Source organism: Pseudomonas sp. SCT (assembly GCF_003864275.1).
GTDB classification, from domain to species: domain Bacteria; phylum Pseudomonadota; class Gammaproteobacteria; order Pseudomonadales; family Pseudomonadaceae; genus Stutzerimonas; species Stutzerimonas stutzeri_AE.
In genome coordinates this window covers 57672-114475 of record NZ_BDJA01000001.1, presented here as the reverse complement: position 1 = coordinate 114475, position 56804 = coordinate 57672, and the positions used below count along the sequence as shown (strand labels likewise).

Genomic DNA, 56804 nt, shown 5'->3' with positions numbered 1-56804 from the left:
CTTGAGATCGAAGGCGGCCGAGCGCAGGTCGCCGTACTGGCGACCGTCGTAGCCGATGGTGACATCACCCACCAGCGGGACTGCGCCGGCGGCGGCATCGAACAGGTTCTGCGTCAGCGGGGTGCGTTCGAGCTCGAAGTGGCTCTGCGCGGCGACCGGCATCAGCTGGCCGCGGGCCAGGCGCGAGACGGGGAAGGGGCCGTGTTCGAGGCGATCGTTCAGCAGCAGGCTGTACTGACGGTCGTTGCCTTCGTCATCCGGAATGTTGAAGTCGATCTGGTAGCGCGCGGCGCTGGAGAGCAGGCCGCGCTCGAAGCTGAGCAGGGCGATGCTGACATCGGCTCCGGGGCCGACGCTCATTTCGCGCAACTTGGTGTTGGCCTGGTCGACGGCATCACGGGCGGTCGATTCGACCTGGGTGCTGGTGTAGACGGTGGCGGCCCCGAAAAGAGCCAGGGGTACGGCAACGGCAAGTGCGAGCTTTTTCATGGAAGCATCCTGTGCGGCGGCTGGGCAGACGTCCTGTCAGCCGGTAGTTGGCAAGCGGCGGCACTCTAGCAGCGCGTAACGACAGGCTCCAGCGCGCCGGGGCGCAGGATGGGAAGGGTGAGAACGTGGCAACAGATTCGGGCGGGACGACGCCTGCTGCGCCTTCGCCGCCCTGCCTGCGTGGTTAATGCATGTTGTCCGATTTCGGCATGGGTATCGCAACGCTGCTTTCCACACTGCCGGCCTCGGCGTTGCCTTCCTTGTAGAAGGGCTCTATTTCCTCGCGGGCCTGTTGCCAATGCTCGCTTTCCTTGCCTTCCGGCTGGCCTTCGGCTTGCCAGATCTCATAGGCGCGCTGGCGGATGCGTTCGTCGACGTTCATGTGACAACCTCCTGGTCACGGGCTCGCGAACGCGAGCCGCTAAGCAGTGGAAAGGGTGCTGCAGTGGAGGTTCCGGCGGGGCGACGAGCGCGCTTGGCCAAAACGTCGCAGGCTGGATAAAGCCGCGCATGGAACCGCCGGCGCTGGTGCGGTCGAAGCTCTGGATTAATGGCGCCAACTGGCGTTTCATTCGCTTCGCGCTGCGCCCGCCAGGGCCGGCGTACCGCCTTTTCGCACAGGATTGACCGATGAGTATCGCCGCCAACGCAGGACGCCTGCCCGACCCGCACACCCTGACCCACCTGCCGCGCCTGGTGGCGCGCTACTACAGCGACCGCCCGGACCCGTCCGACCCGGCGCAGCAGGTGGCGTTCGGCACCTCCGGGCACCGCGGCTCCTCGCTCAAGGGCAGCTTCAACGAGTGGCACATCCTCGCCACCACCCAGGCGATCTGCGATTACCGCCGCCAGGAAGGCATCGACGGCCCGCTGTTCATGGGCATGGATACCCACGCGCTGTCCGAGCCGGCATTCATCTCGGCGCTGGAAGTGCTGGCCGCCAACGGCATCGAGACGCGCATCGACGCCGGCTGCGCGGAAACCAATGGTGAGCCGGGCTACACGCCGACCCCGGCAATCTCCAACGCGATCCTCAGCTACAACCGCGGCCGCACGAGCGGGCTGGCCGATGGCATCGTCATCACCCCGTCGCACAACCCGCCGGGCGATGGCGGCTTCAAGTACAACCCCACCAATGGCGGCCCGGCCGACACCGGGGTGACCAAGTGGATTCAGGAGCGCGCCAATGCGCTGCTGGTCGCCGGGCTCGAGGGCGTCAAGCGCATGGATTACCGCCAGGCGCTCAAGGCGGCGACCACCCAGCGCTTCGATTTCATCGAGGCCTATGTCGGCGGACTGGAGCGGGTGATCGACCTCGACGCCATCCGCGGCTCGGGCCTGAAATTCGCCGTCGATCCGTTGGGCGGCGCCGGTGTGCACTACTGGCCGCGCATTACCGAGCGCTTCGGCCTGCCGCTGGAGGTGCTGTCGACGGTGGTCGACCCGACCTTCCGCTTCATGCGCCTGGACTGGGACGGCAAGATCCGCATGGACTGCAGCTCGCCGCATGCCATGGCCGGGCTGATCGAGAACAAGGACCGCTTCGACGTGGCCTTCGCCTGCGACACCGACCACGACCGTCACGGCATCGTCACCCGCTCCGGCGGGCTGATGAACCCCAACCACTACCTGGCGGTGGCCATCGAATACCTGTTCACCCATCGCCCGGGCTGGAGTGCCGAGGCCAGCATCGGCAAGACACTGGTGTCCTCGTCGATGATCGACCGCGTCGCCGCCGGCATCGAGCGCCGCCTGGTAGAAGTACCGGTGGGCTTCAAGTGGTTCGTCGACGGCCTGATGGACGGCAGCCTGGGCTTCGGCGGCGAGGAATCGGCCGGTGCTTCGTTCCTCGACAAGCAGGGCGGCGCCTGGTCCACCGACAAGGACGGGCTGATTCTCGGCCTGCTGGCGGCGGAAATCACCGCAGTGACCGGCAAGGACCCGAGCGAGCGCTACCAGGCGCTGACCGACCGCTTCGGCGCGCCGGTGTACCAGCGCATCGACGCCGCGGCCAACCGCGAGCAGAAGGCGCGTCTGGGCAAGCTCTCCGCGTCGCAGGTCACGGCGAAGGAGCTGGCCGGCCAGCCAATCACGCGCATCCTCACCGAGGCACCGGGCAACGGCGCGGCCATCGGCGGGCTGAAGGTGGAAACGGAAAACGGCTGGTTCGCTGCGCGGCCGTCCGGCACCGAGGATGTGTACAAGATCTACGCCGAGAGCTTCGAAGGCGAAGCGCACCTCAAGCGCATTCAGGCCGAGGCCAAGGCGCTGGTGGATTCGGTACTGGCGGGCTGATCAGCCGCGGTCGCAATCAGGGCGAGTTCGTGCCAGCGGGCTCGCCCAGCGCCTTTTCCACCTCGAGCTCCAGCGCATACGCCGGCTGCTCCACGGCGCGGTAATCCAGCGTGTAGCGCCGGGCGAACTCGGCGACGCCCCAATCCAGATACTGTTCGACGTGCTTGAGCTCATGGGCCCAGAGCGCGACGTTGTCCTGCGCGTCGCTGGCGTGGCGGAAGACGATGACGTCGATCAGGGTGACGGCGTTGACGTCCGGGTTGCGCAGCATGGTGTTGCCGGCATTCAGCGCCACCTCGTCGCCGACGCGGTAGTGCGCGCTCTCCAGCACGGCCAGATCGAAAAAGGCTTCGAGCTGCGAGCGGATATGCAGCGGCATCGGCTCGACACCGCCGGCCACCAGCCGATCGCGCGATTGCTGGATCCAGTTCTGCAGCGCCAGCGCCGTCATGCGTTGCACGCGGTCATACACAGCCTGGGTATCGCTTGCCGAACCGGGCACGCAGAGGCAGTTGCCAGCCAGGCAGATCGATCGCTGGCCGGGCGGGCAGGCGATCTGCGCCAGAGCCGGAGCGCCGGCCCATGCCATGCATGCGAGCAACAGAGTAAGACGGCGAAGAAGCGGGGTGAACGACACGCGAAATCCTCGAAGGCGAGGGCGAGCCCCGGGCCGGTGCGCACTATAGCCGTGCGCCCGGGGCTCGCGAAGAGGACCTTCAGATCACCGGCGACGCGGCGCTCACCACGCGCAAGGCCAGGCCTTCGTAGGGGTCGAGGTTGAAGGTCAGCTCGCAGTTCTCGGTGAGGTCGCCTTCCACCCGCTCGTGGATGATGTCCACCACCGGGCCGGGTGCGACGCCGGGCAGGCAGACGGTTTCGCTGATGGTCTCGGCACTGAAGTTCAGCGCGGTGATCTGCACGCCTTTGCCGGCCGGCAGCTCGTGAACCATGATCAGCAAGCCCGGCGCCTGCACGTCCGGAATCAGGATCTGCTTGCTCGCGGCGATATCGTAAGCCTGACGCACGCTAAGGATGCGCTTGAGCTGGCAGGCGAAGGAGCCGGTGTCCTGCAGCTGCTGCACCAGGCTGCCATACAGCGCGCGGGCTTTCGGCAGGCCTTCGGCGGACACGGCGGTGTCCGGTGCAAGCTCGGCGAGGTCGTAGGCGCCACGGTTGATCCAGCGCGTGTCGCCGTCGCCCATCAGATGCTCGACCTGTTCGGCTGGCAGCGGCAGGGCGCCGACCAGATCCCAGCCGGAGAGGGCGAACACGCCGGGCTGCATGGCATTGAACATCACCAGCAGGATATGCAGACGCTGGATCTGCTCGACCTCGGCCGGGCCGATGGCGTCCAGATCGCGGATGTTCAGCGCCGCCGCGATCACGCTGGCGGTGGTGCAGGCCACGCCGTTGGTGACGAACTTGAGGTTGTAGGGCGCGTGCTCGCCGGTCAGCCGCTCGTACAGCTCCTCGCGGATCAGCTCGCGCAGATGCCCGCCGGGCAGCGTCTGGCCCTTGTAGTGGTAATGGTCGTAGGCGTGCAGGGTCCAGAAATGCACCAGCTCCAGGGTCAGCTCGTCGTGGTTCTGCAGCGCATGGATCAGCGAAGCCGGGTCGATGCCGAAGGCGTGCACCTCGCGCAGCATCATGCGCAGAAACTCGGTGTCGCCGGTGAGCAGCGCGTGGTGGTAGGCCGGGCGGGTGATGAAGTCGTAGGACAGGTCAGCGCCGCCGTGGGACATCGCGGCAATGTCATCGATGGTCAGGTTCAGTTCCTGGAAACTGAAACCGCCGGCCTTGCGGATCGCCCCGGCGAGCAGCTGGTTGCCGGTGACCGACAGCGGATGGCCTTCGGACCAGGCGGTGCCCTCGGCACGCCGCTCGACACCGAGAAAGCCGTTGGCATCCAGGCGCAGCACGCGGGCACCGGCCACGTCGATGGCGTGCAGGGCATCGCCGATGATCAGCTGCTGCGCGGCGAAGGTCGGGTCGAGCCAGTTCAGTGACGGCTGGCCTTCCTTGAAGTAGTGCAGGTAGACCCAGCGCCTGACCTTGCCGTCGACCCCGGTGACTTCGCCGGTAACGCTCCAGTCGGTGTCCTTGATCCCGGGTTCGAAGAAGATCACCCGCTGCAGCTGGCCGACGATGTAGTGCTTTTCCTTCAGCCGATCGACCACCGGCGGCTCCAGGTTGACCGCGTCGCGCTCCGGCGGGACATCGGGCAGCAGTTCCCAGTCCTCCTCGCGGATCTCAACCATGTGGTAGAGCCCGGGGTAGTCGCCGTAGGCCATCTCGGCGAGGCGGAAATCGGCGCCTTTTCCGGTGTGCGCCGGGACGATGTCGTCGATGACGATGGCGTTGTGCGCGGCGGCGACCCGGCTGAGCTGGAGCATCTGCTCCTCGGTGCCCAGGGCCGGGTCGATATCGAAGCTGATGCGGTCGAAGTTGCCGTCGATGGTCGGCGTGAACTCGCGCCCGCGCAGGCCGCCGGAGCGTTTCATCGGGCCGTTGTGAATACCTTGCACACCCAGTTCGGAGAGCGCGCTCCACAGCCGGTCGTCACCCAGCGCTTCGAGCACCGAGCTGCCCTCGGGGGTGATGATGGCCGCGGGGTAGGCGGTAAACCACACCGAGGCGATGGCACTGGCATCGCGCGGCCGCGCCTGCGCATAGGGCCGCTGCCAGAGCCGCGCCTGGCCGGCGTAGAGGCGCGCGCGTTCGCGGGCCGCATGCAACATGGACTGCTCGACCAGCCACTGGATATAGCTATTGTCTGGGGTGCTCATTCGACGTCGGTTCCCGCTGTGCTAAGGGAAATGTAGTCGTTTGAGTCGGCCGCTCGGTCATCGTTGCATCGAATTGATCGCCGCCAGCCTGGCGCAGACGGGAACCGTGGCGGCAGCGATGCCTCGAAAGGCCCAGGCGATAAGCTTTGCTCATCCGACTGCGGACCAATCATGGAGTTATCGATGCTGCGTCTCCCTCTGCTGTCCGCGTGGCGCTCGCTGTCCGGCTTCGGTCTGCTGCTGGGCACGCTGTTTTTCTGCGCGGCGCTGACGCCCTCGCTGGTGCCGCGCTCGACGCTGAGCCAGGGTGTGCTGGCCGGCGCGGCGCTGGCGGTCGGCTACGGCATCGGCGTGCTCTGGCGCTGGCTGTGGCGCTATCTGGGCCTGCCGGAACGCCCCGAGCACTTGCGCGAACGGGTCAATCTGCTGATTGCCGCCGTGTGCGTACCGCTGGCGGGCTTCTTTCTCAGCCAGGTCGCCGGCTGGCAGAACGCCGTCCGCGCGCTGATGGGCATGGAGCCGGTGAGCAGTGCGCATCTGATCGAGGTAGTCCTCACCGCGCTGGCGACCTTTCTCATCCTGCTGACGCTGGCACGGCTGTATCGGCTGGTGTCGCGTTTCGTCTCGCGGCATGCCGACCGCATCCTGCCGCGCCGGGTGGCGAATGTCATTGGCGTGCTGGTGGCGCTGGCGCTGTTCTGGTCGCTGGCCACCGACGTGCTGGTGGCACAGGCGCTGCGGGCGCTGGATGCCTCGTTCGCCCAGTACGATGCGCTGATCGAGCCGGAAACGGCGCCGCCCGATTCACCGCTGAAAAGCGGCAGTGCCGCCTCCGCGCTGCGCTGGGAAGAGCTGGGGCGCACCGGCCGCGGCTTTATCGGCTCCGGCCCTTCCGCGGCAGAGATCTCGGCGGTGAGCGGTAAGCCGGCGCTGGAGCCGATCCGCGTCTATGTCGGTCTGCGCGCCGCCGAAACGCCGCGCCAGCGTGCCCGCCTGGCGCTCAGTGAATTGCAGCGCAGCGGCGCCTTCGAACGCTCGGTGCTGGTGGTGGTGACGCCGACCGGCACCGGCTGGATCGATCCCGCGGCGATGAACACGGTGGAATACCTGCACCATGGCGACATCGCCAGCGTGGCGTTGCAGTACTCCTACCTGAATAGCCCGCTGGCATTGCTGGTGGAGGCGGATTACGGCCGCGACGTGGCCCGCGCCCTGTTCGCGGAAATCTATGCCTACTGGACGCAGCTGCCGCCGGAGCGCCGGCCGCGCCTGTATTTGCACGGGCTGAGTCTCGGTGCCCTGCATTCGCAACGCTCATGGGAGCTGCACGAGCTGCTCGGCGATCCCATTCATGGCGCGCTGTGGAGCGGGCCGCCGTTTCGCAGCGATCTGTGGCGCAGCCTCACCGACAGTCGCAACGATGGCAGCCCGGAGTGGCGCCCGCAGTTCCGTGATGGCCGCTTCGTGCGCTTCATGAACCAGCAGGGCACACCGGAGCCGGCCGATGCCCCCTGGGGGCCGATGCGTCTGCTCTATCTGCAGTACGCCAGCGACCCGATCACCTTCTTCGACCATCGTTACGCCTGGCGCCGGCCGGATTGGATGAGCGAGCCGCGCGGGCCGGACGTGTCACCCTCGCTGCGCTGGTTTCCGCTGGTGACCATGCTGCAGCTGGCGGTGGACATGGCGGTGACCACACCGACGCCGCCCGGCTACGGGCATGTCTATGCACCGGCCGACTACGTCGATGCCTGGCGGATCGTCAGCGCCCCGGCAGGCTGGAGCGACGCCGCGCTGCAGCGTCTGAAGCGGCATCTGGCCCACGAACTGGCCCGCGCCAGCGAGGAGGACAGCGAGGAAGCCGCCTACGGCAACCGTGGCGGCTGAGCGGCACGCACTGACCTCTCCCGGGCACGCCGTGGTCGACCGCGCAGCCGCCGCCAGCCCAACAGCACGCCGCTGATGGCGATCAGCAGCATGCCGGCGCTGGATGCCAGCAGCAGGCCGTCACGCAGCAGCGGACGTTGCAGCAAGGGCAGCCAGTCCCAGCTGTGCAGCAGCTTGAACACCCAGCGCACCGCGCGCCGACGCTGGTCGAGTTGTTCGATGACGGTGCCGCTGTACGGATCGAGATGCAGCCAGGTCGCCGCCGGATCGTCGAAACGCACCCGCAGCAGCGGCAAGCGTCGCGGCAGATGGCTGTAGAGGCTCGGTTCGCTACGGGCGTAGTAGTGGAAATCCTCCTGTTCCAGCCACTCGAAGCGCAGCTGCTGTTCGGGCCAGGCCTGGCGGACCTCGCGCTCCAGCAGGGCGCGCTCAAGGCGTTCCTGTGCCGGCTTGGAATAGGTGGAGGGCAGAATGCGTGTTTCACCCCCGGTATCGATAGCGAGCAGATAGGGCTGATCGCCGACCACGTGCCACTGCAGCTCCACCGGTTCGATACCAGCCTGGCGCAATCGAGCCAGTGCAGCGGCCAGATCCGTATCCAGCGCTTCGGCATTTAGCGGCGCTTGCCGCAGCGCGGCGGCATCGATGGTCGAACGTTTCTCGAACAGCCTCCAGGGCTCCATCGACAGCATGCCGCTGCCCAGCCAGACCAGCAGCACCACGCCGATCAGTAGCCCACCGACGTGGTGCACGCGGCCGGCGCCGACCGGGTAGGGCGAGTGCGAGCCGTTGCGGTAGCGACCGGCGAAGCGCCAGCGCATTAGCCCGATCAGCATGCCCAGCAGCACCAGCACCGCGGCGAGCAGCGCACCGTAGACCAGCGCCACTGACCAGAGCGTCTTCGGCATGACCTCGCGCAACGGGTAGAGCCAGTGCAGCCAGGCGCCCAGCAGGTTCCAGGCGCGCTCGTGGGCGGTGGCGTCGCGCACCACCAGCCCGCTGTGGCTGGAGACGTACAGCAGCCGACCTTCGGCATCGTCCGCCTGCACCCGATACAGCGGTCGCTCGCGAGCAAGGGCGTGGTTGCGCGTCCAGGCATCTTCCTCGACCCGATCGAGCAAGCGCACCTCGGCACCGTCCGCAAACTGCCGCGCACTGGCCAGCGCCTCGGCAGCGCCGATGTGCTCGATCCGTCGCCCGCTACGCGCATCGACCGCCAGCAGCGGGCCGTCGCCATAGTCCAGCAGATAGCGCGGCGAGCCACCGGCGCCCGTCAGGCGCAGGCTGAGCGGCGTGCGCGGGTCCTTGCTGGCGGCAAGCGCTGCGCCCGGTGCGATGCAGCAATCGACACTCAGTGGCTGCAGGCGCGAGAGGTGCTCCTCCGGCGTCAGCTTGGGATAAGCGACGAAGAGCATCACCACGCCGCTGACGATCCAGAGCAGGACGAACAGGCCCAGTCCGATGCCCAGCCAGCGGTGCGCGAGGTACAGATAGCGCTTCATGCGGCTCAGAAGTCCAGGGTCACGGCGGCATACAGCGCGCGGCCATCGCCCGGCGCGTGCAGCGACTGGACACCGTCGTACCAGACGTACTCGTAGTAGCGGTCGGTGAGGTTCTTCAGCTGCAGGTCGACGGCCAGCTGCTCGGTCAGCTGGTAGCTGGCGCCCAGGTTGAACAGCACGTAGCCGCCGTATTTGCCCTGGGTGTTCTCGCGTTCGAGGTAGTAGTCGGTCTGGCCGTTGAGCCAGGCGCTGAGCTGCAGATCTGGCGTAGCCTGGTAGGTGCTGCCGGCCGAGTACAGCCGCTGCGGCACGTGGTCGATCTGCTGGCCCTGGCTGGCCGGCAGGCTCGGATCAGCCTTCTCGATTTCCGAGAACTGCCAGGAGTGCGCCAGCCACAGATTCAGATCGCTGGCAGGGTAGAGGTTGAGCTGCGCGTCGTAGCCCCAGCGCCGCGTCTGCCCGAGGTTCTCCGATTCACCGCTGGGGTCGTTGAGCCGACGCCGCACCTCGTCGGCGGCCACCTGCTCCCAGTACGCGATGCGCCCGTCGATCCAGTGCGCCGGGCTGAACTTGATGCCGGTTTCCCAGCCGTCGTTGATCGACGGCGAGAGATCGCTGGTGCGCGGCGGCACCTTGTAGGCGGCCGCGCCAGTGCCGATCTGGAAGGTCCGGCCCCAGTTGCCATACAGGCTCAGCTGCTCGATGGGGGTGTAGATCAGGCTGATCTTCGGCTGCTCGATGCTGCCGTAATCGTTGATCGCGTAATCGTTGCCGCTCAGCTCATCGGTGAAGTCGCCCTCGATGCGGTCGACGCGAAACGCCGGGATGATCTTCAGCGACTCGACAGGCTGGATCACCGCCTGCAGGTAGGCGCCGTAGCTGTCGTAGTCGAAGCGCTGGTCGCGGGTCTGGGTCACGACCTGGCGCTCGACGGTGGTGTAGCGCTCGCTGCGGTTGCGCTGCTGCTCGGTGTCCAGCCCGCCTTCGATGGCCAGGTCATAAAGCCAGGATACGGCCGGGCGGTAGGTCAGCGACGTCCGTGCGCCGTAGTGCTTTTCCTCGCTGGTGCGCCGCTGCTGTGGCGCCGATTGCGAGAAACGCACCCAGCGGTCGTCGTCCAGGGTGTTGAGCCAAACCTTGGTCGCCCAGCTGAGATCGCTGGCCAGCTGGCTGTCCAGATGCAGGCTGAGCTGGTTCATGCGCCGCTCGCCCATGTCGCTGGCCGACAGCGCGTAGGATTGGCGTGGCGAGTGGCGCGCGTCCTCACGCGACAGGTAACCCGGCTCGTCCGCCTCGGCCTCGTAATGCCGGGCAATCAGGCCCAGGCGCCAATTACCGGCATCCGGCGTGTAGAACCATTTGCCGGACAGGCTGGTGCGCTCGCTACCGGCATGGTCGCGATAGCCGTCGCTCTTCTGCTGGCCGATGAAGTAGTTCTGCGTCCAGTTGCCGCTTTCGATGCCCTTGGCCAGCTGCAGCTCCTGGGTGTCGTAACTGCCGTAGCGCAGCCGCGCCTTGCCGTAGTCACCGCCGATGCGCGACTGCACGGCGACGTTGCCGGCGATGTTGTACAGGCCGTAGCGCGGATCGTTGGTGCCGCGCACCACCTCGATGCCGTCGATTTCCAGCGGGAACAGCATGTCCAGATAGGGCATGTTGCCGTCGTTGCTGTTGCTCGGGATGCCGTCGATCAGCAGCTTGACCGCGTTGACCTCGCCCTCGCCATTGAAGCCGCGGAAGGATAGCTTGCCGGAGCTGGTGCCCTGGCCGAATTCGGTGAGCATCACTCCCGGCGCACGACGAAACAGCTCCCAGCTGTAGAGCACCGGCTGTTGTTCGAGGATGTCACCGCCGAGCAGATCGACCGAGCTGATCACGCTGCTGGTCGGCAGGCCGCCACCCGACTGGCTCGCAGTGACGGTGCTGCTGCCCAGCGACAGCGCGGAGGCGGCGGTATCGGCAAGGCTTGCCGGTAGATAGGCAGCGGCCAGGGCCGCGATAACAAGACGAGGCAGCGCAGGGCGCCGCGAAGGGTGCGCAGGATGGTCGAACATCTCGCATGTTCCTTGTGCAACAGGCATGGCCATACGGTGCTTGGCCGCAGGCAGACGCCAGCACCCAACCATCGGCTGGTGCAGGCAGTTCAGGCGTGGCAACGAGGGGTGACGCCGGCGGCGTCAGGCGAGGGGAGAAGCGCGAGGGTTGAGGGCCGGCCACTGCTCTCGTGGCGACGGCCAATGGCCGCCTGATTCGGCGATCCGGCTCAAGTGCCCGGCGGTTTGTTGCGGCAGTTGCGGCGATGCTTCGGGCAGCGCCGCCAGCCCCACCGAACCGGCGCAACAGCAACAAGGCGGCATCCTCCCATGCGCGCCATGGCTGCCCTGATCATGCTCGCCATGGACTGCTGACTGGTGCAGCGCGTGCGCCTGCTGCGCCTGCATCAGCGGGCAATGCCCGCTCCAGCCGAGCAGCCGCTTGCTCTCCGCCGGCAACAGACCCGACAGCGGCATGCTCAGCAGATGGATCAGCAGGGCCAGGCTGGCGAGCCAGGCCGGAAGGCGGCGGCGTGTCATCGGCGATCCGATCAGGCGCAGGTGCGAATGGCGTTCATGATAGGAACGACTCTCAGCAAAAAGAGTTGCGCAAACTCAAGAATATCCGCCGATAGGCCTGCTGGTCAGGCTCGCTGCGCGAAGTCATCGCCACGCAGCGAACCAACCCCTCAGCGAGCGTCGAGCAGCGCCTGCGCCGCGTCGGCAGGCTGGCCGGCCAGCTGGCGCTGGGCCTGCTTCTGCTGCTTGTAGGCCAGCGCCGCGGCCGGCACCGGCGTCACCGTGCCGGTTTCCAGCCACTTTTTCAGGCGGTTGGCGTCGGCCATATGGGTGTACTTGCCAAACGCATCGAGCACCACGAAGGCCACCGGCCGTTGCTTCATGGTAGTGCTCATCACCAGGCAATGGCCGGCGGCATTGGTGAAGCCGGTCTTGCTCAACTGGATGTCCCAGTTGTTCTTGCGCACCAGGGCGTTGGTGTTGCGAAAGCCGAGGGTGTAGTTGGGCTTGCGGAAGGCGACGGTCTTCTCGTCGGTGGTACTGAACTGCTGGATCAGCGGGTACTGGCGGCTGGCGCGGATCAGCTTGACCAGGTCATTGGCGCTGGAGACGTTGCGCTCGGATAGGCCAGTCGGCTCGACGTAGTACGTGCGGCTCATGCCCAGCGCGCGCGCCTTGGCGTTCATCGCCTGGATGAACGCCGAGTAACCGCCCGGATAGTGGTGGGCGAGGCTCGCCGCGGCGCGGTTCTCCGAAGACATCAGGGTCAGCAGCAGCAGCTCGCGGCGGCTGATTTCGCTGCCGATGCGCACGCGGGAGAACACGCCCTGCATTTCCTTGGCGTCGCGGATGGTCACCGGCAGCACCTGGTCCAGTGGCAGCTTGGCATCCAGCGCCACTATCGCCGTCATCAGCTTGGTCACCGAGGCGATCGGCACCACCATGTCGGGATTGCTGGAATACAGCACTTCATTGGTATTCAGGTCGACCAGCAGCGCACTGCCGGAAGCGAGCTCCTGAACGGCCGGCTTGGCGGCCTGGGCATGAAGAACCGGCAACGAGGCCAGGCAAACGACGAACAGACTGGCCAGGGTACGACGAAAGTTCACGATAGGTTTTTCCCCGCGATGAAAGGGCGAAATGCGCTGAATGCGACGTGGTAGACGTTACGCCAGTATAGGGAATCGCCAGACGGCCCGCCTGTTCCCGATGAACGGTTCGTCGGAAGCAGCCCGCTTGCTGCCGGCACGGCGGACACATGCTGATGTGTATCACCACACGGCAGTCCGCGATCGGCTGCACCTCTCGGCCTTTTTGGAGTCAAACACTGACACTTACCGAGGGGAGGTCCCGCCATGTCCCGTTTCAGCAAGTCCACCACCCGCGAAGAAGTCCAGCACGAGATCGACAGCCTGATGCGCGCGCTCGATGAACTGAAGCACGACGCCGCCCGCGATTCACGCAAGCGCCTCAGCGCCCTGCGCTCGCGTGCCGAATCACTCTGGCACGATCAGGATTGGGACGAGCACTACGCCGACCTGTCCAAGCGTACCCGCGAGGCCAGCCGCGCTGCGCGTGACTGCGCCAAGGAGCACCCGCTGGGCACCCTGGCTCTGGCCGCAGGCGCCTTTGCCGTGATCGGCTACCTGATCAGCCGTCGCTGATCGGCAGTCGTCATGCTCAATGCCGAAACGCCGCGGTTGAAGTTCGCCCTCTACGGTGCGCACGACGACCTTGGCAGTGCGCTGCTGGTGGAGCTGCTCAGCCGCCAGCACGAGGCCGTGGCATTGCTTGACGACCTCAACTCGATTTCCGCCCGGCCTGGCCTGCGGACCAAACCGGGCGATCCGTTCGATGCGATGAGCGTAAGCGAGAGCGTGGCCGGGATGGATGCGGTGATCTGCCTGTTCCAGACGCCGCGTCTGCCTGGTCCGGGCAGAATCACTGGCGAGTCACCCCAGCGTGATTTCTATCAGGCGGTCGAGGCGCTGTTGCTCGGGCTGGAACGCGCCAGGGTCGAGCGCCTGTTGCTGGTTGCCGACTACCCGGCGATCGAATTGCAGCCGGAGGTCGAGGCGGCGCTGCAGCGACTGGCCAAGCATCCGCTGCGCTGGACGCTGGTGGATGCGCCATCAGCCGGCAATCAGCTGACCATCGAGACGCTGGCCGAAGCGGCGGGCAAGGGCGACGCCAATCCCTATCGGGAATTGCAGCGTATTGCCGCCGGCATCGTCGACGAACTGGAAAATCCCCAGCACATCCATCAGCGCATCCACTTCAGCGGCTAGCTAAGCTGCCGACGCAGTTCGGCCAGCACCGGCGCGGTATCCGGACGCACGCCACGCCAGAGTTCGAACGCCTCCGCAGCCTGCTCCACCAGCATGCCGAGCCCGTCACGGGTATCCGCACCCAATGCTGCCGCCCATTGGCAGAACGCCGTGGGCTTGGCCGCGTACATCATGTCGTAGCAGAAGGTATGGCCTGGCTGGATCAGCCTGTCGGCCAGCGGAGGCAGTTCGCCGCCGAGGCTGGCCGAGGTGCCATTGATGATCAGGTCGACCGGTTCGGCAAGATCGGTGAAAGTGCTGGCCGACAGCGGACCGAGCTCGGCAAATTCCTGTGCCAGCTGTTCGGCCTTGCTCACGGTGCGGTTGGCGATGATCAGCGCGGCGGGCCGCTGCGCCAGCAATGGCTCGAGTGCGCCACGCACCGCACCGCCGGCGCCCAGCAGCAGGATACGCCGGCCACGCAGCGCCACACCGGCGTGCAACAGATCGCTCACCAGCCCGGCGCCGTCGGTGTTGTCACCGAGCATGTGGCCGTCTTCGAGCTTCTTCAGGGTGTTCACCGCACCGGCACGCCGAGCACGCTCGGTGAGCCGATCAGCCATCCGGTAGGCCTGCTCCTTGAACGGTACGGTGACATTGGCGCCAAGCCCATCCTGGAAAAACGCCCGGGCGAACCCGACAAAATCATCCAGCGGCGCCAGCAAGGCTTCATAACGCAACACCTGGCCGGTCTGCGTGGCGAACAGGGCGTGAATCTGCGGTGATTTGCTGTGGCCGATGGGGTTGCCGAAGACGCCGTAGCGGTCCATGGGTGAATCCTTGCGCAATGTGGGATGCAGAAGCCGTCGTAGGTCAGGACTGTTCGGCGAGCCAGTCGCGGTCCTGCAGGAAGTATTCGGTCAGCCGCGCTTCCGGCGTACCGGGCTCGGGATGCTTGTCATAGCCCCAGGCCACTTGTGGCGGCAGCGACATCAGGATGGATTCGGTACGCCCGCCTGATTGCAGGCCAAACAGCGTGCCGCGGTCATAGACCAGGTTGTATTCGACGTAGCGGCCGCGGCGCAGCAGCTGGAACTGCCGCTCGCGCTCGCCGAATGGCGTGGCCTTGCGCCGCTGGACGATGGGCAGGTAGGCGTCGAGATAGGCATCGCCGACCGCACGCATGAAGGCGAAACTGGTGTCGAAGTCCCACTGATTCAGGTCGTCGAAGAACAGGCCGCCGACGCCGCGCGGTTCGTGGCGGTGCTTGATATGGAAATAGCGATCGCACCACTCCTTGTAACGTGGGTAGACCTCGGCACCGAACGGCGCGCAGGCATCCCGCGCGACCCGGTGCCAGTGCACGCAGTCTTCCTCGGCGCCGTAGTAGGGGGTCAGGTCGAAGCCGCCGCCGAACCACCAGACCGGTTCCTCGCCTTCCTTCTCGGCGATGAAGAAGCGCACGTTGGCATGGGACGTGGGCACGTAGGGGTTGTGCGGGTGGATCACCAACGACACGCCGAGGGCCTCGAAACCGCGCCCGGCCAGCTCCGGACGATGGGCGCTGGCTGACGGCGGCAGGCTGTCGCCATGCACGTGGGAGAAGTTCACGCCGCCCTTTTCGATCAGCGCGCCGTTCTCGATCACCCGGGTCCGGCCACCGCCGCCACCGGGCCGCGTCCAGGCGTCCTCGGCAAAGCGCGCGCCGCCATCTTCGGCCTCCAGCGCAGCGCAGATGCGGTCCTGCAGATCGAGCAGATAGGCTTTGACGGCTTCGGTCCTGTGGTTCACGAAATCACCTTGCGAATGACCGCACGCAGCCCTTGAGGCGCGGCTGAGCGGTGCTTGAAACGGGGTCGGCCGGCAAGCATAGCATTCAGCCGATTGACGAACGCAGCCCCGGCGGGTTGGATAGGCGCTCTTTCAAACGACCAGGAGCCAGACATGTCCCAGCGCATCCAATTCAGCCAGCACGGCGGTCCCGAAGTCCTGGAACAGGTCGATGCACCGCTCAGCGCGCCGGCTGCAGGCGAAGTGCGGGTGCGCAATCACGCCATCGGTCTGAACTTCATCGACACCTATTTCCGCAGCGGTCTGTACCAGCCGCCGAGCCTGCCATCCGGGCTGGGCACCGAGGGTGCCGGTGTGGTCGATGCGGTGGGCGAGGGCGTCGAGCATCTGCAACCGGGTGACCGCGTCGCCTACGCCACCGGCCCGCTCGGCGCCTACGGCGAACACCACACGCTGCCGGCGCGGCATCTGGTCAAACTGCCGGATTCGATCAGCTTCGAGCAGGCTGCCGCGGTGATGCTCAAGGGCCTGACCTGCCAGTATCTGCTGCGCCAGGTCCACCCGTTGCAGGCCGGCGACACCGTGCTGTTCCATGCCGCGGCCGGCGGCGTCGGCTCCATCGCCTGTCAGTGGGCGCGCGCACTGGGCGCGCAATTGATCGGCGTGGTCGGTTCCGCGGACAAAGCCGAGCGGGCCGAGGCCCTGGGCGCCTGGGCTACCATCGATCGCACCCGTGAAGATGTAGTGCAGCGTGTGCTGGAGCTGACCGAAGGCAAAAAATGCCCGGTGGTCTACGACTCGGTGGGCAAGAACAGCTGGGAGGTTTCCCTCGATTGCGTTGCCCCGCGCGGCCTGCTGGTGAGCTTCGGCAACGCCTCCGGTGCCGTCACCGGGGTGAACCTGGGTGTGCTGGCGCAGAAGGGCTCTTTGTTCGTCACTCGACCGATCCTGGCTGGCTACGCCGATACGCCGGAGCGCTTGCAGGCCATGGCCGACGAACTGTTCGAGATGATCGGCAGCGGCAAGATCCAGGTCGAGATCGGCCAGCGCTATTCGCTCAGCGAAGCGGCCGAAGCCCAGCGCAAGCTGGCGGCAGGGGAAACCACCGGATCGACCATTTTGCTGCCCTGAATACGGCGGCTGCCGCTACAGGCAGCCGCGCAGCCGTCGATGCGCCGGCTCAGGCCGGGCGAATCACCTCGCCCGTGCGCAGATCGCGAATGACGCTGGGGTTGCGTCGTCCACCCAGCGGGCCGTTGAACACCGCGTCGAGCTGCTTTGGGAAATACTGCTCCACCCGCAGCCGCGAGCGCGCTGCGGGACGGCCGGCAGGGTTGGCGGAGGTCGATACCAGCGGCCCGGTCAGCGCGCAGAGACGTTTGACCAGCGGGTGATCGGTTACCCGCAGCGCAACGCTGTCGTGCCGCCCGGTGATCCACTCCGGCAGCCGGCCGCGATGCGGCACCAGCCAGGTGTTCGGCCCCGGCCAGGTGCCGGCCAGACGATCAAGCCAGCGCTCGGGCAGATCCTCCAAGAGGAAATCGAACTGCTCGATGCTGTCGGCAATGAGGATCAGGCCCTTCTCCACCGGCCGCTCCTTGAGCGCCAGCAGTCGCAGCACCGCGTCTTCGTCCCAAGGGTCACAGCCAACTCCCCAGACCGCTTCGGTCGGGTAGGCGATCACTCCGCCGGCCCGGACCACCCGCGCCACCTGCTGCACACGCCAATCGCCGATCATGCCGACCTCTGCCTGGATGAAAAAAGCGGCAGTTTACCCAAGGCGCCTGTTGCCGAGCAGAGGGGCCTCATACTGATTCGCAACAAGCTGCAACAGACCCTCCGCTTTTCGAGCGCAAACCGCGGGGCGCGGATTGGCAGGCACGCATCACAGGCTCGCAGCTCCATCTAGCGGGGGATCACCACCCACAGGCCGTTGTCGCTGGCCACCAGCCCGTCGACTTCCAGTTCGGTCAGCTGCGCCAGCACCTGCCCCAGCGGCTGATCGAGCGCCACGGCCAGTGCTTCGCTGCTCCGCGGGGCGGCCAGCAGCTCGCGCAGTAGCGGGTTGTCCGGCCGGGTCTGCGTTGGTGTTTCGCCAGCCCCCGGAGCAACGCACTGCCAGCCACGCAGCGCTTCGAGCACATCCTCGACCGATTCCACCAGCGCCGCGCCCTGGCGAATCAGCTGATGACAGCCACGGGCGCCGGGATGATGGATCGAACCGGGAATCGCATACACCTCGCGGCCCTGCTCGGCGGCCAGGCGCGCGGTGATCAGCGAGCCGCTGGACGGACTCGCCTCGACCACCAGCACGCCCAGCGACAGGCCGCTGATGATCCGATTGCGTCGCGGGAAGTTACTCGCCTGCGGCGGGCAGTCCAGCGGCAGCTCGGACACCAGCGCACCGCCGCCTTCGACGATCTGCCGCGCGAGGGCGACGTGGCGCTGCGGATACAGCCGCTCGATCCCGGTGCCGAGCACCGCGATGGTCTTGCCACCGGCGTCCAGCGCGCCCTGATGAGCCGCGCCGTCGATGCCCAGGGCCAGTCCACTGGTGATGACGAAGCCTGCTCCGGCCAGGCTGCGGGAGAAGGCCCTGGCGTTGTCCAGGCCATTGCGTGAAGCGCGGCGGCTACCGACCATCGCCAGCTGCGGTCGCTCGAGCAGTGACGGGTCGCCGGCAATGAACAGCAGCGGCGGCGCATCAGGCAGTTCGGCGAGCAGAGCAGGGTAGTTGGGATCGTCCCAGCAGAGCAGATGCCGCTCCGGCTGCTCCAGCCAGGCAAGGGCGGCGCTGGCACGTTCACGGATTTCGGCACTGCGCCGCGGCTCGGCACAACTGGCGGGCAACCCCAGCGAGCGCCAGGCACTGGCTGGCGCACTCAGCGCCGAAGCGGCATCGGGAAACGCACTGACCAGCTTGCGCAGGCGACGCGGTCCGAGTTCGGGCAGCAGATTCAGACGCAGCCGGGCTTCGAGCTCGGCAGGGGAAATGGCAGGCATGGGCGAGCACTCCTTGTCTCATTACACCGCATCCTTGCGGTGTTATCGCAGCATGAAAAAGCCCCGCATTCGCGGGGCTTTCTTGCTTCAGGGGTTACGGACCTTGTCCTTCACCGACAGCGAGCGGGTCGCCTGCAGCACCAGGCCGTAGCTGAGCTTGTCGTAGGTGCGGAACACCATCAGCAAGCCGGAACGCTCGTCCGGAATCTTCACGTTTTCGCCAGTCACACGGTCACGCACTGTTTCACCGGTCTTGTAGACGGCCAGCACATTGCCGTCCTTCAACCCGTCGCGTGCGCCCCTGTTCAGCGTGACCACATCGAACTGGCCGATCTGGGTTACGCCGCGCGGTACGTCGAGGATCACGCCTTCGACATCGGTCGACGGCGCGCTGGGCATGAAGGTGGAGTTGACCGCACGCTCTTCGCCCGGGAACAGGCGATCGCCGATACGCGCTTCCTGGGTGGTACGGGTCAGCTGCATGGTCGCGATGTCGCCTTCGATTTCGACGATCTCGACGGTGCCAACGTCATCGGCGTTGATGCCGAGGAATTCACCGGTGTCCGGATCGACGTAGGTCTTGCCCTGACGGAAGATGCCGTAGGCCGGCATGTTCGCTTCGAAGCTGCCGCGGCCGTAGATGCGATCGCCGGCGCCGCTGATCACCCGCTCGGCATTGCCGGCGACGATGTACGGAGCACCCTGGAACTGCTCGGCGGTGTCGACGATGCGGTTGCTCAGCAGGAAGCTGTTGATCGCCTCCAGCGGAATGGTCGGGATGGCTTCGGCCATGGGTGTGGTACGCACGGTCGGCGACAGCTTGATGGTGCCGCGCGAGGCGCCGCGGTCGAGTACCAGGCGCGGCTGGCCGTCGACATAGATCAGGCTCAGGGTGTCACCGGGATAGATCAGATGAGGATTGGCGATCTGAGGGTTGGCGTGCCACAGCTCCGGCCATTTCCACGGCTCGCGCAGAAAGCGGCCGGAAATGTCCCAGAGTGTGTCGCCCTTCACCACGGTATACCGCTCCGGGTGATTGTCCTTGAGCTGCACCGCGGCCTGGGCGAGCCCGCCGACGGCCACCAGCAGCAGGGCGAGTAGTGATTTCCTCATGTGGTGAATCCCTTTATTATGTGCCTTCACGTAAAGCGCCCTAGCGCCGCGGAACCCTTTTGGATCGCGGCATTAAGCCGTTTTCCATGCTGCTCGGCATCTTAGCAGCGGCTTTTGACTTTATTCCATAAGTGCATCACAAACGCATATGGCCATTCTGAACATCCTTGAATTTCCCGATCCGCGGCTGCGCACCATCGCCAAACCGGTGGATGTGGTCGATGACGAGCTTCGTCAGCTGATCGACGACATGTTCGAGACCATGTACGAGGCTCCGGGCATCGGCCTGGCGGCAACGCAGGTCAATGTGCACAAGCGCGTGGTGGTGATGGACCTGTCCGAAGACCGGTCCGAGCCGCGAGTCTTCATCAATCCCGAATTCGAATCGCTGACCGACGAGATGGATCAGTACCAGGAAGGCTGCCTGTCGGTCCCGGGCTTTTACGAGAACGTCGACCGTCCGCAGAAAGTGCGGATCAAAGCACTGGATCGTGATGGCAAGCCATACGAACTGGTCGCCGAAGGCCTGCTCGCGGTATGCATCCAGCATGAGTGCGATCATCTCAACGGCAAGCTGTTCGTCGACTACCTCTCCAGCCTCAAGCGCGACCGGATCAAGAAGAAGCTGGAAAAGATCCATCGCCAGCAGGCTTGATCATTCCCGAATCCCGAAGGCTTGCTACGCAAGCCTTTTTTGTTAGCGAGCCCTCATGACCCAGCCCTTGCGCATCGTTTTCGCCGGCACCCCGGAATTCGCCGCTCAACACCTGCAGGCCCTGCTCGATGCCGGCAAATCGATCGTTGCCGTCTACACCCAGCCGGATCGCCCTGCCGGTCGCGGCCAGAAGCTGATGCCCAGCCCGGTCAAGCAGCTCGCCGTGCAGCACGGCATCCCGGTTTTCCAGCCGCAGACCCTGCGGGACCCGGCGGCCCAGGCGGAGCTGGCAGAACTGCAGGCGGACCTGATGGTAGTGGTCGCCTACGGCCTGATCCTGCCGCAGGCGGTGCTCGACCTGCCACGCCTGGGCTGCATCAACAGCCACGCCTCGCTGCTGCCACGCTGGCGCGGCGCCGCGCCGATCCAGCGCGCGATCGAGGCCGGTGACAGCGAGTCCGGCGTCACCGTGATGCAGATGGAGGCGGGCCTCGACACCGGGCCGATGCTGCTCAAGGTCCATACGCCAATATCCGCCGAGGACACCGGCGGCACGCTGCACGACCGTCTCGCCGAGCTCGGCTCGCAGGCGGTGGTGCAGGCCGTCGACGCACTGGCTGCCAGTTCGCTGGTGCCCGAAGCCCAGGACGACAGCCTGGCCACCTATGCGCACAAGCTGAGCAAGGACGAGGCGCGCGTCGACTGGGCCCGCCCGGCCGTCGAGCTTGAGCGGCTTATCCGTGCGTTCAACCCATGGCCGATCTGCCACAGCACGCTCGCTGGCGAGGCTCTGAAGATCCATGCCGCTCGTCTAGCTGAAGGGCAGGGCGAGCCGGGCCGAATCCTCGAAGCGAGCAAGGACGGGCTGACCGTTGCCTGTGGCGAAGGCGCCTTGTCGCTGAATCGTCTGCAGCTGCCCGGAGGCAAGCCGCTTTGCTTCGGCGACCTGTACAACAGCCGGCGCGAGCAGTTCGCGCCCGGCCAGGTGCTCGGCCAATGAACCCGCGCCTGGCCGCCGCCCGTGCGCTGAGCGTCGTGCTCTCGGGCAAGGCCTCGTTGGGCAGCAGCCTGCCCGAGGTGCTCGGCAAGGTCGATGCCCGCGACCGTGGCCTGACCCAGGACCTGGCGTTCGGTACTGCACGCTGGTATCCGCGCTTGGCAGGGTTGGCCGACAAACTGCTACAAAAGCCATTCAAGGCGGCCGATCGCGATGTCGAGGCCCTTTTGCTGGTGGGCCTGTATCAGCTGTTTTACACCCGCGTTCCGGCGCATGCGGCCATCGGCGAAACCGTCGGTTGCGTCGACAAGCTGAAGAAGCCCTGGGCCAAGGGATTGCTCAACGCCGTATTGCGGCGCGCCCAGCGCGAAGGCGAAGCCCTGCTGGCCGAACTCGAACACGACCCGGTGATCCGCGTCGCCCATCCGCGCTGGCTGCAGAAGGCGCTCAAGGCGCACTGGCCGGAGCATTGGGAAGCCATCTGCGCGGCGAACAATGCCCATCCGCCGATGATGTTGCGGGTCAACCGCCGTCAGGTCAGCCGGGACGGATACCTGGCCGAGCTGCAAGGCGCCGGTATCGAAGCTCATCCCTGCGAATTCAGCGAGGATAGCATCCGCCTGGCCGCGCCGTGCGACGTGCACCAGCTGCCAGGCTTTGCCGAAGGGCGGGTCAGCGTGCAGGACGAGGCCGCGCAGCTGGCCGCCTCGCTGCTCGACCTGGCGCCGGGCCAACGTGTGCTGGACGCCTGTTGCGCACCGGGTGGCAAGACCTGTCACCTGCTCGAACGCGAGCCGCAATTGGCCGGGCTGGTTGCGCTGGATCTGGAACCGAAGCGTCTGCTGCGAGTTCGTGAAAACCTCGAGCGTCTGCATCTACACGCCGAACTGGTCGCCGACGACGCCCGAGCCACCGAGCGCTGGTGGGATGGCAAGCCATTCCAGCGCATCCTGCTCGATGCGCCCTGCTCGGCCACCGGCGTGATCCGTCGCCATCCGGACATCAAGCTGACCCGCCAGGCCGACGACATCGCTCCGCTGGCCGCACTGCAGGGCGAGATGCTCGATGCGCTGTGGCCGACGCTGGAGGTCGGCGGCGTGCTGCTCTATGCCACCTGCTCGGTGCTGCCGACCGAGAACCGTGAAGTGATCGCCGCCTTCCTCGAACGCACACCGGGCGCCCGTGAACTGGATCTAGCGGGCGGCTTCGGCCTGCCCCAGACGCATGGGCGCCAGCTGCTGCCGCAGGAGAGCGGCCACGACGGCTTCTACTATGCCAAGCTGATCAAGATCGCGGCGCAGCCACGTGGCCGAGATGCCTAAGCCGAACCCCGGCGCAGTGCGCGCGGGCCCAACATGGAAGCGGCGGCAGTCGTCCGCCTTTCAGGAGTGATCGCGTGAAGATCATCATTCTCGGTGCCGGTCAGGTCGGCGGCACGCTCGCCGAACACCTTGCCAGCGAAGCCAACGACATCACCGTGGTGGACACCGACGGCGAGCGCCTGCGCGATCTCGGCGATCGCCTGGACATCCGCACCATCCAGGGCCGCGGCTCGTTTCCCACCGTGCTGCGCCAGGCCGGAGCGGACGATGCCGACATGCTGGTGGCAGTGACCAACAGCGACGAAACCAACATGGTTGCCTGCCAGGTCGCCTACACGCTGTTCCATACGCCGACCAAGATCGCCCGCGTGCGTGAATCGGCCTATCTGGTCCATTCAGGCCTGTTCAACAACGAAGCGATTCCGGTGGACGTGCTGATCAGCCCCGAGCAGGTGGTCACCAACTACATCAAGCGCCTGATCGAGCATCCCGGTTCGCTGCAGGTGATCGACTTCGCTGGCGGCAAGGCCCAGCTGGTCGCAGTGCGCGCCTATTACGGCGGCCCGCTGGTCGGCCAGGAACTGCGCCAGCTACGCCGCCACATGCCCAACGTGGACACCCGCGTCGCGGCCATCTTCCGCCGCAACCACGCGATCCTGCCGCAGGGCGACACGGTGATCGAGGCCGATGACGAAGTGTTCTTCATCGCTGCCAAAGGCCATATCCGCGCGGTGATGAGCGAGATGCGGCGCCTCGACGAGAACTACAAGCGCATCGTCATCGCCGGCGGCGGTCACATCGGCGAGCGGCTGGCCGAGGCGATCGAAAGCCGTTACCAGGTCAAGATCATCGAGATGAACCCGGCGCGCTGTCGCTACCTTTCCGACACCCTGGACAGCACCATCATCCTGCAGGGCAGCGCCTCGGACCGCGATCTGCTGGTCGAGGAGAACATCAACGAAGCGGACGTTTTCCTCGCGCTGACCAACGACGACGAGGCCAACATCATGTCCTCGCTGCTGGCCAAGCGCCTCGGCGCGCGCAAGGTGATGTGCATCATCAACAACCCGGCCTATGTCGACCTGGTCCAGGGTGGCGAGATCGACATCGCCATCAGCCCGCAGCTGGCGACCATCGGCACGTTGCTGACCCACGTCCGCCGTGGCGATATCGTCAGCGCTCACTCGCTGCGCCGCGGGGCAGCCGAAGCCATCGAGGTGATCGCCCACGGCGACCCGCGTTCGAGCAAGGTAGTGGGTCGCGCCATCGAGCAGATCGCACTGCCACCGGGAACCACTATCGGCGCGGTGATCCGCGACGATCAGGTGCTGATTGCCCACGACGATACGCGTATCGAATCAGGCGACCACGTCATCCTGTTCCTGGTCGACAAGAAACACATTCGCGATGTGGAGCGCCTGTTCCAGGCCGGGCTGACCTTCTTTTAATCCTGGTTACCGCCGAATAAACGACCCGCCAACTGGCGGGTCGTTTTGTTTTATCAATCAGGAAACCCTTGCGTCTGCTTCCTCGCGATTTTCACCATCCCCTCCAATTGCATCCATTCGCCTCCAATGCCTTCCGATTTCCATTTTATGGCCAGCTTTTGTACTCTCCAAGCTTGACGCTGGTTTAACCGGTCGATTGAACGAAACTATCGTCAATCGGTTTTACCAGGCCGCGCCGAAAACGTTCTCAACCTGAGCATGAGCAATGCCCCTCCTAGACAAATAACGATCCGATTCCTCGGGTCTCTACAAGGAACAGGAGAAACTCCCATGAGGAACAGCACCATCCCGACACGCTCCCGCCGGCTGCTGATCGGCTGCGCCGCCCTGGCCAGCCTCGGTTTCGCCAGCATCACCCAGGCCGATACCCTGGAAAAGATCAAGAACAGCAGCAGCGTCCGCATCGGTTACGCCAATGAAACACCGTTCGCCTACACCGCCCTCGACGGCAGTGTCACCGGTGAATCGCCGGAGATCGTACGCAAGGTCTTCGAGCGCATGGAGATCGACACCATCAAGCCGGTGCTCACCGAGTGGGGCTCGTTGATTCCCGGGCTGCGCGCAGGGCGCTTCGATCTGATCGCCGCCGGCATGTACATCACCCCTGAGCGCTGCAAGCAGGTACTGTTCACCGATCCGCACTACCGCCTGCTCGACACCCTGTTGGTGGCCGAAGGCAACCCGAAGAACCTGCGCAGCTACGAGGACATCGCCGGCAACCCCGAGGTGAAGATCGCCATCATGTCCGGCACCGTTAACCTCGGTTATGCGCGCAAGGCCGGCATCAAGGATTCGCAGATTCTGCAGGTGCCCGACACCACCTCGCAGCTGCAGGCCGTACGCAGCGGTCGCGCCGATGCCGCCATCGGCACCCAGCTGACCATGAAAGGGCTGGCGGACAAGGCCGGTGACGATGTCGAAGCCATCGCTGACTTCAAGGACGACCCGTCCCGTGCCGGCTACGGTGCGCTGGCCTTCCGTCCACAGGACAAGGCGCTGCGTGACGCGATCAATGCCGAGCTCAAGCAATGGCTGGGTAGCGAGGAGCATCTGAAGACCATTGAGCCATTCGGCTTCGATCGCTCCAACGTCACCGACAAGACCGCCGCCGAACTCTGCGGTGCCTGACAGCCCGGCGGGCGGGGGGTCGGCACCGCCGACCCGCTGTTCCGCCCGTGAACGCTGACCAAGGCTGCGCCGCTGTTTGCGCAGCCTCGCTCAGCGCTCCGGAAAACCGGATAGCGCATCATGATCGAACTGCTTCCTCTGCTGCTGCAGGGTGCCTGGGTCACCGTCAAGGTGACCTTCTTCGGCTCCCTGCTGGCCATCGCCTGCGCGCTGATCGCCGCGCTGGCCCGGCTCTCGCCAGTGGCGCCATTGCGCTGGCTGGCCATCACCTATATCGAGGTCTTCCGCGGCTCGTCGCTGCTGGTGCAGCTGTTCTGGCTGTACTTCGTGCTGCCGATGCCGCCGTTCAATATCGAAATGAGCGCCTTCGCCGTGGCCGTGGTCGGCCTCGGCCTGAATATCGGTGCCTACGGCGCCGAGGTGCTGCGCGGCGCGATCCGCTCGGTGCACCGGGGCCAGCATGAAGCCTGTCAGGCGCTGAACATGACGCCACTGACACGCATGCGCCGAATCATCCTGCCGCAGGCATTACTGGCGGCGATCCCGCCTGGCACCAACCTGCTGATCGAACTGCTGAAGAACACTTCGCTGGTCTCGCTGATCACCCTTTCCGACCTGGCCTTCCGTGCCCGCCAGCTGGATCAGGCGACGCTGATGACCATGGAGATCTTCGGTCTGGCATTGGTCATCTACTTCGTTCTGGCCCAGACGATAAACTTCGGCATGCGCCAACTGGAGCGGCGCCTGGCCCGCGGACGGATGCGCGGGGGCCTGTCATGAACTTTTTCGACTGGCAGTTCGCCCGCGAGATCCTGCCGCGCCTGCTGGATGCCTCGCTGACCACCATCGGCATTGCCCTGGCCGGCTTCGCCATCGCCGTGGTGCTCGGCCTGTTCCTCGCCATCGGCCGGCGCAGCCGCCTGCGCTGGCTTTCCTGGCCGATCACCGGGTTGATCGAGTTCATCCGCAGCACACCGCTGCTGATCCAGGTGTACTTCCTGTTCTACGTATTCCCCAACTACGGCCTCAACCTCAGCGCGATGCAGGCGGGGATCATCGGCATCGCCCTGCACTACGCCTGCTACACCGCCGAGGTCTACCGCGCCGGCCTGGACGCAGTGCCGCGCTCGCAGTGGGAGGCGGTCACCGCGCTGAACATGAAGCCCTGGACCGCCTACCGCGACGTGATCCTGCCGCAGGCGCTGCGTCCGGTGCTGCCGGCGCTGGGCAACTACCTGATCTCGATCCTCAAGGACACGCCCGTTCTTTCGGCGATCACCGTGGTGGAAATCATGCAACGGGCCAAGAACATCGGCTCCGAAAGCTTCCGCTATCTCGAACCGATCACCATGGTCGGCATCTTCTTCCTCATTCTCAGCCTCGGCCTCGCCTGGTGCGTGCGCCGTCTGGAAAACCGCATGGAGCTGACCCGATGACTACGCCGATGCAATCCACGGATACCCTGAACCCGACACCACAGCAGCCAGAGCAGGCGCAGCCTCTGGTGCGCTTCGCCGGCGTGACCAAACGCTACGGCGAGCTGACCGTGCTCGACGGGCTTGATCTGCAAATCGAGGAAGGCGAGAAGGTTGCAATCATCGGCCCCAGCGGCTCGGGCAAGTCAACGCTGCTGCGGGTGCTGATGACGCTAGAGGGCATCGACGAAGGCGTGATCGAGGTCGACGGCGAGCCACTGACGCACATGCCCGACGCCAGTGGCCAGCTGGTCCCGGCCAATGCCCGTCATCTGCGACGAGTGCGCGGCAAGGTCGGCATGGTATTCCAGAGTTTCAACCTGTTCCCGCACATGAATGCTCTGCAGAACGTCATGGAAGCGCCGGTGCAGGTGCTCGGTCTGAGCAAGGCCGAAGCCCGCGGACGTGCCGAAGAACTGCTGGCCATGGTCGGCCTGGAAGACAAGCTGGAACACTTCCCGGCCCAGCTCTCCGGTGGCCAGCAACAGCGCGTGGCGATTGCCCGTGCGCTGGCCATGCGGCCGAAGGTGATGCTGTTCGACGAGGTGACCTCGGCGCTCGACCCGGAACTCTGCGGTGAGGTGCTGAACGTGATTCGCCGCCTTGGCGAGGCGCACAACCTGACCATGCTCATGGTCACCCACCAGATGGGCTTCGCCCGCGAGTTCGCCGACCGAGTGTGCTTCTTCCATCAGGGCCGGATTCACGAGCAGGGCAGTCCGGATGAGCTGTTCAACAACCCGCAGGAGGAGCGCACCCGGGAGTTTCTCAGCGCGGTCAACGAAGCCCACTGAGACGCCACACCGCCGTCACAGGCTGCCAGCACGATACGGGCGCAACGGCTAAGACCAATGGCGTATGCTGGCAGCCTTGCCCGGTAATCGCTTTGCACTAAAGTGAGGAAACTTCCCTGGGCGCCGCGCTGCAAAAAGGTCCGAAAATGCTCGAATCACTGGAAAAGATGCTCTCCCAAGGCATGGATAATCCGATGCTGCGCTTCGGCCTCGGCAAGGGTTACATGGACGCCGGGCAGCCGGGCCGGGCGGCAGAGCACTTGCGCCGCTGCGTCGAACTCGATCCGAAATATTCCGCCGCCTGGAAACTGCTGGGCAAGGCGCTGCAGGCCGATGGCGACAAGCCGGGCGCCCACCAGGCCTGGGAGCGCGGCATTGCCGCGGCGAACGCCCAGGGCGACAAGCAGGCGGAAAAGGAAATGAGCGTGTTTCTGCGTCGGCTCGACCGGCTGACGCCTGACTGAACCGGCAGCGTCGCGCGCCGCGGAATCAGTCCTCGCGCACGAACTGCAGGCCGACCCCTTCGGCATCGACCCGCATCACCACCATCCGCAGTTCCGGCGCCGGGATCGGCAGGTCCTGCACCTGCCCCGTAACCATCGCACCCGGCTGCAGTACCACCAGTTCGGGATGTCGCACGTAGACACCGCCGTCCGACAGATCACGGGTATGGGCGAAAACCTCGCCGAACGCCGGATGCGCAATGCGGATGCGGCACTTCATGTTGGTACGCGGATGCTGTCGCTGATTGCGCATACGATCGTCCTTGTCGTTGTTATTCGTCAGTACCAGCGCTTTTCGCCAGCGGGGCGTTTCTTGAAGCGCTTCATGGTCCACATGTATTGGCTGGGATAGGCGCGCACGTACTTCTCGATCATTGCGCTCATCGCCGCAACGCCGGTTTCGGCATCCTCGCTGTACATCCCTTCGGGCGCTGCCTCGAGCACCACCTTGTAGCCCGAACCGTCCTCCAGGCGCAACGCGTGAAGAAAAACGCCAACCGCCTTGCCGCCGGCGAGCATGCCCGGCACGAACTTGCTGGTTAGCGCCTGGGTGGCAAAGAAAGGCACGAATATGCCGCTGCCTTCGCTCGGTTCCGGATCGGCCGGGATACCCACCGCGCCGCCACGGCGGACTTCCTTGATGACGCTGAGAATGCCTTCGCGGGTCGACGGCGCAACCCGGTTGCCCAATTGCACACGTTGTTGCTGCAACAGTTCGTCCACTGCCTTCAGCTTCGGCGGACGATAGAAGATGATCGGCTTGCACTGGTCGCAATAGAAATGATTGAGCACTTCCCAGTTGCCCAGGTGGCTGGTGATGCCGACCACGCCCTTGCCGGATGCCAGCGCCGCCTGCAGCACTTCAAGGCCTTCGACCTGGCGGACCAGACCGAGGGTCTTCTGCGCCGGCCAGATCCAGGCGCAGGCGCTTTCGGTGAAGGTCATCCCGGTTTCGCGCAGCGTGCGGCCGAGCAGCGCTTCGAGCTCCGCGGCGCTCAGTTCGGGAAAGCACTTCTGCAGATTGATCCGCGCCACCTCACGCGAGCGGTTCGGCAGCTTCCACATCAGCCAGCCGATCATCGCGCCCAGACCCTGGACCATGCCCCAGGGCAGTCGAGCGAACAGTCGCAGGGAGCCGACGACGATGGCACCTTTGAGCTTTTCCACACCGCACTCCGAAATTTTCAGGTCGCCTAGTCTACCTGCAACCGCAGTCAGCTTTCAGGCGCAGCCGTCGCAATGCCCTGCATCTTGGCAACGTAACCCTGCGGTGGATCATTCGGTGCCAGCCAGCACGGCATACCGCTCGCAGTCGGTGACGTGATCCATGACCAGGCCGCATGCCTGCATGTAGGCATAACAGATGGTCGGCCCGACGAAGCTGAAGCCGGCCTTCTTCAGCCCCTTGCTCATCGCCTCGGCCTCGGGCGAGACGGCCGGGACCTGTGCGATGCGCTCGAAGCGGTTGATCTTCGGCTCGCCGTCGACGAAGGACCAGATGAAGTCCACCGGGTCTTCCAGTTGCAACCAGGCACGTGCGTTGCTGCGCGTCGCCTCGAGTTTGCGCCGGTTGCGGATGATGCCGGGGTCCTGCATGCGTTCGTCGATCTCGGCATCGCTCATGCGCGCCAGACGCTCCGCATCGAAGCCGAACAGCACCTGCCGGTAGCGCTCGCGCTTGCGCAACACGGTGATCCACGAGAGACCGGCCTGGAAAGCTTCCAGCAGGAGGAATTCGAACAGCACCTGCGGATCACGAGTCGGCACGCCCCATTCGCGATCGTGGTAGTCGATGTACAGCGGGTCCGTGCCGCACCAGGCGCAACGTGGCATGTGGTCTCCTTGCGCAGGCCTCGTCCGATGGCCGAAACCATCGCAAGCGCGACCATGCGGGGGGTATACTTCGAGGCTTTCTGTCGAAGCCCAGCACAGGTGAAATTTTGAGCCAGACTACGCCTGCCGTGCGCACCTTCCAAGACCTGATCCTCGCCCTGCAAAGCTACTGGGCCGAGCAGGGTTGCGTGGTCCTGCAGCCCTATGACATGGAAATGGGCGCCGGTACATTCCACACCGCCACCTTCCTGCGCGCCATCGGTCCCGAGACCTGGAACGCCGCCTACGTTCAGCCTTCGCGTCGCCCGGCCGATGGCCGCTACGGCGAGAACCCCAACCGTCTGCAGCACTACTACCAGTTCCAGGTCGTGCTCAAGCCCAATCCGGACAACATCCAGGATCTGTACCTGGAGTCGCTGCGCCGCATCGGCGTCGACACCTCGGTGCACGACGTACGTTTCGTCGAAGACAACTGGGAATCGCCGACCCTCGGCGCCTGGGGCCTGGGCTGGGAAGTCTGGCTCAACGGCATGGAAGTCACCCAGTTCACCTATTTCCAGCAAGTCGGTGGCGTCGAGTGCTATCCGGTCACCGGCGAGATCACCTACGGTCTCGAGCGCCTGGCCATGTACCTGCAGGGCGTCGACTCGGTCTATGACCTGATCTGGGCCGATGGCCCGTTCGGCACCGTGACCTACGGCGACGTGTTCCACCAGAACGAGGTGGAGCAGTCGACCTACAACTTCGAGCACGCCAATGTGCCGAAGCTGTTCGAACTGTTCGATTTCTACGAGAGCGAAGCCAACCGGCTGATGGCTGCCGAGCTGCCGCTGCCGGCCTACGAGATGGTGGTCAAGGCCTCGCACACCTTCAACCTGCTCGATGCCCGCCGCGCCATTTCGGTCACCGCGCGCCAGCAATACATCCTGCGCGTACGCAGCCTGGCGCGCTCGATCGCCCAGAGCTACCTGCTGGCCCGCGCCAAACTCGGCTTCCCCATGGCCACCCCCGAACTGCGTGACGAAGTGCTGGCCAAGCTGGAGGCTGCAGAATGAGTGCACTGGATTTCCTCGTCGAACTGGGTACCGAAGAGCTGCCACCGAAGGCGCTCGCCAAGCTGGCCGAAGCCTTCTGCGCCGGTATCGAGAAGGGCCTGAAGGACGCCGGCCTTAGCTTCGTCAAGACGCAGGCCTATGCCGCGCCGCGGCGCCTGGCCGTGCTGGTCGAACAGCTGGCAACCCAGCAGCCCGATCGCAGCATCAACCTCGACGGCCCGCCGATGCAGGCCGCCTTCGACGCCGACGGTGAGCCGACCCAGGCCGCGTTGGGCTTTGCCCGCAAGTGCGGCGTGGATCTGGCCGAGATTGATCGCAGCGGGCCGAAACTCAAGTTCAGCCGCACCATCGAAGGCCAGCCGGCCAGCCAGCTGCTGCCGGGTATCGTCGAAGCGTCGTTGAACGACCTGCCGATCCCCAAGCGCATGCGCTGGGCCGCGCGCAAGGAAGAATTCGTCCGCCCGACCCAGTGGTTGGTGATGCTCTTCGGTGAGCAGGTAATCGATTGCGAGATCCTCGCCCAGCGTGCCGGCCGTGAATCCCGCGGCCACCGCTTCCACAGCCCGGGCCAGGTGCATATTTCCAAGCCTTCCAGCTATCTGGAAGACCTGCGTGGCGCCCATGTGATCGCCGACTTCGCCGAGCGTCGCGAGCTGATCGCCAAGCGCGTCGAGCAGCTCGCTGCCGAACAGAACGGCACGGCCATCGTGCCGCCGGCGCTGCTCGATGAAGTGACTGCGCTGGTCGAGTGGCCGGTGCCGCTGGTCTGCTCGTTCGAGGAACGCTTCCTCGAAGTGCCGCAGGAAGCGCTGATCACCACTATGCAGGACAACCAGAAGTACTTCTGCCTGCTGGATGCCAACGGCAAGCTGCTGCCGCGCTTCATCACCGTGGCGAACATCGAATCCAAGGACCCGGCGCAGATCGTTTCCGGTAACGAAAAGGTCGTGCGTCCGCGTCTGACCGATGCCGAGTTCTTCTTCAAGCAGGACAAGAAGCAGAAGCTCGACAGCTTCAACGAGCGCCTGAAGAACGTGGTGTTCCAGGCCCAGCTCGGCACCGTCTATGACAAGGCCGAGCGCGTCTCGCGCCTGGCCGGGCTGATCGCCGAGCGTACCGGTGGCGACAAGCAGCGTGCCGCGCGCGCCGGGCTGCTGTCCAAATGCGACCTGGCCACCGAGATGGTCGGCGAATTCCCGGAAATGCAGGGCATTGCCGGTTACTACTACGCACTCAACGACGGCGAGCCGGAAGACGTGGCACTGGCGCTGAACGAGCAGTACATGCCGCGCGGTGCGGGCGGCGAACTGCCAAGTACGCTCACCGGCGCGGCCGTGGCGGTGGCGGACAAGCTCGACACCCTGGTCGGCATCTTCGGCATTGGCATGCTGCCGACCGGTTCCAAGGACCCCTACGCCCTGCGCCGTGCGGCTCTCGGCGTGCTGCGTATCCTTATCGAGAAGCGTCTGGATCTGAATCTGGTCGAGGCGGTCAACTTCGCCATCGGCCAGTTCGGTACGCAGGTCAAATCGGCCGGGCTGGCCGATCAGGTTCTCGAGTTCATCTTCGATCGCCTGCGCGCCCGCTACGAGGACGAAGGCGTCGATGTTGCCGCCTACCTGTCGGTGCGTGCCGTGCAGCCGGGCTCGGCGCTGGACTTCGACCAGCGTGTGCAGGCGGTACAGGCCTTCCGTACGCTGCCCGAAGCCGCTGCGCTGGCCGCGGCCAACAAGCGCGTCTCCAACCTGCTGAGCAAGTTCGATGCGAAGCTGCCGGAAGCGGTCGAGCCACGCTGGTTCGACAACGCTACCGAGTTCTCGCTGTACTCGGCGATCCAGCAGGCCGAGCAGGCGGTACAACCGCTCGCCGCGGCGCGTCAGTACCGCGAGGCACTGGAGCGTCTGGCGCACCTGCGTGGCCCGGTGGATGCCTTCTTCGAGGCGGTGCTGGTGAATGCCGAAGATGCTTCGGTACGCGCCAACCGTTATGCCTTGCTGGCCCGGCTGAGAGGACTGTTCCTTGGCGTTGCCGATATTTCCGCACTTGGCTAAGCCCGTGAAGCTGATCGTGCTGGACCGCGATGGCGTGATCAACGAGGACTCCGACGAGTACGTGAAATCGCTGGCGGAGTGGATTCCCATTCCCGGGTCGCTGGAAGCCATCGCGCGGCTGTGCAAGGCCGGCTGGACGGTGGCGGTTGCCACCAACCAGTCTGGCGTCGCGCGCGGCAAGTTCGACCTCAGCACCCTCGGCGATATGCATTTCAAGATGCAGCAGCTGGTGATGGAGCAGGGCGGACGTATCGATCTGATCGTGCACTGCCCGCACGGTCCTGACGATGGCTGCAACTGCCGCAAGCCGAAGCCTGGAATGTTTCGCAGCATTGCCGAGCACTTCGGCCTGGCGGACCTGAAGGGTGTGCCGGTGGTTGGCGACAGCCACCGCGATCTGCATGCCGGCATGCTGCTCGGCGGCGTGCCCTACCTGGTCAGAACCGGCAAAGGCCTGCGCACCCTGGAAGGTACGTTGCCGCCAGGTACCCAGGTCTTCGACGACCTGGCCGCTGTTGTCGATCATCTACTCGAGAGTTCTCGATGAGCCTCCTGTTTCCCGTTCGTATCGCCCTGTTCTATTTTCTGCTGGCGTTCACCGCGTTCGCCTGGTGCCTGGTGAGCCTGGTGTTCGCCCCGTTTATGGCATTCCGCGCGCGCTATCGCTTCGTGGTACAGAACTGGTGCCGCTGTGCCGTCTGGCTGGGCAAGACGCTGGTCGGCTTGCGCTACGAGGTGCACGGCGCGCAGAACGTACCAGCGCGCCCCTGCGTGATCCTGGCCAAGCATCAGAGCACCTGGGAGACCTTCTTTCTCTCGGCCTACTTCGAGCCGCTGACCCAGGTGCTCAAGCGCGAGCTGCTGCGCGTGCCGTTCTTCGGCTGGGCGATCATGCTGCTCAAGCCCATCGCCATCGACCGTGACAACCCCAAGGCGGCGCTGCGCCAGGTTGCCAAACAGGGTCACGAGCGTCTGGAGCAGGGCGCCTGGGTGCTGATCTTTCCCGAAGGCACCCGTGTACCGGTCGGCCAGCAGGGCAAGTTCTCGCGCAGCGGCGCCGCACTGGCGGTCAATGCCGGTTTGCCGGTTCTGCCCATTGCGCACAACGCCGGCATGTTCTGGCCGAAGGCCGGCTGGGGCAAGCGACCCGGCACCATTCAGGTCGTTATCGGCCAGCCCATGTTCGCTGACAGCGAAAGTCCGCGCGCCATCGCCGAGCTGAACCAGCGCGCCGAAGACTGGATCAACGCACAGGTCAGCGAGCTCGAAGCTCAGCGTCGTTCGACCCTCTGATCACACGCCGGGGCAGGGCAGGGACGTCCGCCCATCTTAGCGAGTCCTCTATGCAGCAAATACCAAACCACCAGCTGGTCACCGAATGGCTGCGCCTGCTCGACGGCTACCCTGCCGAAGCGGCTGCCGCGCTGAACGCCGTTGCCGAAGAAAAAAGCGCCGAACTGGCCGAGCATTTCTATTCGCAGATGCTAGCCGACCCGCACTCGGCCAGTTTCCTGTCCCACGACCAGGTGAAGAACCGCCTCGGCAAGTCGATGCAGAAGTGGATCGTCACGGTGTGCTCCTCGACCGCCCACAGCGACCTCGACGCCGTGGTCGACCTGCAGCGCAAGGTCGGTGAAATCCATGCGCGTATCGAAATCCCGGTCAGCCTGGTGCTGCGCGGCGCGCGCTCGCTGAAGGGCAGGCTGCGCGAATTGCTCGAACAGCGCGATCTCGGCGAACCAGTGCGGCGCAAGGCCGCGCGAATGGGTGCCGATCTGATCGACCTCGCGGTGGAAATCATCTGCTTCGCCTATTCCCAGTCCCACGACCGCAACTCCCGCGCGGAGGAAGCCTATCGACTGTTCTCCGTGTCACAGAACATCGGCGTCGAGAAGGAACGTCAGCGCGCAGCGCTGCTCGATTGGGAAAACCAGCTGATGTTCGATCTGGCGATCGGCAACCTGAGCGGAGCACTGCCGCAGCTGGCCGGTTCCGAGTTCGGCCTCTGGTTTCGCCACAAGGCGTCCCACGCGTTCCAAGGCTCGCCGGAAAGCGCGAGCATTCTCGATTACATAGAGCGCATCGACGTAGAACTCAAGGCGATCGCTACGCTGCAGGAAACAGGCGAGCGCCTGGCCAAGCTGCATCACATTCGCGAACAGACTCGCTCGATCAAATTCCTGCTCGACAGCTTGTTCGAGCAGGCCAATGATCTGGAAGCCGGCCGTGACGTGCTGACACGCTTGCTCAATCGCAAATTTCTGCCAGTGGTAATGGCCAAGGAAGTGCTTTACGCGCGTCAGTCGAACAACGCCTTCGGCGTGCTGGCCATCGACGTCGATCACTTCAAGCGCATCAACGACACCTACGGCCACGAAGCCGGTGATCAGGTCCTGCAACAGGTCGGCGCACTGCTGGCCAGCAACACCCGTGGCGGCGACTACGCCTTCCGCCTGGGCGGCGAGGAGTTCCTGCTGGTGCTGGTCGACATCGATGCCAGCAAGGCGCTGGCGGCTGCCGAGAAGCTGCGCGAACGCATCGCCCGCGAGCACTTCCGTCTTTCCAGTGGTGACGTGCTGCAGGTGACTGTCAGCGTCGGTATGGCGGTGCACGACGGCCATCCGGACTACGAACGTCTGCTACAGCAGGCCGATCGCGCGCTGTACCAGGCCAAGAACGGCGGCCGCAATCGCTGCGTGCTGCATCAGGACTGATCCAACACGTCGCTACAAAGCAAAAAGGGGAGCAGCCTCGCGGCTGCTCCCCTTTCTTTTTGCGCCTCGATCAGGCCGGCGCGGAGCTGCGGATCAGGTGATCGAAGGCGCTCAGCGAGGCCTTGGCGCCTTCACCGACGGCGATGACGATCTGCTTGTACGGCACCGTGGTCACGTCACCGGCGGCGAACACGCCGGGGAGGCTGGTCTGGCCCTTGGCGTCGACGATGATATCACCGAAGCGCGACAGCTCCAGGGTGCCCTTGAGCCATTCGCTGTTGGGCAGCAGGCCGATCTGCACGAAGATGCCTTCCAGCTCGACGCTGTGCACCTCGTCGTTGGTGCGGTCCTTGTAGACCAGTCCGGTGACCTTCTGGCCGTCGCCCTTGACCTCGGTGGTCTGCGCCATCTTCAGCACGCGGACGTTGGGCAGGCTGAACAATTTACGCTGCAGCACGGCATCGGCGCGCAGCTCCTCGCCGAATTCCAGCAGCGTCACATGGGCGACGATGCCAGCCAGGTCGATGGCCGCTTCCACGCCGGAGTTGCCGCCACCAATCACCGCCACGCGCTTGCCCTTGAACAGCGGGCCGTCGCAGTGCGGGCAGTAGGCGACGCCACGGCCGCGGTATTCCTGCTCGCCCGGCACGTTCATTTCGCGCCAGCGCGCGCCGGTGGCGAGAATCAGGGTCTTGGCCTTGAGCTCACCGCCGTTCTCGAACTGCACGCGGTGCAGGCCGTCGTCGCCAGCCGGAATCAGCTGGCTGGCGCGCTGCAGGTTCATGATGTCGACGTCATACTCGCGCACGTGCTCTTCCAGCGCGCGGGCCAGTTTCGGGCCTTCGGTTTCCTTCACCGAGATGAAGTTCTCGATGGCCATGGTGTCGAGCACCTGACCGCCGAAGCGCTCGGCGGCGACACCGGTGCGGATGCCCTTGCGCGCGGCGTAGATCGCCGCTGCGGCGCCTGCCGGGCCACCACCGACGACCAGCACGTCGTAGGCGTCCTTGGCCTTGAGCTTCTCGGCGTCACGGGCGCTGGAGCCGGTATCGAGCTTGGCGAGGATCTCTTCCTCGCTCATGCGGCCCTGGGTGAACAGTTCGCCGTTGAGGTAGATGCTCGGCACCGACATGATCTGCCGCGCTTCGACCTCGTCCTGAAACAGCGCGCCGTCGATGGCGACGTGCTGGATGTTCGGGTTGAGCACGGCCATCAGGTTCAGCGCCTGGACCACGTCCGGGCAGTTCTGGCAGGACAGCGAGAAGTAGGTTTCGAAGCGGTAGTCGCCCTCCAGCGCCTTGATCTGCTCGATCACTTCCGGCGCGGTCTTCGACGGGTGGCCGCCGACCTGCAGCAGCGCCAGTACCAGCGAGGTGAACTCGTGGCCCATGGGGATGCCGGCAAAACGCAGGCTGATGTTGCCGCCGATGCGGTTGAGCGAGAACGACGGCCTGCGCGCATCGTCGCCGTCGGTCTTGAGGGTGATCTTGTCGCTGAGGCCGGCGATGTCTTGCAGCAGGCTCAGCATTTCTCGGGACTTCTCGCCGTCATCGAGGGACGCGACGATCTCGAAGGGCTGGGTGACCTTCTCCAGGTAGGCTTTCAACTGGGTCTTGAGATTGGTGTCCAACATTGGCAACTGTCCTCATGAAATTGGTGGCCCGCGAGGGCTCGGCAAGGATGATGAATCTCGAATGGAGCAACCTTACGCCGGTAAGGGACTATTTCGAAATTGATTAAACCAGTCGAGACGATTTACGCAGCCTATCTTCCAATAACAAAAAACCCCGACCTTTGAGGGGCCGGGGTTTTGGTGCCGCATTGGCTAATGTCTGCTGATCTAGAAATCCGAAAAAAATCAGAAGTCCAGGTTCGACACAGCCAGAGCGTTGGTTTCGATGAAATCTCGACGCGGCTCGACAGCATCGCCCATCAGGGTATTGAAGATCTGATCCGCACCAATCGCATCCTCGATAGTCACCTTGAGCATGCGCCGCACGTTCGGGTCCATCGTGGTTTCCCACAGCTGATCCGGGTTCATTTCGCCCAGCCCCTTGTATCGCTGAACGCTATGGCGGCGGGTGCCCTCGGTCATCAACCATTCAAGTGCTTGCTTGAAGGTGGCAACCTGCTTCTTGCGCTCGCCCCGCTGAACGTAGGCACCCTCTTCGAGCAGGCTGTTCAGCTTCTCGCCAAGCGCCGTAACGGTTCGGTAGTCGTTGCTGCCGAAGAAGTCACGGTTAAAGGTGATGTAGCTGGCCAGGCCATGCGAACTGATCTCCACTTCCGGCAGCCACAGATGGCGTTCCTTGTCCTCGCGCAGGCTGACGTTGTAGATCAACCCGGAGCGTTCGCCAACCTTGAGCAGCGCGCTGTATTGCTCGAGCCATGCCTGCATCGCCGAGTGATCGGCCAGTTGCTCTACAGGCACACGCGGCAGGTAGATGAAGTGTTCCGTCAGTTCCTGCGGGTACAGACGTGACAGCCGCTGCAACGTCTTCATCACCGTGCGGTAATCGTTGACCAGCTTCTCCAGCGCTCCGCCAGAAAGCCCCGGGGCGCCTTCGTTAACGTGCAGGCTGGCGTCTTCCAGAGCGGACTGCGTGAGGTATTCCTCCATTGCCTCATCGTCCTTGATGTACTGCTCCTGCTTGCCGCGCTTGACCTTGTACAGTGGCGGCTGAGCGATATACACGTAACCGCGCTCGATCAGCTCAGGCAGCTGACGGAAGAAGAACGTCAGCAGCAGAGTCCGGATGTGCGAACCGTCGACGTCGGCGTCGGTCATGATGATGATGTTGTGGTAGCGCAGTTTATCGATGTTGTATTCATCGCGGCCGATACCACAGCCCAGAGCGGTAATCAGCGTGCCCACTTCCTGGGAGGAAATCATCTTGTCGAAGCGTGCTTTCTCGACGTTGAGGATCTTGCCCTTGAGCGGCAGGATTGCCTGGGTCTTGCGGTTACGGCCCTGCTTGGCCGAGCCACCCGCAGAATCACCCTCCACTATGTAGAGTTCGGACAGCGCAGGATCCTTTTCCTGGCAATCGGCGAGCTTGCCCGGCAGACCGGCGATATCCAGAGCGCCTTTGCGCCGCGTCATTTCCCGTGCCTTTCGCGCAGCCTCGCGAGCACGGGCAGCGTCGATCATCTTGCCAACCACCGCCTTGGCTTCGCTTGGATGCTCAAGCAGGAAGTCGGCAAAGTGCTTGCCCATCTCCTGTTCCACGGCGGTTTTCACCTCCGAGGAAACCAGTTTGTCCTTGGTTTGCGAGCTGAACTTCGGATCCGGAACCTTCACGGAAATGATCGCGGTCAGACCTTCGCGGGCATCATCACCGGTGGTGGCGATCTTGTGCTTCTTGGCCAGGCCTTCCTGCTCAATGTAGCTGTTCAGGTTGCGCGTCAGCGCCGAGCGGAAACCGGCCAAATGGGTGCCACCGTCGCGCTGCGGAATATTGTTGGTAAAGCAGAGAATGTTCTCGTTGAAGCTGTCATTCCACTGCAGCGCCACCTCGACACCAACGCCGTCGTCGCGCTGAACGTTGAAGTGGAACACCTCGTTGACCGGTGTTTTATTGGTGTTCAGGTAGGCAACGAATGCGCTCAGACCGCCCTCGTATTTGAACAACTCTTCCTTGGCAGTACGTTCGTCACGCAGAACGATACCGACGCCAGAGTTCAGAAAGGACAGCTCGCGCAGACGCTTGGCCAGAATATCCCAGCTGAAATGGATGTTCTGGAACGTCTCTGCTGAGGGTTTGAAATGGATTTGCGTGCCCGAGGAATCGGTTTCACCGACCGGGGCGAGCGGCGCCTGGGGTACACCATGGCGATAGAGCTGTTCCCAGACTTTGCCCTCACGGCGAATGGTCAGCATCAACTCCTCTGACAGCGCGTTCACCACCGAAACACCTACGCCGTGCAGACCTCCGGAAACCTTGTAGGAGTTGTCATCGAACTTACCGCCCGCATGCAGCACGGTCATGATGACTTCGGCTGCCGAAACACCTTCCTCATGGATATCCACCGGAATGCCGCGACCATTGTCGCGAACGGTGATGGACTCATCGGTATGGATGGTGATGGAGATATCACTGCAATGCCCGGCCAGCGCTTCGTCGATCGAGTTGTCGACGACCTCGAAGACCATGTGGTGCAGGCCAGTGCCGTCGTCGGTGTCGCCGATGTACATACCAGGGCGCTTACGCACTGCATCGAGGCCTTTGAGTACCTTGATGCTCGACGAATCGTACGTGTGGTTTTCGCTCATGCCTTCACTCCCGAGGGGCCGTGGACCTGGGTGATTTGCCCATGTTCCACGTGAAACATTGAGACTGGCGTCTGTTCATGCCAGCCTTCTTGCAAAACGGTTGAATCTACGCAGGTGATAAAAACCTGACAGCCAAGTTGCTCAAGCAACTTGCACAACGCCTGGCGATGCTGAGCGTCCAGCTCGGACGGCAGGTCATCGACCAGATAAATGCACTGCCCGCGTTTGGCCTCGCTTACCAGATGGCCCTGAGCAATACGTAACGCACACACCACCAACTTCTGCTGGCCGCGGGACAACACTTCAGCCGCGTTGTGATTGCCGACCTTCAACCGCAGGTCTGCCCGCTGAGGGCCAGACTGGGTATGTCCCAACGCCCGATCCCGTTCCAATGACGTAGCGAGCACATCAGCCAGCGGACGGTCTTTGTCCCATCCCCGGTAGTAGCTCAGCTTCAGTCCGTCCAGATCCAGCAGGACGGCCAGCGTGGTCTCGAACACCGGCTTCAACGCCTGGATATAAGCCCGCCGATACCCGTCAATCTCGTCGCTAGCCAGCGTCAGTTCACGGCTCCAGGCCGCGTTCGAAGCGCCGTCCAGTGTACCATGCCGCAGCCACGAGTTCCGTTGCCGGAGAGCCTGTTGCAGGCGCTGCCACGCGGCCATGAAACGATGTTCCACGTGGAACACACCCCAATCCAGAAATTGCCGACGCAGTTTGGGCGCCCCCTCCAGCAGGCGGAAACTATCTGGATTAATCAGCTGCAACGGCAGCGTATCGGCAAGTTCGGCGGCCGATCGGACACTTTGTCCATCGATCCGGATTCGTACTTCGCCGCTGCGATCCCGAGCGACACCGAGCGCGCGGCTGTGCTGATCAGGCAACTCCACCTGACCGAACACGGTGCAGGCAGATTGCTCGTAGGTGATCACGGGATTCAGCCGAATGCTGCGAAAAGACCGCGCCAGGCCAAGCAGATGGATGGCTTCGAGCAGGCTGGTTTTGCCGCTGCCGTTATCGCCGAAGAGGATATTGATACGAGGACAGGGAGATAGCGTCACCGGGTGCAGATTGCGGACCCCGGTGACGGAGAGACGACTAAGGGACATTAAAACAGCAGGGTTACAGGCGCATCGGCATCACGACGTACGCTGAGTCGTCGTTGTCGAACTCTTGAACCAGCGCACTGCTGTTCGCATCGGAGAGAATCAGGCGAACCTGCTCGGTAGTCATTACACCAAGCACATCCAGCAGGTAGCTGACGTTGAAGCCGATCTCCAGCGAGCCACCGTTATAGTCGACTGCAACTTCTTCCTCGGCTTCTTCCTGCTCAGGGTTGTTGGCTTGGATTTTCAGCAAGCCGCTTTCCAGCTGCAAACGAATACCGCGGTACTTCTCGTTGGACAGAATCGCGGTACGGCTGAAAGCCTCGCGCAGCAACTGGCGGTCGCCGACTACCAGCTTGTCACCGCCACGCGGCAACACGCGCTCATAGTCCGGGAACTTGCCATCCACCAGCTTCGAGGTAAAGGTGAACTCGCCGGTTGTCGCGCGAATATGATGCTGCCCCAGGACGATGCTGACTTCAGCATCCTGATCGTTGAGTAGGCGGGCAAGCTCCAGAATACCCTTGCGCGGCACGATGACCTGATGACGATCGGGCTGTTCGATACCCGCTTGCATCGAGCACATCGCCAGGCGATGACCATCGGTTGCTACCGCGCGCAGCATGCCGTTGGACACCTCGATCAGCATGCCGTTGAGGTAATAGCGGACGTCTTGCTGCGCCATAGCGAAACTGCTGCGCTCGATAAGCTTGCGCAGCTTGCCTTGCTCGACGCTGAAGGAAAGCGATCCAGGTCCTTCTTCCACGGTCGGGAAATCATTGGCCGGAAGGGTCGACAGGGTGAATCGGCTGCGGCCGGATTTGATAACGATCTTCTGATCATCCAGACGAATACTGATCAGGGCGTCGCTCGGCAAGCTCTTGCAGATATCCATGAGCTTGCGTGCCGGAACGGTGATTTCACCCGGCTCGGCGGCATCCTCGAGTGCAACACGGCCCACCAGTTCGACCTCCAGGTCGGTACCGGTCAGCGACAGCTGCTGACCTTGCACAACAAGGAGAACGTTGGACAGAACCGGCAAGGTCTGACGGCGCTCGACGACGCCAGCAACCAGCTGCAGGGGTTTCAACAGGGCTTCGCGCTGAATGGAGAAATGCATGGTCTGGTCCCTTGCCTATAGATTAGGTCGCACTCAGGTTGTCAAAGTTCGCAGCAAATTCTTGTAATCTTCGCGGATATCCGCGTCAGTTTCCCGCAGTTCGGCGATCTTACGGCAGGCATGCAGAACCGTGGTGTGATCGCGCCCACCGAACGCATCGCCGATTTCCGGCAGGCTGTGATTGGTCAACTCTTTCGACAACGCCATGGCTACCTGGCGCGGACGCGCTACCGAACGGGAACGCCGTTTCGACAGCAGATCGGAAATCTTGATCTTGTAGTACTCGGCGACGGTGCGCTGGATATTGTCGACGCTGACCAGTTTATCCTGCAACGCCAGCAAGTCCTTCAGCGATTCGCGAATCAATTCGATGGTGATATCGCGTCCCATGAAGTGCGCATGGGCGATAACGCGCTTCAGTGCGCCTTCCAATTCGCGGACATTCGAGCGAATGCGCTGGGCGATGAAGAAAGCTGCATCGTGAGGCAGATCGACCTTCGCCTGATCGGCCTTCTTCATCAGAATGGCGACCCGGGTCTCCAGCTCAGGCGGCTCGACCGCCACCGTCAAACCCCAGCCAAAACGCGATTTCAAACGTTCCTCGAGACCATCGATCTCTTTCGGGTAACGATCACTGGTGAGGATGACCTGCTGGCCGCCCTCGAGCAGTGCATTGAAGGTGTGGAAGAACTCTTCCTGGGAGCGCTCCTTCTTGGCGAAGAACTGGATGTCGTCGATCAGCAGCGCATCCACGGAACGGTAGAAGCGCTTGAATTCATTGATCGCATTGAGCTGCAGCGCCTTGACCATGTCCGCCACGAAGCGCTCGGAATGCAGGTACACCACCTTGGCATTCGGATTCTTCTTCAGCAGGTGATTGCCCACCGCATGCATCAGGTGGGTCTTGCCGAGGCCCACGCCGCCATAGAGAAACAGCGGGTTATAGCCATGCTTGGGATTGTCAGCGACCTGCCAAGCGGCCGCGCGAGCCAGCTGGTTGGATTTGCCCTCGACGAAATTCTCGAAGGTGAACGTACGGTTCAGGTAGCTGGTGTGCTTGAGGCCACCTTCGACCTGTACGTTGCGCTCCACTCGGGGCTGCTCCGGCTCGCTGGTATCGGCCGACAATGGCTCGAAGCGCGCTGGAGAAGGTGCTGCCGGCGCCGGGGTACTGACAACCGTTGGCTGAGGCTGAGCACGTGCGGCAGCAGCAGAGGGCAATGCCGCCGACGAAGTACGTTTACTCCCTATCAACAGAGAAAGCGCGGGCGCCAGACCACTGGAGCGCTCGGAGAGCAATTCCAGCAGACGTGACAGGTACTTCTCGTTGACCCAGTCGAGTACGAAACGGTTGGGCGCGTAGACCCGCAGCTCCTCACCGTCACCTTCGACCTGGAGAGGACGAATCCATGTGTTGAATTGCTGAGCAGGCAGTTCATCGCGCAAAAGCTCAACACACTGCTGCCAAAGTTCCACCGACACGGAAACTCCTATCGACTCTGTCGAGGTAAGACGGCGGCCATTGTAGCCGCGCGACCTCTGGTTATCCACAACAACTCGGCCCCTCCGCACTAGATCGCCGAGCACATCAGCCTGCTGTGGAAACAATCGCAGTCTGCAGGAGATCTGTTGATAACCCTCCGTAAGGGCAGTGTCTAAGGCTGTTGAAAAGCGGTTGGCCGCTGCCGCTGTGGATATCTGTCAATTTAATCCCCAGCTTACGCAGATGCTCTGCACGCAATAGGCACCGCTTACCCACCTGGTTCAAGGCTCTCGAAAGCCGCGTGAGCATTGCGCTACAGCCTGCTATCCACAGAAAACGGCTTGTACATACATAAGCACTACATCTTAAGAGCTTATATTTCTTTTCCTTTTATTTTTTTTCAGCCAGATGGGACTGGTTGGAAATTGACCTGGCCTGACGGCTTCTCTACAATCGCCGGTCTCTTAAAAGGGGGCCATTCCGGCCCGCAATGGATCACCAGGTAACCGCACCATGAAACGCACTTTCCAACCCAGCACCATCAAGCGCGCTCGTACCCATGGCTTCCGTGCCCGCATGGCCACCAAGAACGGTCGTCAAGTTCTGTCGCGTCGTCGCGCCAAAGGCCGTAAGCGTCTGACCGTCTGACATCGGAACAGGTAGTGAGTCGGGGCTTCGGCCGGGAAAAGCGACTGCTTACTCCCCGCCAATTCAAGGCAGTCTTCGACTCCCCTTCCGGTAAGGTGCCGGGCAGGAACGTCCTGCTGCTGGCACGAGAGAACGATCTGCAGCATCCCCGCCTCGGGCTGGTGATCGGCAAGAAAAGCGTCAAGCTTTCGGTTGAACGTAACCGCATCAAGCGGCAGATACGTGAGACCTTTCGCCATCATCAACTGGAACTGGCGGGCTGGGACATCGTGATCGTCGCCCGCAAGGGATTGGCTGATCTGGACAATCCCGAACTGGCGAAGCAATTCGCCAAGCTCTGGAAGCGACTGTCACGCAGCCCATCCAAGACCGCCGTCGAACCTGGAGCCGCCAACAGCACCCATGCGTAAATTGGCCATCGCTTCGATCAAGGTCTACCAGTACGCCATCAGTCCCATGATGGCCAGTCACTGTCGTTTCTATCCAAGCTGCTCCTGCTATGCGCTCGAGGCCATCGAAAATCATGGTCTGCTGCGTGGCGGCTGGCTGAGTCTGCGCAGGTTGGGACGCTGCCACCCGTGGAATCCCGGTGGCTACGATCCCGTGCCTTCCCCTAACACTTCCAATTCATCTCCGATGGCCGAGTAACCATGGATATCAAACGCTCGATACTGCTCGTAGCACTAGCAGTCGTTGCCTACCTGATGGTTCTTCAATGGAATCAGGACTACGGTCAGGCAGCGTTGCCTGCCGAAACCGCGCAAAGCCAGCCTGGCGTTCCAACCCTTCCGGATAGTCCCAGCGCTACCAGCGAAGGCAATGCCGATGACGTGCCAGCAGTGGCTGGTCAGCAACAGGCCAGTGCCCTGCCGGCCACGGCGCCGAGCAGCCAGCTGATCCGCGTGCGTACCGATGTGCTGGATGTGGCCATCGACCCACGTGGTGGTGACATCGTCGAGCTGCACCTGCCGCAGTTCCCGCGTCGTCAGGATCGTCCGGATGTACCGTTTCAGCTGTTCGAACGCAGCGGCGAGCGTACCTATGAGGCCCAGAGCGGCCTGATCGGGGATGGTCCGGACCAGGCCAGCGGCCGCCCTCAGTACAGCAGCGAGAAGACCGAGTACCAGCTGGCCGAGGGTCAGGACCAGCTGGTCGTCGATCTCAACTACAGCGCTGACGGCGTCAACTACATCAAGCGTTTCACTCTCGAGCGCGGCAACTACGCGCTGAAAGTGAACTACCTGATCGACAACCAGAGCGAACAGCCCTGGACCGGTTATCTGTTCGGTCAGCTCAAGCGCGACAAGAGTGGCGACCCGTCTTCGAGCACCGCCACTGGTACCGCCACCTACCTGGGTGCGGCTCTGTGGACCAAGGACGAGCCGTATCGCAAGGTTTCCATGGGCGACATGGACGACAAGAACCTGCGTGAAACCGTGCAGGGCGGCTGGATCGCCTGGCTGCAGCACTATTTCGTCACCGCCTGGATCCCTCAGGCCGAAGACACCAACCAGGTGCAGACCCGCAAGGACAGCCAGGGCAACTACATCATTGGCTTCACCGGCCCGGCGGTCACCGTAGCGGCAGGCGCTCAGGGTGAAACCGGTGCCACGCTGTATGCCGGTCCGAAGAGCCAGGACAAACTGGAAGAACTGTCGCCCGGTCTGCGTCTGACCGTCGACTACGGCATCCTCTGGTTCATCGCCCAGCCGATCTTCTGGCTGCTGGAAAACATCCACGCACTGCTGGGCAACTGGGGCTGGTCGATCATCGTCCTGACCATCGTCATCAAGCTTGCCTTCTTCCCGCTCTCAGCCGCGAGCTACCGCTCGATGGCGCGCATGCGTGCGGTATCGCCGAAGATGCAGGCGCTGAAAGAGCAGTTCGGTGATGATCGCCAGAAGATGTCCCAGGCGATGATGGAGCTGTACAAGAAGGAGAAGATCAATCCGCTGGGCGGCTGTCTGCCGATTCTGGTGCAGATGCCGGTCTTCCTTGCGCTGTACTGGGTACTCTTGGAAAGCGTCGAGATGCGCCAGGCGCCCTGGATGTTCTGGATCACCGATCTGTCGATCAAGGATCCGTTCTTCATCCTGCCGATCATCATGGGCGTGACCATGTTCATCCAGCAGCAGCTCAACCCGACACCGCCGGATCCGATGCAGGCGCGGGTGATGAAGCTGTTGCCGATCATCTTCACCTTCTTCTTCCTCTGGTTCCCAGCTGGTCTGGTGCTGTACTGGGTCGTCAACAACGTCCTGTCCATCGCCCAGCAGTGGTACATTACCCGGCAGATCGAGGCGGCGGCGAAGACAGCCTGACGTCTCAACAGCCAAATGCAGAACGCCCCTTGATTGGGGCGTTTTGCTATCTGCCATCCAGAAAGGAGGCCGCATGAATCCAGTTCGCGACACCATCGCCGCTGTCGCCACAGCTCCTGGCCGCGGAGGCGTCGGCATCGTCCGTGTATCCGGTCCGCGTGCCAGAGCGATCGCGATTACCCTGAGCGGCCGCGAGCCAACGCCACGGCATGCGCACTACGGCGCGTTTCATGCTGACGACGGCGAAGTGATCGACGAAGGCCTGCTGTTGTTCTTTCCGGGACCGCATTCGTTTACCGGCGAAGACGTGCTCGAACTGCAGGGGCATGGCGGCCCGGTTGTATTGGATATGCTGCTGCAACGTTGTGTCGAGCTCGGCGTGCGACTCGCGCGGCCCGGAGAGTTCAGCGAGCGCGCCTTTCTCAACGACAAGCTCGATCTCGCCCAGGCCGAAGCCATTGCCGACCTTATCGAAGCCAGCTCCACCCAGGCGGCGCGCAATGCGGTGCGCTCGCTGCAAGGCGAATTCTCGCGACGGGTGCATCAACTGACCGAAAAGCTGATTCAGCTGCGCATCTACGTTGAGGCAGCGATCGATTTTCCTGAAGAAGAAATCGACTTTCTCGCCGATGGCCACGTGCTGGAACAGCTCAACGGCGTGCGCGAAGAGTTATCCACAGTGTTGCGTGAGGCAGGGCAGGGCGCCTTGCTGCGTGACGGGATGACCGTGGTCATCGCCGGTCGGCCCAATGCCGGCAAGTCCAGCCTGCTCAATGCGCTGGCAGGCCGTGAGGCGGCCATCGTTACCGATATCGCCGGAACCACCCGTGACGTGCTGCGCGAACACATCCTCATCGATGGCATGCCCTTGCACGTGGTCGATACCGCCGGCCTGCGTGATACCGAGGATCAGGTCGAGCGCATCGGCGTGCAGCGCGCCCTCAGCGCTATCGGCGAGGCGGACCGTATCTTGCTGATGGTCGACGCCAGCGCACCAGAGGCTGAGGATCCGCTCGCGCTGTGGCCCGAGTTCCTGGACTTCAGCCCGGAGCCGAGCAGGGTAACGCTGATCCGCAACAAGGCCGACCTCAGCGGAGAGGCGATTGCTCTGAGCGTCAGCGCCGATGGGCATGTGACGCTAAGCCTTTGCGCGCGTTCAGGCGAAGGCATCGAGCTGCTGCGTGAACACCTGAAGCAGTGCATGGGGTACGAGCAGACCGCCGAAAGCAGCTTCAGCGCGCGGCGCCGGCACCTCGATGCACTGCGCCTGGCCGACGAGCATCTGCGGCACGGTTACGACCAGCTGACGCTGGCCGGCGCCGGTGAGCTGCTCGCCGAGGACCTGCGTCTGGCACAGCAGGCACTGGGCGAGATCACTGGCGCATTCAGCTCCGATGACCTGCTCGGGCGCATCTTCTCGAGCTTCTGCATAGGCAAGTAACAATTGAAAAAGCGTTCGGGCAACCCCGCCCGGGCGGCGTTTCGATGTGCCGACCGGCACGCTGGCAGTCTTCGCCTACCCCGCTGCAAGCGCCGTTAACACTGAGCTGGCGACCCGTCAGGGCCCCGCCAGCCATCCTTCTCTCGCGGCCTTTGTACCCCGCCTGCCGCTGCGCCTGACATAGCTGGTAACAGCCGTCGGCGCATCCTTTGAACTACCTTTGTTATCAAAACACGCAGCCGTTTCCAGCAATCCCCGACAAGAGGATGGCGCCGTGCTTGCTGCATTACTCGTTTCATTCCTGGGGGCGATCCTCGCCAGGTTCATCGTCAGCCGTACCTTTCCCCATGGGGGATGGGTCGCTGCGCTGTTGCCAGCCGGGCTGTTCCTGTTCTTTCTGGCGAAAGGCGCCAGTCTTCCCGAGGTCGGTGCCATCACCGAAACCCTCGAGTGGGTGCCAGCACTGGGCATCTCGCTGACCCTGAGGCTTGATGGCTTCGCCCTGCTGTTCGTGCTCCTGATCACCGGCATCGGCACCCTGGTGACGATCTACGCAGGCGCCTACTTCTCGCATTCGCCGAAGGAGGAGGCTGCACGTTTCCTCACCCTGATCCTGTTGTTCATGACCGCCATGCTGGGGACCGTGCTGTCCGACAACCTCATCGTCATGTTCGTGTTCTGGGAGGCGACCAGCCTGTTGTCGTTCATGCTGATCGGCTTCAACTCGCACCGCGCGCAAGCACGCAAAGCCGCGCTGCAATCGCTGATCGTGACCGGCGGCGGCGGGCTGGCACTGTTCGGCGGCATCCTCTTGATCGGCATAACGCTAGGTACCTTCTCACTCTCTGAAGTGGCGCAGCGTGCGCCGGAGTTGCTGGCCAGTCCTCTGGCCGTGCCGGCGATGATCCTGATCATGCTCGGCGCCTTCACCAAGTCGGCACAGCTGCCGTTTCATTTCTGGCTGCCGCAGGCCATGGAAGCGCCAGCGCCAGCCTCGGCCTTTTTGCACTCGGCGACCATGGTCAAGTTGGGGGTGTACCTGCTGGCCCGCTTCGATCTCATCTTCGAGGGCATCCCCGCTTTTGGCTCGACCCTGGTGATCGTCGGTAGCCTGACCATGTTGGTGGCCGCGGTACGGGCGCTATCCACTGATGGCTTCAAGGAGGTCCTGGCGCATTCCACCGTGGGCTCGCTGGGGGTGCTGGTGATGCTGATCGGGCTGGATGGCGATTACTCGGTGACCGCGCTGATTGCCTTCATCATCGCCCATGCGCTGTACAAGGCGGCGCTGTTCTTCTGCGCCGGAACCACCATCCATGCGGTTGGCGAGGGCCGGCTGAGCAAGATCGGCGGGCTGGCCCGACGCCTGCCGATGACCACCCTGGCGGCCGGCATGGCGGCGATCTCGATGGCCGGATTGCCGCCGACGCTGGGCTTCATCACCAAGGAATACCTGTTCGAGAGCCAGCTCAACGCATCCTCAGGCTGGGTCGTGGTCGCCGTGGCGGTTCTGGTCAATGCGGTTTTCGCTGCAATCGCCGGGGTGGCGGCCATTCGTCCCTATTACCTCGGCAAGACACGCAGCGAGATCAAGCATCCGGAAACCCTGGGTCTTTACCTCGGACCGCTGGTACTGGGAGGGCTGGGTTTCCTGTTCGGTCTGGCGCCTGACTTCCTCGTGCGCGGGCTGATCCAGCCGGCCAATGATGTGCTGGTCGGACATACCGTGGATCTGTCCTTCTCGCTCTGGCACGGCTTTACGCCGATGCTCGCGCTGAGCGCCACCGTGGTCGCCTTCGCCGGCGGGCTGATCGCCTACTGGCATCGCATCCACTATGCGCTGTCACTGAACAAGGGGTTGGCCCGGGTGCTTGGCGATTTCGGCTTCAACGCCGCCTTCGCCGGCCTCCTGCGCCTGGCCGAACGCTGCACCCGGTTTCTGCAGAACGGTGATCAGCACCGCTACACCTCCACGGTCGCGGCAGCCGTGTTGCTGATCATCGGCTATGGCGTGCTGGCCAGCGGTACGCGTCCGCTGATCGCCATGACCGGCGGGCGCTTCGATGCGCCCTCGGTCATCGTGCTGCTGCTGATGTGCCTGGGTGCCTTTGCCGCCACCCGCACCCCATCGCTACTGCGCGCCATGATCGCGGTTGGCGTGGTGGGGTTCGGCTCGGCGCTGATCTTCCTGCTCAATGGCGCGCCAGACGTTGCGCTCACCCAGTTCTCGGTCGAAGTGCTGCTGGTGCTGATTCTGGTCGCGCTGCTGCTGCGGGTGCCTGAGCGCGCCGCCTCGACCCGCGAGCCGCGGGAAAAGCGCCTGGACATCCTGATCTCGGCGAGTTTCGCGCTGGTGGTCTTCGTCGCGCTGGCCGCCACGGTGGCATTGCCCATGGATGGACGGATCTCCGAGTTCTACGCCGCGACCAGCTATCTCGAGGCCCATGGTCGCAACGTGGTGAATGTGGTGCTGGTGGACTACCGCGCCATCGACACGTTGGGTGAGGTGGTCGTAGTGGCCTTCGCCGCGATGAGCGTGTGGGGGCTGCTACGGGCGCTGCCGCGCAGGAGGGCCGCGCCATGAATTCACTGATCTTCGCCGCCTTCTCGCGGATTCTCTTCATTCTGATGCTGGCGGTGTCGCTCTACGTGCTCTACCGCGGACACAACGAGCCGGGTGGCGGTTTCGTCGGCGGGCTGATCGCCGCGGCCGGATTCGCGACGCTGGCGCTTGCCCGCGGCGTGGACGTGGCCCGCGCCACGCTGCGCTTCGAACCGATGACAGTGATCGGTTGCGGCATCCTCGCTGCGCTGCTTGGCGGGTTGCCAGGCCTCTGGCTGGACGACTCGTTCCTGGCTCACCAGTGGGCGATTCTCGGCAGCGTCCATATCGGTACCACCCTGCTGTTCGATATCGGGGTCTACCTCGTCGTGCTGGGCGGCATCCTTTCTCTGATCCTGCGTTTCTACGAGGGCCTCTGAATATGCATCTGCTCTTTGCATTCGCCATCGCCATCGTGGCTGGCTGCAGCCTGTACCTCATCCTCTCCCGCCATATCGTGCGGATCCTGCTGGGGGTGACCATGCTCTCGGCGGCGATCAACCTGGTGATCTTCCTCTCCGGGCGGATCGTAACGAACGTCCCCGCCGTCATCCGCGCAGGCGAGACCAGCCTGGCCGCCGATGCCGCCAACCCGCTGCCCCAGGCGCTGGTGCTGACCGCAATCGTCATTGGCTTTTCACTGACCGCGTTCTTCGCTGCCCTGGCATTGCAGACCTACCGCAGCGCGGGCAGCGTCGATACGCGCGATATCGATGCAGCCGAGCGCCTGGGTTCGCCATTCTCGGCCACTAAGGATCGCCCGTGACCGAATTCCTGATCCTGCATGCGCCGCTCTGGCCGGTACTGCTGCCGATTCTTGGTGCGGGTCTGGCGACCTGCCTGTGGGAACATCGCCGCGCGCAACGCTTGGTCACCGGCCTGTGCATAACTCTGCTGTTGGCATCTTCGCTACTGCTGCTCGCTGCGGTTTACCAGCAGGGCGTGCTGGCGATCCGCTTTGGCGGCTGGGATGCTCCCTTCGGCGTGGTATTCGTCGCCGATGCACTGTCCGCCGCCATGGTGGCCATTACCGGTATCCTTGCCGCCGCGGTGATGACCTTCGGTCTCGCCGATATCCGCTGCCGCGAGGAACAGGCAGGCTTCCATCCATTGATGCTGGGCATGCTGGCCGGCGTAAACGGTGCCTTCCTCACCGGCGATATCTTCAACCTGTACGTCTGGTTCGAGGTGATGCTGATCACCGCGATGGGCCTGCTGTCGATCGGCCGCAATCGCGCCCGGCTCGATGCGACGGTGCGCTATGCGGTGCTCAACCTGTTCTCCACGCTGCTGTTTCTGACCGGGGTTGCACTGCTCTACGGCGCGACCGGAACGCTGAACATGGCGGATCTCGCCCGGGTGCTGCCCGAGACCGAACCGTCGATCAACCTGACGCTGTCGGCGCTGCTACTGCTCTGTGGCTTCGGCATCAAGGCCGGCTATTTCCCGTTGTTCTTCTGGCTGCCGGCGTCGTATCACACGGCCTCGATCACGGTTTCGGCAATCTTCGCCGGGCTGCTGACCAAGGTCGGCGTGTATGCCTGTTTCCGCGTGTTCACCCTGATCTTCAGCGTCGAAGACAGCGGTATCCGTGAGATCGTCGCGGTGCTGGCGGCCGGCACCATGCTGTTCGGGGTCTTCGGCGCGGCGGTGCAGTGGGACGTACGGCGAATCCTCTCGTTCCACATCGTCAGCCAGATCGGCTACATGCTGCTTGGCTTGGCCATATCCACCCAGGCGGCGCTCGCCGGGGCCATCTTCTACATCATTCATCACATCATCGTGAAGGCGAACCTGTTCCTGCTTGCCGGCGCCATTCACCGGGCCTCCGGCACCTTCGATCTGCGCAAGAGCGGCGGCCTGATGTATCGCAACCCTCTACTGGCCGCGCTGTTTCTGGTACCGGCTTTGTCCCTGGCCGGCTTGCCGCCGCTGTCCGGCTTCTGGGCGAAGTTCCTCGTGATCGACGCAACCTTCCGTGCCGGCGAGCACTGGTTGGCCGGGCTGGCGCTGTTCGTCGGCCTGTTGACCCTCTATTCGATGAGCAAGATCTGGATGGAAGCCTTTTGGAAGAAGCCGGTACTGCCGCGCGCCGAGGCCCGCCGGATACCGCTGCCCATGCTGCTGGCGATCGCCTCGCTCGGTGCGCTGACCCTGGTGATCGGTTTCATGCCGCAACCGTTGATCCTCTTTTCGCAAACCGCCGCCGCGGCACTGCTGGAGCCCAGCGCTTACCTGTCGGCCGTGCTGCCGGCTAACCCGATCCTGGAGCCTCGCCCATGACCAGCCTGCTGCGCCGAGTACTCGATGTGGTCGAGCTGCTCGGCATCTACCTCTATGAGCTGATCGTCTCGTCTGTTGCAGTGGCTGCCGCTGCCTTTTCGCCAGCGCCGAACATGCAGAGTTCGATCATCGCGGTACCCATCGAGCTGCGCACCGACCTCGGCGTCGCGGTGCTCGCCAGTCTGGTTTCGCTGACTCCGGGCAATTGCGCATTGCACGTCAGCGAGGATCGTCGCCTGCTCTACGTGCATGCGCTGGATGGCCGCGCGCCGGAGCAGATCATCGCGTCGATCAGGCAAGTCTTCGAGCGACGCATCGCGCGCATCGAGAGATGGTGAGCATGATCACGACGCTGCTGATCCTGGTCATGCTGCCGCTGGCCTTGACCCTCTGGCGAATGATCGTCGCGAAGACACTGGTCGACCGCGTGGTCGCGCTGGACATGCTGACCGGCGTTGGGGTTGCCATCGCCGCGCTGGTCGCTGCAATGACCGGACGCCGGGAGTTTCTCGACGTGGGCTTCGGTCTCGGACTGATCGGTTTCGTCGGGACCTGCGCCTTCGCCGTCTTCATCATGCGCAAGGGGAGGAGCGAGCAATGATCGAAATCCTGGCAGTGGCTTTCATGCTGGTCGGTGTGATCTTTCTGTTCGCCACGATGTTCGGCCTGCTGCGCTTTGCCGATCCCCTGCAGCGAATCCATGCCACGACCAAGTCCGGTACGGTTGGTGCAGGACTCATCCTCGTCGGGGTGATGATCGAGATGGGCGATGCCCAGGCCACATTCATCGGCACCGCCACGGTGATCTTTCTGATGCTGACCATTCCTATCGCTGGTCACCTGCTTGGGCGGGCTGCCTATGTTTCGGGGGCTCGGCTCGACGGCCTGCATGGAGATGATGCGCTGGATGGCGTACTCGAACGCAGCCCGCTAACGCTCGACGAATATCTCGCACAGACCGAGAAAAGCCCTCCCCAGCGAAATCCAGAACCTGGCAGAGAAGACCTGCGGACCAACGTAGATGAGCCGAGGAGCCCTGTTGATAACCCAGGTTCAGCCAAGTAGATAACCCTAGCCTGAACCCTATGGATAACACCGCTGTGTATAAGTAAACAATCTATCAACAGGTAGCGCACGCGATCTACACCGGTAGAGCCCAGGCGCAGCACAACCTTTTGCAACGCTGGACCCTTCGTAGGCTCTAGGCTACAGAACCTTATCCACAGAAATTGCCTTCACCATTAGTAAACATATCTACAAGCTCTTTATATATTTCTTCTCTATTTTTCTATTTATGCGTAATCCAACCGCTCAGCGTTCGGCTGGTCATTTTTTGTCCAAAGCCCTTCTTTAGCGCAGCCTTAGTCCCTATACTTCGCGGTTTCCCGAAATCCAATCTGAACAGGCACGAGGTGCGTGGTGGACTTCCCTTCCCGTTTTGACGTGATCGTTATCGGTGGCGGCCATGCCGGTACCGAGGCTGCGCTGGCAGCGGCACGCATGGGCGTGAAGACCCTGCTGCTCAGCCACAATGTGGAAACCCTCGGCCAGATGAGCTGCAACCCGGCTATCGGCGGCATCGGCAAGAGCCATCTGGTCAAGGAAATCGATGCCCTGGGCGGTGCCATGGCCATGGCAACCGACAAGGGTGGCATTCAGTTCCGCGTGCTCAACAGCCGCAAGGGCCCGGCGGTCCGCGCAACTCGTGCGCAGGCTGATCGCGTGCTGTACAAGGCGGCTATCCGCGAAACCCTGGAGAACCAGGCCAACCTGTGGATATTTCAGCAGGCGGCGGACGACCTCATCGTCGAGCAGGACCAGGTCCGGGGTGTCGTGACGCAAATGGGCCTGCGTTTCCTTGCCGATTGCGTGGTACTGACTACAGGAACCTTCCTCGGCGGACTTATCCACATTGGCCTGCAGAATTATTCAGGCGGCCGTGCAGGCGATCCGCCTTCGATCGCTCTGGCCAATCGGCTGCGTGAGCTACCGCTGCGTGTTGGACGCTTGAAGACCGGAACCCCGCCGCGCATCGATGGCCGGACCGTGGACTTTTCGCTGATGACCGAACAGCCAGGCGATACCCCGCTGCCGGTAATGTCGTTCATGGGCAGTCGTGAGCAGCATCCGCCGCAGGTCAGCTGCTGGATCACCCACACCAACGCGCGAACCCACGAAATCATCGCCGCCAACCTCGATCGCTCGCCGATGTACTCCGGTGTGATCGAAGGTGTGGGCCCGCGCTACTGCCCGTCCATCGAAGACAAGATTCATCGTTTTGCCGACAAGGACAGCCACCAGGTCTTCCTCGAGCCGGAGGGCCTGACCACCCATGAGCTGTATCCCAACGGCATCTCCACCTCGCTGCCGTTCGACGTGCAGCTGCAGATCGTGCAGAGCATCCGCGGCATGGAGAACGCGCACATCGTGCGGCCCGGCTATGCCATCGAGTACGACTACTTCGATCCGCGCGATCTCAAGTACAGCCTGGAAACCAAGGTCATCGGCGGGTTGTTCTTCGCCGGCCAGATCAACGGCACCACCGGTTACGAAGAGGCCGGCGCCCAGGGCCTGCTCGCCGGCGCCAATGCGGCGCTGCGTGCTCAGGGCAAGGACAGCTGGTGTCCGCGCCGCGATGAGGCGTACCTCGGCGTGCTGGTCGATGACCTGATCACTCTTGGCACGCAGGAGCCCTATCGCATGTTCACTTCGCGCGCCGAGTATCGGCTGATCCTGCGCGAGGACAATGCTGATCTGCGCCTCACCGAGAAGGGCCGCGAGCTGGGGCTGGTGGATGACGCCCGCTGGGCCGCGTTCTGCGCCAAGCGCGAAGGTATCGAGCTCGAGGAGCAGCGCCTGAAGAGCAGCTGGGTCCGTCCCGGTACGCCGCAAGGCGATGCCATCGCCGAACGTTTCGGCAGCCCGCTGGCTCGCGAGTACAACCTGCTCAATCTGCTGGCCCGTCCGGAAATCGATTACCAGAGCCTGGTCGAACTGACCGGTGACGGTGCGCAGGATCCGCAGGTCGCCGAGCAGGTCGAGATCAAGACCAAGTACGCCGGCTACATCGAACGGCAGCAGGACGAGATCGAGCGCCTGCGCGCCAGTGAAAACATCGCGCTGCCGGTTGATCTCGACTACACCACGATTCCGGGACTGTCGAAGGAGATTCAGCACAAGCTCGGCCAGGCACGGCCCGAGACGCTTGGCCAGGCATCGCGCATCCCGGGCGTCACTCCGGCGGCCGTCTCGCTGTTGATGATCCACCTGAAGAAACGCAACGCCGGCCAGCGGTTGGAGCAGAGCGCTTGATGAGTCTGGTCAGTGAGTCGCATGCCGCTGAGCTCGTCCGTGGCGCCCAGGAACTCGGGATCGAACTGAGCGAGCGACAACAGCAGCAATTGCTTGCCTATCTGGCGCTGCTGATCAAGTGGAACAAGGCCTACAACCTGACGGCCGTGCGCGATCCCGACGAAATGGTCTCGCGACACTTGCTCGACAGCCTGAGCGTAGTGCCCTTCGTTGCCGAGGCTGGCCGTACCTGGCTGGACGTTGGCAGCGGTGGGGGCATGCCTGGCGTACCGTTGGCAATCATGTTCCCCGAGCGGGCCTTCACGCTGCTCGATTCGAACGGCAAGAAGACGCGCTTTCTGACACAGGTGAAGCTGGAACTGAAACTGGCCAACCTCGAGGTGGTGCACAGTCGCGTCGAGCAGTACCAGCCGGCCATACCCTTCGAAGGCATCACCTCGCGCGCTTTCAGCTCGCTGGACGACTTCACCAGCTGGACGCGCCATCTGGGCAATG

The 56804-nt window shown here is 63.7% G+C and carries 54 protein-coding genes (2 of these 54 cut by a window edge); 33 read left to right on the top strand and 21 right to left on the bottom strand.

Features of this window, described 5'->3' with window-relative positions:
• Together BHD08_RS00545 and BHD08_RS00540 are read right to left on the bottom strand one after the other, a co-directional pair.
• Nucleotides 1-489, bottom strand: partial view of a YdgA family protein gene (locus BHD08_RS00545; protein ID WP_125020436.1) — the 5' portion only. 993 nt of this gene lie to the left of the window's left edge; only the first 489 of its 1482 coding nucleotides appear in the window; its start codon is at nt 487-489; its stop codon lies beyond the left edge, outside the window.
• Nucleotides 490-673: 184 nt separating this feature from the next.
• Nucleotides 674-871: a DUF2934 domain-containing protein gene (locus BHD08_RS00540; protein ID WP_125020435.1), complete on the bottom strand. Its 198-nt coding sequence runs from the start codon at nt 869-871 to the stop codon at nt 674-676.
• Between the two features lie 248 nt (nt 872-1119).
• Here BHD08_RS00540 and pgm point away from each other — a divergent pair, with 248 nt between their 5' ends.
• A complete protein-coding gene (pgm, locus tag BHD08_RS00535; protein WP_125020434.1) occupies nt 1120-2784 on the top strand; it encodes a phosphoglucomutase (alpha-D-glucose-1,6-bisphosphate-dependent) in 1665 nt (554 codons plus the stop codon).
• A 16-nt stretch (nt 2785-2800) separates the two neighbouring features.
• Here the strand turns inward: pgm and BHD08_RS00530 are convergent, their stop codons facing one another.
• Nucleotides 2801-3421, bottom strand: coding sequence for a DUF4157 domain-containing protein (locus tag BHD08_RS00530; RefSeq protein WP_125020433.1), 621 nt, complete (start codon nt 3419-3421; stop codon nt 2801-2803).
• A 79-nt stretch (nt 3422-3500) separates the two neighbouring features.
• Nucleotides 3501-5570 (bottom strand): maltose alpha-D-glucosyltransferase, encoded by a 2070-nt coding sequence (treS, locus tag BHD08_RS00525; protein ID WP_125020432.1) that lies wholly within the window; start codon nt 5568-5570, stop codon nt 3501-3503.
• 183 nt (nt 5571-5753) lie between these two features.
• Between treS and BHD08_RS00520 the strand changes: the two genes are divergently transcribed.
• Nucleotides 5754-7457: an alpha/beta-hydrolase family protein gene (locus BHD08_RS00520; protein WP_125020431.1), complete on the top strand. Its 1704-nt coding sequence runs from the start codon at nt 5754-5756 to the stop codon at nt 7455-7457.
• Here BHD08_RS00520 and BHD08_RS00515 read toward each other — a convergent pair.
• From BHD08_RS00515 to pbpG, 4 genes are all read right to left on the bottom strand, one after another.
• Entirely contained in the window at nt 7436-8959 is a 1524-nt protein-coding gene (locus BHD08_RS00515) for a PepSY domain-containing protein (RefSeq protein ID WP_125020430.1), read from the bottom strand. The two genes, BHD08_RS00520 and BHD08_RS00515, sit on opposite strands and share 22 nt — an antisense overlap.
• Before the next feature lie 5 nt (nt 8960-8964).
• Nucleotides 8965-11013, bottom strand: a complete 2049-nt coding sequence (locus tag BHD08_RS00510; RefSeq protein ID WP_125020429.1) for a TonB-dependent receptor — start codon at nt 11011-11013, stop codon at nt 8965-8967.
• 123 nt (nt 11014-11136) lie between these two features.
• On the bottom strand, nt 11137-11532 hold the full coding sequence (locus BHD08_RS00505) for a DUF2946 family protein (protein ID WP_125020428.1): 396 nt from the start codon (nt 11530-11532) through the stop codon (nt 11137-11139).
• A 149-nt stretch (nt 11533-11681) separates the two neighbouring features.
• Nucleotides 11682-12620, bottom strand: coding sequence for a D-alanyl-D-alanine endopeptidase (gene pbpG / locus BHD08_RS00500; protein WP_015275059.1), 939 nt, complete (start codon nt 12618-12620; stop codon nt 11682-11684).
• Between the two features lie 246 nt (nt 12621-12866).
• Between pbpG and BHD08_RS00495 the strand changes: the two genes are divergently transcribed.
• Nucleotides 12867-13175: a YqjD family protein gene (locus BHD08_RS00495; protein WP_015275058.1), complete on the top strand. Its 309-nt coding sequence runs from the start codon at nt 12867-12869 to the stop codon at nt 13173-13175.
• A gap of 12 nt (nt 13176-13187) precedes the next feature.
• Nucleotides 13188-13799, top strand: coding sequence for an NAD(P)-dependent oxidoreductase (locus BHD08_RS00490; protein WP_015275057.1), 612 nt, complete (start codon nt 13188-13190; stop codon nt 13797-13799).
• Here the strand turns inward: BHD08_RS00490 and aroE are convergent.
• Nucleotides 13796-14608, bottom strand: a complete 813-nt coding sequence (gene aroE, locus BHD08_RS00485; protein WP_125020427.1) for a shikimate dehydrogenase — start codon at nt 14606-14608, stop codon at nt 13796-13798. The two genes, BHD08_RS00490 and aroE, sit on opposite strands and share 4 nt — an antisense overlap.
• 43 nt (nt 14609-14651) lie before the next feature.
• Nucleotides 14652-15569 (bottom strand): oxygen-dependent coproporphyrinogen oxidase, encoded by a 918-nt coding sequence (hemF, locus tag BHD08_RS00480; RefSeq protein WP_125020426.1) that lies wholly within the window; start codon nt 15567-15569, stop codon nt 14652-14654.
• 153 nt (nt 15570-15722) lie between these two features.
• On the opposite strand from hemF, the gene BHD08_RS00475 reads away from it, so the two are divergent.
• Nucleotides 15723-16700 (top strand): NADPH:quinone reductase, encoded by a 978-nt coding sequence (locus tag BHD08_RS00475; RefSeq protein WP_125020425.1) that lies wholly within the window; start codon nt 15723-15725, stop codon nt 16698-16700.
• A 49-nt stretch (nt 16701-16749) separates the two neighbouring features.
• Here the strand turns inward: BHD08_RS00475 and BHD08_RS00470 are convergent, their stop codons facing one another.
• From BHD08_RS00470 to BHD08_RS00460, 3 genes are all read right to left on the bottom strand, one after another.
• Entirely contained in the window at nt 16750-17307 is a 558-nt protein-coding gene (locus BHD08_RS00470) for an L-threonylcarbamoyladenylate synthase (protein WP_125020424.1), read from the bottom strand.
• Nucleotides 17308-17474: 167 nt separating this feature from the next.
• Nucleotides 17475-18572, bottom strand: coding sequence for a DNA-processing protein DprA (gene dprA / locus BHD08_RS00465; protein ID WP_125020423.1), 1098 nt, complete (start codon nt 18570-18572; stop codon nt 17475-17477).
• A gap of 87 nt (nt 18573-18659) precedes the next feature.
• A complete protein-coding gene (locus BHD08_RS00460) occupies nt 18660-19685 on the bottom strand; it encodes a LysM peptidoglycan-binding domain-containing protein (RefSeq protein ID WP_015275051.1) in 1026 nt (341 codons plus the stop codon).
• A gap of 148 nt (nt 19686-19833) precedes the next feature.
• Here BHD08_RS00460 and def point away from each other — a divergent pair, with 148 nt between their 5' ends.
• From def to BHD08_RS00415, 9 genes are all read left to right on the top strand, one after another.
• On the top strand, nt 19834-20340 hold the full coding sequence (def, locus tag BHD08_RS00455) for a peptide deformylase (RefSeq protein ID WP_015275050.1): 507 nt from the start codon (nt 19834-19836) through the stop codon (nt 20338-20340).
• Nucleotides 20341-20395: 55 nt separating this feature from the next.
• The gene (gene fmt / locus BHD08_RS00450) at nt 20396-21340 is read left to right on the top strand and encodes a methionyl-tRNA formyltransferase (protein WP_125020422.1); all 945 of its coding nucleotides are present in this window, start codon (nt 20396-20398) and stop codon (nt 21338-21340) included.
• Nucleotides 21337-22659 (top strand): 16S rRNA (cytosine(967)-C(5))-methyltransferase RsmB, encoded by a 1323-nt coding sequence (rsmB, locus tag BHD08_RS00445; protein ID WP_125020421.1) that lies wholly within the window; start codon nt 21337-21339, stop codon nt 22657-22659. The genes fmt and rsmB overlap by 4 nt, the downstream gene beginning before the upstream one ends.
• Nucleotides 22660-22733: 74 nt before the next feature.
• Nucleotides 22734-24107: a Trk system potassium transporter TrkA gene (gene trkA, locus BHD08_RS00440; protein WP_015275047.1), complete on the top strand. Its 1374-nt coding sequence runs from the start codon at nt 22734-22736 to the stop codon at nt 24105-24107.
• A 330-nt stretch (nt 24108-24437) separates the two neighbouring features.
• A complete protein-coding gene (gene ehuB, locus BHD08_RS00435) occupies nt 24438-25295 on the top strand; it encodes an ectoine/hydroxyectoine ABC transporter substrate-binding protein EhuB (protein ID WP_015275046.1) in 858 nt (285 codons plus the stop codon).
• A 120-nt stretch (nt 25296-25415) separates the two neighbouring features.
• Nucleotides 25416-26075: an ectoine/hydroxyectoine ABC transporter permease subunit EhuC gene (gene ehuC, locus BHD08_RS00430; protein WP_015275045.1), complete on the top strand. Its 660-nt coding sequence runs from the start codon at nt 25416-25418 to the stop codon at nt 26073-26075.
• Nucleotides 26072-26731 carry an ectoine/hydroxyectoine ABC transporter permease subunit EhuD gene (gene ehuD / locus BHD08_RS00425; protein ID WP_015275044.1) on the top strand — a complete coding sequence of 220 codons (660 nt, stop codon included), beginning with the start codon at nt 26072-26074 and terminating at the stop codon, nt 26729-26731. The genes ehuC and ehuD overlap by 4 nt, the downstream gene beginning before the upstream one ends.
• Complete coding sequence (gene ehuA, locus BHD08_RS00420; protein WP_015275043.1) at nt 26728-27564, top strand: ectoine/hydroxyectoine ABC transporter ATP-binding protein EhuA; 837 nt, start codon at nt 26728-26730, stop codon at nt 27562-27564. The genes ehuD and ehuA overlap by 4 nt, the downstream gene beginning before the upstream one ends.
• Before the next feature lie 146 nt (nt 27565-27710).
• The gene (locus BHD08_RS00415; protein ID WP_015275042.1) at nt 27711-28028 is read left to right on the top strand and encodes a tetratricopeptide repeat protein; all 318 of its coding nucleotides are present in this window, start codon (nt 27711-27713) and stop codon (nt 28026-28028) included.
• A 25-nt stretch (nt 28029-28053) separates the two neighbouring features.
• Here BHD08_RS00415 and BHD08_RS00410 read toward each other — a convergent pair whose 3' ends face one another.
• The 3 genes from BHD08_RS00410 to BHD08_RS00400 form a co-directional block, all read right to left on the bottom strand.
• The gene (locus BHD08_RS00410; protein WP_015275041.1) at nt 28054-28320 is read right to left on the bottom strand and encodes a PilZ domain-containing protein; all 267 of its coding nucleotides are present in this window, start codon (nt 28318-28320) and stop codon (nt 28054-28056) included.
• A gap of 26 nt (nt 28321-28346) precedes the next feature.
• Nucleotides 28347-29234: a lysophospholipid acyltransferase gene (locus BHD08_RS00405; RefSeq protein ID WP_015275040.1), complete on the bottom strand. Its 888-nt coding sequence runs from the start codon at nt 29232-29234 to the stop codon at nt 28347-28349.
• 108 nt (nt 29235-29342) lie between these two features.
• A complete protein-coding gene (locus BHD08_RS00400; RefSeq protein ID WP_015275039.1) occupies nt 29343-29900 on the bottom strand; it encodes a DNA-3-methyladenine glycosylase I in 558 nt (185 codons plus the stop codon).
• Between the two features lie 107 nt (nt 29901-30007).
• Between BHD08_RS00400 and glyQ the strand changes: the two genes are divergently transcribed.
• Genes glyQ through BHD08_RS00375 form a run of 5 tightly spaced genes read left to right on the top strand, consistent with a single transcriptional unit; the run spans nt 30008 to nt 35720 of the window.
• Nucleotides 30008-30955, top strand: coding sequence for a glycine--tRNA ligase subunit alpha (gene glyQ / locus BHD08_RS00395; protein ID WP_003284253.1), 948 nt, complete (start codon nt 30008-30010; stop codon nt 30953-30955).
• Nucleotides 30952-33006, top strand: coding sequence for a glycine--tRNA ligase subunit beta (gene glyS / locus BHD08_RS00390; RefSeq protein ID WP_015275038.1), 2055 nt, complete (start codon nt 30952-30954; stop codon nt 33004-33006). Before glyQ ends, glyS begins: the two co-directional genes overlap by 4 nt.
• Before the next feature lie 4 nt (nt 33007-33010).
• Nucleotides 33011-33553 (top strand): D-glycero-beta-D-manno-heptose 1,7-bisphosphate 7-phosphatase, encoded by a 543-nt coding sequence (gmhB, locus tag BHD08_RS00385; RefSeq protein ID WP_041756377.1) that lies wholly within the window; start codon nt 33011-33013, stop codon nt 33551-33553.
• Entirely contained in the window at nt 33550-34299 is a 750-nt protein-coding gene (locus BHD08_RS00380; RefSeq protein ID WP_015275036.1) for a 1-acyl-sn-glycerol-3-phosphate acyltransferase, read from the top strand. The genes gmhB and BHD08_RS00380 overlap by 4 nt, the downstream gene beginning before the upstream one ends.
• 50 nt (nt 34300-34349) lie before the next feature.
• Nucleotides 34350-35720: a GGDEF domain-containing protein gene (locus BHD08_RS00375; RefSeq protein WP_125020420.1), complete on the top strand. Its 1371-nt coding sequence runs from the start codon at nt 34350-34352 to the stop codon at nt 35718-35720.
• 70 nt (nt 35721-35790) lie between these two features.
• On the opposite strand, the gene ahpF is transcribed toward BHD08_RS00375, so the two are convergent.
• The 5 genes from ahpF to dnaA all read right to left on the bottom strand — a co-directional run bounded on the left by ahpF (nt 35791) and on the right by dnaA (nt 43701).
• The gene (ahpF, locus tag BHD08_RS00370; RefSeq protein ID WP_015275034.1) at nt 35791-37353 is read right to left on the bottom strand and encodes an alkyl hydroperoxide reductase subunit F; all 1563 of its coding nucleotides are present in this window, start codon (nt 37351-37353) and stop codon (nt 35791-35793) included.
• Nucleotides 37354-37578: 225 nt separating this feature from the next.
• Nucleotides 37579-39993 carry a DNA topoisomerase (ATP-hydrolyzing) subunit B gene (gyrB, locus tag BHD08_RS00365; protein WP_015275033.1) on the bottom strand — a complete coding sequence of 805 codons (2415 nt, stop codon included), beginning with the start codon at nt 39991-39993 and terminating at the stop codon, nt 37579-37581.
• Complete coding sequence (gene recF, locus BHD08_RS00360; protein ID WP_015275032.1) at nt 39990-41102, bottom strand: DNA replication/repair protein RecF; 1113 nt, start codon at nt 41100-41102, stop codon at nt 39990-39992. The genes gyrB and recF overlap by 4 nt, the downstream gene beginning before the upstream one ends.
• A gap of 13 nt (nt 41103-41115) precedes the next feature.
• Nucleotides 41116-42219 (bottom strand): DNA polymerase III subunit beta, encoded by a 1104-nt coding sequence (dnaN, locus tag BHD08_RS00355; RefSeq protein ID WP_015275031.1) that lies wholly within the window; start codon nt 42217-42219, stop codon nt 41116-41118.
• Nucleotides 42220-42252: 33 nt separating this feature from the next.
• Nucleotides 42253-43701, bottom strand: coding sequence for a chromosomal replication initiator protein DnaA (dnaA, locus tag BHD08_RS00350; protein ID WP_015275030.1), 1449 nt, complete (start codon nt 43699-43701; stop codon nt 42253-42255).
• A 514-nt stretch (nt 43702-44215) separates the two neighbouring features.
• Here dnaA and rpmH point away from each other — a divergent pair.
• From rpmH to rsmG, 14 genes are all read left to right on the top strand, one after another.
• Nucleotides 44216-44350 (top strand): 50S ribosomal protein L34, encoded by a 135-nt coding sequence (gene rpmH / locus BHD08_RS00345; protein WP_003290924.1) that lies wholly within the window; start codon nt 44216-44218, stop codon nt 44348-44350.
• Between the two features lie 14 nt (nt 44351-44364).
• Entirely contained in the window at nt 44365-44760 is a 396-nt protein-coding gene (gene rnpA, locus BHD08_RS00340) for a ribonuclease P protein component (RefSeq protein WP_015278994.1), read from the top strand.
• Nucleotides 44753-44998 carry a membrane protein insertion efficiency factor YidD gene (gene yidD, locus BHD08_RS00335; protein WP_015278993.1) on the top strand — a complete coding sequence of 82 codons (246 nt, stop codon included), beginning with the start codon at nt 44753-44755 and terminating at the stop codon, nt 44996-44998. The genes rnpA and yidD overlap by 8 nt, the downstream gene beginning before the upstream one ends.
• A gap of 2 nt (nt 44999-45000) precedes the next feature.
• Nucleotides 45001-46671, top strand: a complete 1671-nt coding sequence (gene yidC / locus BHD08_RS00330) for a membrane protein insertase YidC (protein WP_125020419.1) — start codon at nt 45001-45003, stop codon at nt 46669-46671.
• Between the two features lie 73 nt (nt 46672-46744).
• Nucleotides 46745-48112, top strand: coding sequence for a tRNA uridine-5-carboxymethylaminomethyl(34) synthesis GTPase MnmE (gene mnmE, locus BHD08_RS00325; protein WP_015278991.1), 1368 nt, complete (start codon nt 46745-46747; stop codon nt 48110-48112).
• A gap of 274 nt (nt 48113-48386) precedes the next feature.
• Entirely contained in the window at nt 48387-50696 is a 2310-nt protein-coding gene (gene mbhE / locus BHD08_RS00320; RefSeq protein ID WP_125020418.1) for a hydrogen gas-evolving membrane-bound hydrogenase subunit E, read from the top strand.
• Nucleotides 50693-51094, top strand: a complete 402-nt coding sequence (locus tag BHD08_RS00315; RefSeq protein ID WP_125020417.1) for an MnhB domain-containing protein — start codon at nt 50693-50695, stop codon at nt 51092-51094. Before mbhE ends, BHD08_RS00315 begins: the two co-directional genes overlap by 4 nt.
• A gap of 2 nt (nt 51095-51096) precedes the next feature.
• A complete protein-coding gene (locus tag BHD08_RS00310) occupies nt 51097-51480 on the top strand; it encodes an NADH-quinone oxidoreductase subunit K (RefSeq protein ID WP_015278988.1) in 384 nt (127 codons plus the stop codon).
• The gene (locus BHD08_RS00305; RefSeq protein WP_125020416.1) at nt 51477-52997 is read left to right on the top strand and encodes a proton-conducting transporter membrane subunit; all 1521 of its coding nucleotides are present in this window, start codon (nt 51477-51479) and stop codon (nt 52995-52997) included. The genes BHD08_RS00310 and BHD08_RS00305 overlap by 4 nt, the downstream gene beginning before the upstream one ends.
• Nucleotides 52994-53335, top strand: coding sequence for a Na+/H+ antiporter subunit E (locus BHD08_RS00300; protein ID WP_015278986.1), 342 nt, complete (start codon nt 52994-52996; stop codon nt 53333-53335). Before BHD08_RS00305 ends, BHD08_RS00300 begins: the two co-directional genes overlap by 4 nt.
• 2 nt (nt 53336-53337) lie before the next feature.
• Nucleotides 53338-53598, top strand: coding sequence for a monovalent cation/H+ antiporter complex subunit F (locus BHD08_RS00295; RefSeq protein WP_015278985.1), 261 nt, complete (start codon nt 53338-53340; stop codon nt 53596-53598).
• Complete coding sequence (gene mnhG / locus BHD08_RS00290) at nt 53595-54062, top strand: monovalent cation/H(+) antiporter subunit G (protein WP_125020415.1); 468 nt, start codon at nt 53595-53597, stop codon at nt 54060-54062. The genes BHD08_RS00295 and mnhG overlap by 4 nt, the downstream gene beginning before the upstream one ends.
• A 354-nt stretch (nt 54063-54416) precedes the next feature.
• Nucleotides 54417-56309, top strand: a complete 1893-nt coding sequence (gene mnmG, locus BHD08_RS00285; RefSeq protein ID WP_015278983.1) for a tRNA uridine-5-carboxymethylaminomethyl(34) synthesis enzyme MnmG — start codon at nt 54417-54419, stop codon at nt 56307-56309.
• Nucleotides 56309-56804, top strand: partial view of a 16S rRNA (guanine(527)-N(7))-methyltransferase RsmG gene (gene rsmG / locus BHD08_RS00280; RefSeq protein ID WP_015278982.1) — the 5' portion only. It continues 152 nt past the right edge of the window; 496 of the gene's 648 nt are visible here — the first part of the coding sequence; its start codon is at nt 56309-56311; its stop codon lies beyond the right edge, outside the window. Before mnmG ends, rsmG begins: the two co-directional genes overlap by 1 nt.

What these genes read in the sequence shown, in the direction of transcription:
- mnhG (WP_125020415.1), top strand. Translation starts at nt 53,595, where the DNA reads ATGATCGAAATCCTGGCAGTGGCTTTCATGCTGGTCGGTGTGATCTTT.
- aroE (WP_125020427.1), bottom strand. Translation starts at nt 14,608, where the DNA reads ATGGACCGCTACGGCGTCTTCGGCAACCCCATCGGCCACAGCAAATCA.
- BHD08_RS00490 (WP_015275057.1), top strand. Translation starts at nt 13,188, where the DNA reads ATGCTCAATGCCGAAACGCCGCGGTTGAAGTTCGCCCTCTACGGTGCG.
- BHD08_RS00380 (WP_015275036.1), top strand. Translation starts at nt 33,550, where the DNA reads ATGAGCCTCCTGTTTCCCGTTCGTATCGCCCTGTTCTATTTTCTGCTG.
- dprA (WP_125020423.1), bottom strand. Translation starts at nt 18,572, where the DNA reads ATGCCTGCCATTTCCCCTGCCGAGCTCGAAGCCCGGCTGCGTCTGAAT.
- BHD08_RS00515 (WP_125020430.1), bottom strand. Translation starts at nt 8,959, where the DNA reads ATGAAGCGCTATCTGTACCTCGCGCACCGCTGGCTGGGCATCGGACTG.
- BHD08_RS00315 (WP_125020417.1), top strand. Translation starts at nt 50,693, where the DNA reads ATGAATTCACTGATCTTCGCCGCCTTCTCGCGGATTCTCTTCATTCTG.
- ehuB (WP_015275046.1), top strand. Translation starts at nt 24,438, where the DNA reads ATGAGGAACAGCACCATCCCGACACGCTCCCGCCGGCTGCTGATCGGC.
- BHD08_RS00300 (WP_015278986.1), top strand. Translation starts at nt 52,994, where the DNA reads ATGACCAGCCTGCTGCGCCGAGTACTCGATGTGGTCGAGCTGCTCGGC.
- rsmB (WP_125020421.1), top strand. Translation starts at nt 21,337, where the DNA reads ATGAACCCGCGCCTGGCCGCCGCCCGTGCGCTGAGCGTCGTGCTCTCG.
- yidC (WP_125020419.1), top strand. Translation starts at nt 45,001, where the DNA reads ATGGATATCAAACGCTCGATACTGCTCGTAGCACTAGCAGTCGTTGCC.
- ehuA (WP_015275043.1), top strand. Translation starts at nt 26,728, where the DNA reads ATGACTACGCCGATGCAATCCACGGATACCCTGAACCCGACACCACAG.
- gyrB (WP_015275033.1), bottom strand. Translation starts at nt 39,993, where the DNA reads ATGAGCGAAAACCACACGTACGATTCGTCGAGCATCAAGGTACTCAAA.
- BHD08_RS00520 (WP_125020431.1), top strand. Translation starts at nt 5,754, where the DNA reads ATGCTGCGTCTCCCTCTGCTGTCCGCGTGGCGCTCGCTGTCCGGCTTC.
- treS (WP_125020432.1), bottom strand. Translation starts at nt 5,570, where the DNA reads ATGAGCACCCCAGACAATAGCTATATCCAGTGGCTGGTCGAGCAGTCC.
- ahpF (WP_015275034.1), bottom strand. Translation starts at nt 37,353, where the DNA reads ATGTTGGACACCAATCTCAAGACCCAGTTGAAAGCCTACCTGGAGAAG.
- BHD08_RS00460 (WP_015275051.1), bottom strand. Translation starts at nt 19,685, where the DNA reads ATGAGGAAATCACTACTCGCCCTGCTGCTGGTGGCCGTCGGCGGGCTC.
- BHD08_RS00295 (WP_015278985.1), top strand. Translation starts at nt 53,338, where the DNA reads ATGATCACGACGCTGCTGATCCTGGTCATGCTGCCGCTGGCCTTGACC.
- BHD08_RS00510 (WP_125020429.1), bottom strand. Translation starts at nt 11,013, where the DNA reads ATGTTCGACCATCCTGCGCACCCTTCGCGGCGCCCTGCGCTGCCTCGT.
- BHD08_RS00400 (WP_015275039.1), bottom strand. Translation starts at nt 29,900, where the DNA reads ATGCCACGTTGCGCCTGGTGCGGCACGGACCCGCTGTACATCGACTAC.
- mnmE (WP_015278991.1), top strand. Translation starts at nt 46,745, where the DNA reads ATGAATCCAGTTCGCGACACCATCGCCGCTGTCGCCACAGCTCCTGGC.
- BHD08_RS00470 (WP_125020424.1), bottom strand. Translation starts at nt 17,307, where the DNA reads ATGATCGGCGATTGGCGTGTGCAGCAGGTGGCGCGGGTGGTCCGGGCC.
- dnaN (WP_015275031.1), bottom strand. Translation starts at nt 42,219, where the DNA reads ATGCATTTCTCCATTCAGCGCGAAGCCCTGTTGAAACCCCTGCAGCTG.
- ehuC (WP_015275045.1), top strand. Translation starts at nt 25,416, where the DNA reads ATGATCGAACTGCTTCCTCTGCTGCTGCAGGGTGCCTGGGTCACCGTC.
- BHD08_RS00410 (WP_015275041.1), bottom strand. Translation starts at nt 28,320, where the DNA reads ATGCGCAATCAGCGACAGCATCCGCGTACCAACATGAAGTGCCGCATC.
- BHD08_RS00505 (WP_125020428.1), bottom strand. Translation starts at nt 11,532, where the DNA reads ATGACACGCCGCCGCCTTCCGGCCTGGCTCGCCAGCCTGGCCCTGCTG.
- def (WP_015275050.1), top strand. Translation starts at nt 19,834, where the DNA reads ATGGCCATTCTGAACATCCTTGAATTTCCCGATCCGCGGCTGCGCACC.
- yidD (WP_015278993.1), top strand. Translation starts at nt 44,753, where the DNA reads ATGCGTAAATTGGCCATCGCTTCGATCAAGGTCTACCAGTACGCCATC.
- rpmH (WP_003290924.1), top strand. Translation starts at nt 44,216, where the DNA reads ATGAAACGCACTTTCCAACCCAGCACCATCAAGCGCGCTCGTACCCAT.
- pgm (WP_125020434.1), top strand. Translation starts at nt 1,120, where the DNA reads ATGAGTATCGCCGCCAACGCAGGACGCCTGCCCGACCCGCACACCCTG.
- BHD08_RS00475 (WP_125020425.1), top strand. Translation starts at nt 15,723, where the DNA reads ATGTCCCAGCGCATCCAATTCAGCCAGCACGGCGGTCCCGAAGTCCTG.
- fmt (WP_125020422.1), top strand. Translation starts at nt 20,396, where the DNA reads ATGACCCAGCCCTTGCGCATCGTTTTCGCCGGCACCCCGGAATTCGCC.
- BHD08_RS00375 (WP_125020420.1), top strand. Translation starts at nt 34,350, where the DNA reads ATGCAGCAAATACCAAACCACCAGCTGGTCACCGAATGGCTGCGCCTG.
- ehuD (WP_015275044.1), top strand. Translation starts at nt 26,072, where the DNA reads ATGAACTTTTTCGACTGGCAGTTCGCCCGCGAGATCCTGCCGCGCCTG.
- recF (WP_015275032.1), bottom strand. Translation starts at nt 41,102, where the DNA reads ATGTCCCTTAGTCGTCTCTCCGTCACCGGGGTCCGCAATCTGCACCCG.
- BHD08_RS00415 (WP_015275042.1), top strand. Translation starts at nt 27,711, where the DNA reads ATGCTCGAATCACTGGAAAAGATGCTCTCCCAAGGCATGGATAATCCG.
- BHD08_RS00495 (WP_015275058.1), top strand. Translation starts at nt 12,867, where the DNA reads ATGTCCCGTTTCAGCAAGTCCACCACCCGCGAAGAAGTCCAGCACGAG.
- BHD08_RS00310 (WP_015278988.1), top strand. Translation starts at nt 51,097, where the DNA reads ATGCATCTGCTCTTTGCATTCGCCATCGCCATCGTGGCTGGCTGCAGC.
- BHD08_RS00540 (WP_125020435.1), bottom strand. Translation starts at nt 871, where the DNA reads ATGAACGTCGACGAACGCATCCGCCAGCGCGCCTATGAGATCTGGCAA.
- glyS (WP_015275038.1), top strand. Translation starts at nt 30,952, where the DNA reads ATGAGTGCACTGGATTTCCTCGTCGAACTGGGTACCGAAGAGCTGCCA.